Annotated in this window: 53 protein-coding genes (1 of these 53 running past the window's edge); 34 read left to right on the top strand and 19 right to left on the bottom strand. The window is 68.8% G+C overall.

Features of this window, described 5'->3' with window-relative positions:
• The first annotated feature begins 141 nt into the window (after positions 1–141).
• Positions 142–2,682 carry an ATP-dependent Clp protease ATP-binding subunit gene (locus tag ABD089_RS04095; protein ID WP_343884939.1) on the top strand — a complete coding sequence of 847 codons (2,541 nt, stop codon included), beginning with the start codon at positions 142–144 and terminating at the stop codon, positions 2,680–2,682.
• Between the two features lie 74 nt (positions 2,683–2,756).
• On the opposite strand, the gene ABD089_RS04100 is transcribed toward ABD089_RS04095, so the two are convergent.
• The 5 genes from ABD089_RS04100 to ABD089_RS04120 form a co-directional block, all read right to left on the bottom strand.
• On the bottom strand, positions 2,757–3,758 hold the full coding sequence (locus ABD089_RS04100) for a rhomboid family intramembrane serine protease (RefSeq protein WP_343884940.1): 1,002 nt from the start codon (positions 3,756–3,758) through the stop codon (positions 2,757–2,759).
• 123 nt (positions 3,759–3,881) lie between these two features.
• Entirely contained in the window at positions 3,882–4,430 is a 549-nt protein-coding gene (locus ABD089_RS04105; RefSeq protein WP_343884941.1) for a nucleoside/nucleotide kinase family protein, read from the bottom strand.
• Complete coding sequence (locus ABD089_RS04110; protein WP_343884942.1) at positions 4,427–5,194, bottom strand: energy-coupling factor transporter transmembrane component T family protein; 768 nt, start codon at positions 5,192–5,194, stop codon at positions 4,427–4,429. The genes ABD089_RS04105 and ABD089_RS04110 overlap by 4 nt, the downstream gene beginning before the upstream one ends.
• A complete protein-coding gene (locus tag ABD089_RS04115; protein WP_343884944.1) occupies positions 5,191–6,729 on the bottom strand; it encodes an ABC transporter ATP-binding protein in 1,539 nt (512 codons plus the stop codon). The genes ABD089_RS04110 and ABD089_RS04115 overlap by 4 nt, the downstream gene beginning before the upstream one ends.
• Positions 6,730–6,733: 4 nt before the next feature.
• Complete coding sequence (locus ABD089_RS04120; protein WP_343884945.1) at positions 6,734–7,357, bottom strand: ECF transporter S component; 624 nt, start codon at positions 7,355–7,357, stop codon at positions 6,734–6,736.
• 307 nt (positions 7,358–7,664) lie between these two features.
• On the opposite strand from ABD089_RS04120, the gene ABD089_RS04125 reads away from it, so the two are divergent.
• On the top strand, positions 7,665–8,276 hold the full coding sequence (locus ABD089_RS04125; RefSeq protein ID WP_343884946.1) for a serine O-acetyltransferase: 612 nt from the start codon (positions 7,665–7,667) through the stop codon (positions 8,274–8,276).
• Positions 8,277–8,280: 4 nt separating this feature from the next.
• On the opposite strand, the gene ABD089_RS04130 is transcribed toward ABD089_RS04125, so the two are convergent.
• A complete protein-coding gene (locus ABD089_RS04130; protein ID WP_343884948.1) occupies positions 8,281–9,174 on the bottom strand; it encodes an HhH-GPD family protein in 894 nt (297 codons plus the stop codon).
• 67 nt (positions 9,175–9,241) lie between these two features.
• Here ABD089_RS04130 and ABD089_RS04135 point away from each other — a divergent pair, with 67 nt between their 5' ends.
• Positions 9,242–10,033 carry a hypothetical protein gene (locus ABD089_RS04135; RefSeq protein WP_343884949.1) on the top strand — a complete coding sequence of 264 codons (792 nt, stop codon included), beginning with the start codon at positions 9,242–9,244 and terminating at the stop codon, positions 10,031–10,033.
• 63 nt (positions 10,034–10,096) lie between these two features.
• Here ABD089_RS04135 and disA read toward each other — a convergent pair whose 3' ends face one another.
• The 4 genes from disA to ABD089_RS04155 form a co-directional block, all read right to left on the bottom strand.
• A complete protein-coding gene (disA, locus tag ABD089_RS04140; protein ID WP_343884950.1) occupies positions 10,097–11,167 on the bottom strand; it encodes a DNA integrity scanning diadenylate cyclase DisA in 1,071 nt (356 codons plus the stop codon).
• 27 nt (positions 11,168–11,194) lie between these two features.
• A complete protein-coding gene (gene radA / locus ABD089_RS04145) occupies positions 11,195–12,598 on the bottom strand; it encodes a DNA repair protein RadA (RefSeq protein WP_343884951.1) in 1,404 nt (467 codons plus the stop codon).
• Between the two features lie 117 nt (positions 12,599–12,715).
• Positions 12,716–13,354 (bottom strand): VOC family protein, encoded by a 639-nt coding sequence (locus ABD089_RS04150; protein WP_343884952.1) that lies wholly within the window; start codon positions 13,352–13,354, stop codon positions 12,716–12,718.
• Between the two features lie 131 nt (positions 13,355–13,485).
• Positions 13,486–14,268: a DUF3109 family protein gene (locus tag ABD089_RS04155; RefSeq protein WP_343884953.1), complete on the bottom strand. Its 783-nt coding sequence runs from the start codon at positions 14,266–14,268 to the stop codon at positions 13,486–13,488.
• Positions 14,269–14,299: 31 nt separating this feature from the next.
• On the opposite strand from ABD089_RS04155, the gene ABD089_RS04160 reads away from it, so the two are divergent.
• The 31 genes from ABD089_RS04160 (at position 14,300) to ABD089_RS04310 (ending at position 47,981) form a co-directional block, all read left to right on the top strand.
• Positions 14,300–15,127 (top strand): sugar phosphate isomerase/epimerase family protein, encoded by an 828-nt coding sequence (locus ABD089_RS04160; protein ID WP_343884954.1) that lies wholly within the window; start codon positions 14,300–14,302, stop codon positions 15,125–15,127.
• A complete protein-coding gene (locus tag ABD089_RS04165) occupies positions 15,124–15,882 on the top strand; it encodes a CPBP family intramembrane glutamic endopeptidase (protein WP_343884955.1) in 759 nt (252 codons plus the stop codon). Before ABD089_RS04160 ends, ABD089_RS04165 begins: the two co-directional genes overlap by 4 nt.
• 72 nt (positions 15,883–15,954) lie before the next feature.
• Entirely contained in the window at positions 15,955–16,986 is a 1,032-nt protein-coding gene (locus ABD089_RS04170) for an aspartate-semialdehyde dehydrogenase (protein ID WP_343884956.1), read from the top strand.
• Positions 16,983–17,780, top strand: coding sequence for a pyrroline-5-carboxylate reductase (proC, locus tag ABD089_RS04175; protein ID WP_343884957.1), 798 nt, complete (start codon positions 16,983–16,985; stop codon positions 17,778–17,780). The genes ABD089_RS04170 and proC overlap by 4 nt, the downstream gene beginning before the upstream one ends.
• A gap of 124 nt (positions 17,781–17,904) precedes the next feature.
• A complete protein-coding gene (locus ABD089_RS04180) occupies positions 17,905–18,006 on the top strand; it encodes a 30S ribosomal protein bS22 (protein WP_002550589.1) in 102 nt (33 codons plus the stop codon).
• 202 nt (positions 18,007–18,208) lie between these two features.
• Positions 18,209–18,451: a glutaredoxin family protein gene (locus ABD089_RS04185; RefSeq protein WP_343884958.1), complete on the top strand. Its 243-nt coding sequence runs from the start codon at positions 18,209–18,211 to the stop codon at positions 18,449–18,451.
• Between the two features lie 64 nt (positions 18,452–18,515).
• Positions 18,516–19,166 (top strand): redox-sensing transcriptional repressor Rex, encoded by a 651-nt coding sequence (locus ABD089_RS04190; protein ID WP_343884959.1) that lies wholly within the window; start codon positions 18,516–18,518, stop codon positions 19,164–19,166.
• Positions 19,163–20,494: a glutamyl-tRNA reductase gene (gene hemA / locus ABD089_RS04195; RefSeq protein ID WP_343884960.1), complete on the top strand. Its 1,332-nt coding sequence runs from the start codon at positions 19,163–19,165 to the stop codon at positions 20,492–20,494. The genes ABD089_RS04190 and hemA overlap by 4 nt, the downstream gene beginning before the upstream one ends.
• Positions 20,491–21,444, top strand: a complete 954-nt coding sequence (gene hemC, locus ABD089_RS04200; RefSeq protein ID WP_343884962.1) for a hydroxymethylbilane synthase — start codon at positions 20,491–20,493, stop codon at positions 21,442–21,444. Before hemA ends, hemC begins: the two co-directional genes overlap by 4 nt.
• Positions 21,437–23,062 (top strand): bifunctional uroporphyrinogen-III C-methyltransferase/uroporphyrinogen-III synthase, encoded by a 1,626-nt coding sequence (locus tag ABD089_RS04205; protein WP_343884963.1) that lies wholly within the window; start codon positions 21,437–21,439, stop codon positions 23,060–23,062. Before hemC ends, ABD089_RS04205 begins: the two co-directional genes overlap by 8 nt.
• Before the next feature lie 81 nt (positions 23,063–23,143).
• On the top strand, positions 23,144–24,127 hold the full coding sequence (gene hemB / locus ABD089_RS04210; protein ID WP_343884964.1) for a porphobilinogen synthase: 984 nt from the start codon (positions 23,144–23,146) through the stop codon (positions 24,125–24,127).
• A gap of 84 nt (positions 24,128–24,211) precedes the next feature.
• Entirely contained in the window at positions 24,212–25,543 is a 1,332-nt protein-coding gene (hemL, locus tag ABD089_RS04215) for a glutamate-1-semialdehyde 2,1-aminomutase (protein WP_343884965.1), read from the top strand.
• Positions 25,540–26,109: a TlpA family protein disulfide reductase gene (locus tag ABD089_RS04220; protein ID WP_343884966.1), complete on the top strand. Its 570-nt coding sequence runs from the start codon at positions 25,540–25,542 to the stop codon at positions 26,107–26,109. The genes hemL and ABD089_RS04220 overlap by 4 nt, the downstream gene beginning before the upstream one ends.
• A 1-nt stretch (position 26,110) precedes the next feature.
• Positions 26,111–26,860, top strand: coding sequence for a cytochrome c biogenesis CcdA family protein (locus ABD089_RS04225; RefSeq protein WP_386769117.1), 750 nt, complete (start codon positions 26,111–26,113; stop codon positions 26,858–26,860).
• Entirely contained in the window at positions 26,842–28,491 is a 1,650-nt protein-coding gene (gene resB / locus ABD089_RS04230; protein WP_386769141.1) for a cytochrome c biogenesis protein ResB, read from the top strand. Before ABD089_RS04225 ends, resB begins: the two co-directional genes overlap by 19 nt.
• A complete protein-coding gene (gene ccsB, locus ABD089_RS04235) occupies positions 28,488–29,381 on the top strand; it encodes a c-type cytochrome biogenesis protein CcsB (RefSeq protein ID WP_343884968.1) in 894 nt (297 codons plus the stop codon). The genes resB and ccsB overlap by 4 nt, the downstream gene beginning before the upstream one ends.
• A gap of 60 nt (positions 29,382–29,441) precedes the next feature.
• Positions 29,442–30,212 carry an SDR family NAD(P)-dependent oxidoreductase gene (locus ABD089_RS04240; RefSeq protein WP_343884969.1) on the top strand — a complete coding sequence of 257 codons (771 nt, stop codon included), beginning with the start codon at positions 29,442–29,444 and terminating at the stop codon, positions 30,210–30,212.
• Position 30,213: 1 nt separating this feature from the next.
• Positions 30,214–31,620, top strand: a complete 1,407-nt coding sequence (locus ABD089_RS04245; RefSeq protein WP_343884970.1) for a mycothione reductase — start codon at positions 30,214–30,216, stop codon at positions 31,618–31,620.
• Complete coding sequence (locus ABD089_RS04250; protein WP_343884971.1) at positions 31,617–32,846, top strand: glycoside hydrolase family 3 N-terminal domain-containing protein; 1,230 nt, start codon at positions 31,617–31,619, stop codon at positions 32,844–32,846. Before ABD089_RS04245 ends, ABD089_RS04250 begins: the two co-directional genes overlap by 4 nt.
• Before the next feature lie 91 nt (positions 32,847–32,937).
• A complete protein-coding gene (locus ABD089_RS04255) occupies positions 32,938–33,168 on the top strand; it encodes a hypothetical protein (protein ID WP_343884972.1) in 231 nt (76 codons plus the stop codon).
• Between the two features lie 84 nt (positions 33,169–33,252).
• Positions 33,253–36,195, top strand: a complete 2,943-nt coding sequence (leuS, locus tag ABD089_RS04260) for a leucine--tRNA ligase (protein ID WP_343884973.1) — start codon at positions 33,253–33,255, stop codon at positions 36,193–36,195.
• 153 nt (positions 36,196–36,348) lie between these two features.
• The gene (locus ABD089_RS04265) at positions 36,349–36,822 is read left to right on the top strand and encodes a hypothetical protein (RefSeq protein ID WP_343884974.1); all 474 of its coding nucleotides are present in this window, start codon (positions 36,349–36,351) and stop codon (positions 36,820–36,822) included.
• A 21-nt stretch (positions 36,823–36,843) separates the two neighbouring features.
• Positions 36,844–37,350 (top strand): S-ribosylhomocysteine lyase, encoded by a 507-nt coding sequence (locus ABD089_RS04270; RefSeq protein WP_343884975.1) that lies wholly within the window; start codon positions 36,844–36,846, stop codon positions 37,348–37,350.
• The gene (locus tag ABD089_RS04275; protein WP_343884976.1) at positions 37,347–38,027 is read left to right on the top strand and encodes a 5'-methylthioadenosine/adenosylhomocysteine nucleosidase; all 681 of its coding nucleotides are present in this window, start codon (positions 37,347–37,349) and stop codon (positions 38,025–38,027) included. Before ABD089_RS04270 ends, ABD089_RS04275 begins: the two co-directional genes overlap by 4 nt.
• An 80-nt stretch (positions 38,028–38,107) precedes the next feature.
• Complete coding sequence (locus ABD089_RS04280) at positions 38,108–40,792, top strand: glutamate--cysteine ligase (protein ID WP_343884977.1); 2,685 nt, start codon at positions 38,108–38,110, stop codon at positions 40,790–40,792.
• Positions 40,792–42,567, top strand: a complete 1,776-nt coding sequence (locus tag ABD089_RS04285; protein WP_343884978.1) for an N-acetylglutaminylglutamine amidotransferase — start codon at positions 40,792–40,794, stop codon at positions 42,565–42,567. The genes ABD089_RS04280 and ABD089_RS04285 overlap by 1 nt, the downstream gene beginning before the upstream one ends.
• A complete protein-coding gene (locus tag ABD089_RS04290) occupies positions 42,549–44,486 on the top strand; it encodes a S9 family peptidase (RefSeq protein ID WP_343884979.1) in 1,938 nt (645 codons plus the stop codon). The genes ABD089_RS04285 and ABD089_RS04290 overlap by 19 nt, the downstream gene beginning before the upstream one ends.
• Before the next feature lie 78 nt (positions 44,487–44,564).
• The gene (locus ABD089_RS04295) at positions 44,565–45,323 is read left to right on the top strand and encodes an amino acid ABC transporter ATP-binding protein (RefSeq protein ID WP_343884980.1); all 759 of its coding nucleotides are present in this window, start codon (positions 44,565–44,567) and stop codon (positions 45,321–45,323) included.
• A gap of 40 nt (positions 45,324–45,363) precedes the next feature.
• Complete coding sequence (locus tag ABD089_RS04300) at positions 45,364–46,341, top strand: glutamate ABC transporter substrate-binding protein (protein WP_343884981.1); 978 nt, start codon at positions 45,364–45,366, stop codon at positions 46,339–46,341.
• A gap of 81 nt (positions 46,342–46,422) precedes the next feature.
• The gene (locus tag ABD089_RS04305) at positions 46,423–47,109 is read left to right on the top strand and encodes an amino acid ABC transporter permease (RefSeq protein WP_343884982.1); all 687 of its coding nucleotides are present in this window, start codon (positions 46,423–46,425) and stop codon (positions 47,107–47,109) included.
• Positions 47,109–47,981 (top strand): amino acid ABC transporter permease, encoded by an 873-nt coding sequence (locus tag ABD089_RS04310; protein ID WP_343884983.1) that lies wholly within the window; start codon positions 47,109–47,111, stop codon positions 47,979–47,981. Before ABD089_RS04305 ends, ABD089_RS04310 begins: the two co-directional genes overlap by 1 nt.
• Before the next feature lie 49 nt (positions 47,982–48,030).
• Here the strand turns inward: ABD089_RS04310 and ABD089_RS04315 are convergent, their stop codons facing one another.
• The 9 genes from ABD089_RS04315 to mshD all read right to left on the bottom strand — a co-directional run.
• Complete coding sequence (locus tag ABD089_RS04315; RefSeq protein ID WP_343884985.1) at positions 48,031–48,642, bottom strand: helix-turn-helix domain-containing protein; 612 nt, start codon at positions 48,640–48,642, stop codon at positions 48,031–48,033.
• A gap of 138 nt (positions 48,643–48,780) precedes the next feature.
• Positions 48,781–49,647 carry a ferredoxin family protein gene (locus tag ABD089_RS04320; RefSeq protein ID WP_343884986.1) on the bottom strand — a complete coding sequence of 289 codons (867 nt, stop codon included), beginning with the start codon at positions 49,645–49,647 and terminating at the stop codon, positions 48,781–48,783.
• Positions 49,648–49,711: 64 nt separating this feature from the next.
• Positions 49,712–50,488, bottom strand: a complete 777-nt coding sequence (pstB, locus tag ABD089_RS04325; protein ID WP_343884987.1) for a phosphate ABC transporter ATP-binding protein PstB — start codon at positions 50,486–50,488, stop codon at positions 49,712–49,714.
• Between the two features lie 25 nt (positions 50,489–50,513).
• Positions 50,514–51,701, bottom strand: coding sequence for a phosphate ABC transporter permease PstA (pstA, locus tag ABD089_RS04330; protein WP_343884988.1), 1,188 nt, complete (start codon positions 51,699–51,701; stop codon positions 50,514–50,516).
• Positions 51,701–52,846 (bottom strand): phosphate ABC transporter permease subunit PstC, encoded by a 1,146-nt coding sequence (gene pstC, locus ABD089_RS04335; RefSeq protein WP_343884989.1) that lies wholly within the window; start codon positions 52,844–52,846, stop codon positions 51,701–51,703. The genes pstA and pstC overlap by 1 nt, the downstream gene beginning before the upstream one ends.
• A gap of 82 nt (positions 52,847–52,928) precedes the next feature.
• Positions 52,929–54,068, bottom strand: a complete 1,140-nt coding sequence (gene pstS, locus ABD089_RS04340; protein ID WP_343885382.1) for a phosphate ABC transporter substrate-binding protein PstS — start codon at positions 54,066–54,068, stop codon at positions 52,929–52,931.
• A 164-nt stretch (positions 54,069–54,232) separates the two neighbouring features.
• Positions 54,233–55,114, bottom strand: coding sequence for an NUDIX hydrolase (locus ABD089_RS04345; protein ID WP_343884990.1), 882 nt, complete (start codon positions 55,112–55,114; stop codon positions 54,233–54,235).
• A 3-nt stretch (positions 55,115–55,117) separates the two neighbouring features.
• Positions 55,118–57,211, bottom strand: coding sequence for an RNA degradosome polyphosphate kinase (locus ABD089_RS04350; protein ID WP_343884991.1), 2,094 nt, complete (start codon positions 57,209–57,211; stop codon positions 55,118–55,120).
• Positions 57,212–57,221: 10 nt separating this feature from the next.
• Positions 57,222–57,671, bottom strand: the 3' portion of a protein-coding gene (gene mshD, locus ABD089_RS04355; RefSeq protein WP_343884992.1) for a mycothiol synthase. Its footprint extends 441 nt past the window's final position; the window shows 450 of its 891 coding nt (coding positions 442–891); the start codon falls outside the window, past its right edge; its stop codon occupies positions 57,222–57,224.

Below are 57,671 nucleotides of genomic sequence, written 5' to 3' on the forward strand. Positions count from 1 at the left end.
CGGCGGCGAACGGACCGCCTCGGGCGGGAACAGCCCGACCCTCGCCCGCGTTATTAGACTTGACGCATTCGCACCGCACCGCCCCCCGGGTGGCTGCGAGGCGCAGACCAGGCCGCAAGGCCTGCAACCGAGGAGTATCCATTGTTTGAGCGGTTCACCGACCGGGCCCGGCGCGTTGTCGTGCTGGCCCAGGACGAAGCCAAGATGCTTAACCACAACTACATCGGCACGGAGCACATCCTGCTCGGCCTGATCCACGAGGGTGAGGGCGTCGCCGCCAAGGCCCTGGAGCAGATGGGCATCTCGCTGGAGGCCGTGCGGTCCGAGGTCGAGGAGATCATCGGGCATGGCCAGACGGTGCCGACCGGCCACATCCCCTTCACGCCGCGCGCCAAGAAGGTGCTGGAGCTCAGCCTGCGTGAGGCCCTCCAGATGAACCACAGCTACATCGGCACCGAGCACATCCTGCTCGGGCTGGTGCGCGAGGGTGAGGGCGTGGCCGCCCAGGTGCTGATCAAGCTGGGCGCCGACCTCAACCGGGTCCGCAACACCGTCCTGCAGCTGCTCAGCGGCTACCAGGGCAAGGAGGCCGCGACCTCGGGTGCGCCCGACGTCGGCCCTGCCCCCAGCTCCGCCACCGTGCTCGATCAGTTCGGCCGCAACCTGACCCAGGCGGCGCGCGAGAACAAGCTCGACCCGGTGATCGGGCGCGAGAAGGAGATCGAGCGCGTGATGGTAGTGCTCAGCCGTCGCACCAAGAACAACCCGGTGCTGATCGGTGAGCCCGGCGTCGGCAAGTCGGCGTGCGTCGAGGGCCTGGCCCAGGCGATCGTCCGCGGCGACGTGCCCGAGACCCTGCGCGACAAGCAGATCTACACCCTCGACCTCGGCGCGCTGGTGGCCGGCAGCCGCTACCGCGGCGACTTCGAGGAGCGCCTGAAGAAGGTGCTGAAGGAGATCAAGACCCGCGGCGACATCATGCTGTTCATCGACGAGATCCACACCCTCGTCGGTGCCGGCGCCGCCGAGGGCGCGATCGACGCCGCCAGCATCCTGAAGCCGATGCTGGCCCGCGGCGAGCTCCAGACCATCGGCGCGACCACGCTGGACGAGTACCGCAAGCACATCGAGAAGGATGCTGCCCTCGAGCGCCGCTTCCAGCCGATCCAGGTGGCCGAGCCCAGCATCGCGATGACCGTTGACATCCTCAAGGGGCTACGCGATCGCTACGAGGCGCATCACCGCATCACGATCACGGACGAGGCACTGGCCGCGGCCGCCAACCTGGCCTCCCGTTACATCCAGGACAGGTTCCTGCCCGACAAGGCGATCGACCTGATCGACGAGGCTGGCGCCCGGATGCGGATCGAGCGGATGACCGCCCCGCCGGACCTGCGTGAGTTCGACGAGAAGATCGCCCAGGTGCGCATCGAGAAGGAGGCCGCCATCGACGGCCAGGACTTCGAGCGTGCCGCCTCCCTGCGTGACGACGAGAAGAAGCTGATGGCTGCTCGTGCGGAGAAGGAGGAGGCCTGGAAGCTGGGCGAGAACGACTCCCCGGCGCAGGTCGGCGAGGAGGAGATCGCCACGGTGCTCTCCAGCGCCACGGGCATCCCGGTCTTCAAGCTGACCGAGGAGGAGTCGGCCCGACTGCTCCACATGGAGGACGAGATCGGCAAGCGCTACATCGGCCAGGCCGACGCAGTGAAGGCCCTCTCGCGCTCCATCCGTCGCACCCGCGCCGGCCTGAAGGACCCGAAGCGTCCGTCCGGTTCGTTCATCTTCGCCGGCCCCTCGGGCGTCGGCAAGACCGAGCTGACCAAGGCGCTGACCGAGTTCCTCTTCGGTGACGAGGACGCGCTGATCACCCTGGACATGTCCGAGTACTCCGAGAAGCACACGGCGAGCCGCATGTTCGGTTCCCCGCCCGGCTACGTCGGTTACGAGGAGGGTGGCCAGCTCACCGAGAAGGTGCGCCGCAAGCCCTTCAGCGTGATCCTGTTCGACGAGATCGAGAAGGCCCACCCGGACATCTTCAACTCGCTGCTGCAGATCCTGGACGAGGGTCGCCTGACTGACGCCCAGGGCCGCGTGGTCGACTTCAAGAACACCGTGATCGTGATGACGACGAACCTCGGTTCGCGCGACATCTCGCGCTCGGTCTCGCTCGGTTTCAGCCGCGGCGGGGACGAGGAGTCGAGCTACGAGAAGATGAAGGCGAAGGTCTCCGAGGAGCTCAAGCAGCACTTCCGCCCCGAATTCCTGAACCGCGTGGACGAGGTCGTGGTCTTCCACCAGCTCACCCAGGCGGACATCGAGAACATCGTCGACCTGATGGTGGCCCAGATCGAGGGCCGTCTGAAGGACAAGGACATGGGTATCGAGCTCACGCCCGCCGCGAAGGCTCTGATCGCCAAGCGTGGTTACGATCCCGTGCTGGGTGCCCGTCCGCTGCGTCGCGCGCTCCAGCGCGACATCGAGGACGTGTTGGCCGAGAAGATCCTGTTCGGGGAGCTGAAGCCTGGCGAGATCGTGGTGGTCGACGTCGCCCCGGAGGGCTCGGAGGATCCCTTCACCTTCACCGGTGCGGCGAAGGCCGAGGCTCCGGATCTTCTCCCCGCCGAGTTCACGGCACCGTCCAGTGACGGACCCGCGAACGATGCTCCGGGCGAGACGGCCTGATCCAGACGCACGAAGAGGGCGCCCCCACTGGGGGCGCCCTCTTTTCGTCGTCCGGGTCCCGGTGACCGGGCGGCTCAGCCGGCGAGAGCGTACTTGCCGATCAGCAGCACGACCATCGCGAGCAGCACCAGCCCATTCCACAGCCAGGTGCGGTCGGGGCCACCGGCATTGGCCTGGCGTACCGCCCGCGCGTCCAACCAGGCGACCAGGATGCCGACGACGAAGCCACCGGCGTGGGCCTGCCATGCGATGCCAGGGATCAGCAGCGGAATGGCCGCGTTGATGGCGAGGATGAACCACAGCTGTTGGGTGGACTGGCCGACCAGCCGCTGCAGCACGAGCAGGGCGCCGAACAGTCCGAAGACCGCACCGGAGGCGCCGACGACCCGGGTGAACCACAGGTCGCCGCCCGCCGGCGCGAGCAGGATGAAGGCGGTGCCGCCGCCGATGGCGGCCAGCAGGTACAGCGCGGCGAAGCGAGCCCGGCCGAGCGCGCCCTCGATCGCCTGGCCGACGGCCCACAACGCCCACATGTTGAACAGGATGTGGGTGATGGCGGTCGGGGAGTGGGCGAACGCGGACGTGATGATGCGCCAGGGCTGCGTGCTGGCCTGGACGGGTGTCATCGCCACGGCTTCGTATACGCCCGCCACCAACATCTCACCCAGCCACACCAGGACGCAGATGGCGGCGATCGACATCGTCACCACCGGCTGCTCGCGTCGGCGGACGACCTGCGCGCGGGGCTGGGGGACGGGTGCCTGCTGGCTCGCCGCCGACCCGGCGACAGGCGGACCCCAGTTCGTCCAGCCGGATGGCAGCTGTTCGCCCTGGGAGGGGTGGGGCTGGCCGTACGTGGGTTGTCCGTACGTGGGTTGTCCGTACGTGGGCTGGCCGTGCGTGGGTTGGCCGTAGGTGGGCTGGCCGTACGTGGGCTGGCCGTACGGGTGCGCCTCGTGGCTGGGCGAGCCGGTGGCTGGCTGCTGGCTGTAGGTGGGCTGGGTGGGCGCTTCCCAGGAGTCGGGGCGCGACCAAGGGTTGCGCTCGTCGCCGGAGGGCTGCTGCTCGTTCGTCACCCCACCAGACTACGGGTGGGGTCCAGAACCCAGACCAGGCCAGCGTGGTGCGCCATGATCGCGAGCTGCACCTGGTCTGACTGGTCCAGCTTGGTCACGATGTGGCATGACGTGCGCCGCGCGTCATGCCCGCACGGCCGCGGCCTGCGGGACGGACGTTGACCTCCGGCGGAAGACCACGTCTGCCAGCTCCTGGGGGCGATCGCGGCGCCAGTGCGCCTGTTCCTGTGCGGCCCAGACATCCCACCAGGCGTCGAAGCCGCCCTGGTCGCGGGCCAGCGCGACGCGCTTGCGGGTGGTGGCGTCCAGATCCAGCCAGATGGACCAGTCCGCCAGCCGGTGGGAGGCGGGGGTGATCGCACCGCAGCCCTCGATGACCATCGGCCGGGAGGGGTCGAGTTCCACCCATTCCCGGACCCTCGAGGTGGTCCAGTCCCAGCGCGGGAAACCCGGACGCACGTCGCGCAGCACTTGGTCGCAGACGATTCGCGAGGCTTCGGCCAGCCCATGCCAGCCGGGGTAGAAGTCTTCCAGGTGCACCACCTGCACCGGGCCGACTGGCCCCCGGCCCAGCCGCTCGGCCAGCTGCGCGGCGAAGGTCGTCTTGCCCGCGCCCGAACCACCATCGACCAAGATCCGCAGCGGGGGATGGGTCAGACGCCGATGGCTCATGAGAAGACCGTCCACAAGGTCCCGGCCCGCACCGCGGCCCCGACCGCCAGCACCCCGATCGCGATCGAGATCCCCGTCGCCACGGCGTCCGCCATCCCGACCCGGGACGGACGGGCCCACGACCGCACAACCCCCGGGGCCCCGAAGCCCCGGGCCTCCATCGCGGTCGCCAACCGGGTGCCGCGCCGGATCGCGACCACCAGCAGCGCGAAGCTCATCGTGGCCCAGCGGCGCAGCCGTCCGGCGTCCCCCAGACCGCGGGCGCGGCGGGCCTGCTCGATGGCACGCCAGTCGGCCTGGAGGAGCCCGAGCATCCGGAAGGCGGCCAGGGTGCCGAGGACGAACCGAGCCGGCAGCCGCAGCACCTGCGCCAGGCCGTCGGCCAGCCGGGTCGCGTCCATGCCGCCCAGCAGAGCCACGGCCGGGGTCGCCAGTGCGAAGACGCGGACGAACATGGCCAGGGCCAGCCAGCAGGAGTGCTCGGAGATCGTGGCCGGGCCCCAGTGCCACAAGACGCGACCGCCCACCTCGCCGTAGAGCAGCATGCTGACCGCGCCCAGGGGCGCCAGCAGGAACAGTGGTGCCAGTCTGCGGGCCAGCCAGCCGGGACGGACGCCCGCTGCCAGCAGGACGACCAACTCCAGCACCAGGCCGACGGTTGCGCTGACCCAGTCGACCGAGACCACCAGGCCAAGACCCACCAGCACGGCGCACACCAGCCGGACCGCGGGGTTCACGCGCTCGATCGGTCGCAGCCCGTTCATGCGGCGCCCATCTCGATCCGGTGCTGGCCCAGGGTGGCGATGAAGTCGGCATCGTGGGTCACCGAGACGACGGCGCTGCCACCTTCCACCAGCGCGCGAACCAGGTCGGTCATCGCCAGCCAGGTGTTGCGGTCCTGGCCGAAGGTGGGTTCGTCCAGGAAGACCACGCGTGGCGCGGTGACCAGCACGGTGGCGACGCTGAGGCGGCGCTTCTCACCGCCCGAGAGCGTGAAGGGGTTCACGCCACGCAACTCGTCCAACCGCAGCAGGGCCAGCACCTCGTCCACGCGTTCGGTGATGCGGCCCTCGTCCCAGGGGCCCGGACCAGCGGCGGCCAGCGCGCGGAGGCCGACGGCCACCTCGTCGTCCACCCTGGCTGCGACGAACTGGTGCTCCGGGTTCTGGAACACGGTCCCCATCCGGGTCAGCAGGTCGGTGGAGGCCCAGCTGGCCGGGTCGTCCATGCGCGGACGAACACCGCGGCGCAAGAGACGGCGCGGTGGCTGGTCGGGGCACAGCCCGGGCGCCGCCACCACCCTCCCCCCGAGGGCGGGCAGGAGCCCGGCGAGGGTGAGGGCGAGCGTGGACTTGCCGATTCCATTGGGTCCGGTGACCATCGTCGAGGTCGCATCCGGAATGACCACCTGCAGCCCGCTGCGGGCCGGGGCGCCGGCCAGGTGTCCGATGGTCAGGTCGCGCCCTTCCAGCAAGGCGGTGTTGGAGGGCGACACGATGTTGGAGGGCGGCGCGGTGGTGGAGGGGGCAGCCGTGATCGGCCCTGGCTGGAGCGGTTGGGGCAGCGGTGCTCCCGGCACCCACACCCCGGCGTCCAGCAGGTCCTCACGGTGCCTGTCAAAGACCTGGGTCGGAGATCCGTCGGCCAGCACCCCTCCGCCGGCGGCGAGCACGACGACCCGGTCGACGAGATGCGCCCACACCTCGACGCGGTGCTCCACCACGACGAGCGTGGTCCCGCGGTTGGCGACCAGGCGTCCCACGGCCTCGGTCACCTCACCGACGCCGGTGGGGTCGAGGTTGGCCGTCGGCTCGTCCAGCAGCAGCACGCCGGGGAGCATTGCCAGGGCGCCGGCCAGGGCCAGGCGCTGCTTCTGGCCACCAGACAGGTGGGAGGTGCTGCGATCGAGCGGGACCTCCAATCCCACGGCCGCCAGCGACTCGTCGACCCGGCGCCAGGTCTCTTCCGCGCCGACGCCCAGGTTCTCGCAACCGAAGGCCACGTCGTCCCCGACTCGTTCCAGGACGACCTGGGAATCAGGGTCCTGCATCAGCAGACCAACGCGACCCCGCTGACGGGTCGGGTGGCGTCCCTCGACCAGCAACTGGCCCTGCTCGGTGCCCTCGTCCGGGCCGCCGAGCACCCCGCCGAGGGCGTGCAACAGCGTCGACTTGCCGGCGCCGGACGCGCCCAGCAGCAGCACCCGCTCGCCGGACTCGATGTCCAGGTCAAGCCCGCGGACTGCCCAGTCGTCCCGGCCGGCATGGCGCCAACCCCAGTCGCGCGCCGTCAGACGCACCGGTTCATGCCTCGCGGCCGGACGGGAAGCGCGAGAGCACGCCGGTGCGGGCGAGGGCGCGGGTGAGCACCCACGACAGGGCGCCCGCCAGCAGGGCTCCGGAGATGATGAGGCAGACCAGGTAGGTGATGTTGAAGCCGAGGCTCATCGCGTGGTTGCCCAGCCCGAACTCGAGAATCCAGGCACCGACGCCGGCGCCGGCGCCGGCCAGCATCGCAACCGGCAGCCGCCAGGCGCGGTACAGGAAGAGCGCGAAGACCAGCTCGGCGCCGAAGCCTTGCGCCAGACCCGACCACAACGTGGAGATGCCCCACTTGTTGCCCGGCAGCACCGAGACGGTCGCGGCCAGCACCTCAACGAGCATCGCGGCGCCCGGCTTGCGGATGATCAGCCCGCCGAGCGGGCCGCCGATCAGCCACACGCCGACGATCAGTCCGCCCAGGCCGGGGAGAACGGCCGACAGGGGGTCGAACAGGTTGGCGCCGGTGTAGTTGAAGGCGATGAAGATGAGTCCAACGGCGATGCCGAGGACGGCCGCGACGACGATGTCGACGACCCGCCAGCCGGAGCTGGAGTGCAGCGCCGTGGTCTCGTCCGCTGCTGCGGTGGTGCGGGTGGTGGTGCTCATGTCAGTGCCCTTTCCGTGGGTGGGGGGCACGGGTGGTGGACCGACTTGGTCCACGTGAGATTGCCTCCCTGCGCTGGCATGACCCAGATCAGGTTCGACGGTCGAAGGCGCTGGCCTTCCTCTCAGCCCGGTGCTCCGGACTCCCGTGTTCGTCGTCCAGCATAGGACGCAGAGCAGCTCGCTCGCATCCGTGACCGCTCTCGCGCGGCGGTGGTCGCTCCCCGTGATGCAGCTGATGCCCTTGGGTTATCCTGCTGACCCGGAGGGATTGGCTTGGTCCCGTCGCTCAGTGCTGAGGGGAACCGCAATGGAACAGCTGACTGCCTTCAAGGCTGACGTCATGCGCACGGGCACCACGCCCAGTGCCGCTGGGGTGGTCAAGGCGTTGGCCAGGAACCGGAGCCTTCGGGCCATCGCCGGTGTGCGGGCCTGCCAGGCGCTCTCCCAGATGGGGGGCGCGGGTCGTCTCGGGCTGCCCATGGCGAAGGTGCTGATGCGCACCACCACCCACGCGGCAGGCGTCGACATGTCCTGGCGCACCCAGGTGGGCGCCGGACTGGCCCTCACCCATGGCTACGGGACCGTGATCAACCCGTCCGCGACGATCGGCAACAACGTCACCATCTTCCACGGGGTGACCCTCGGCCAGAGCGACCGGATCGCCGCGGACGGCACCCGGGAGAAGACCGGTGCCCCCGTGATCGAGGACGAGGTCTGGATCGGCCCCAATGCCGTCGTGGTGGGTCCGGTGCGCATCGGCCGCGGGTCCCGGATCGCGGCGGGCGCCTTCGTGACGCGCGATGTCCCGCCCTACAGCCTCGTGGTGGGCAACCCCGCAGAGGTCGTGAAGTCGGGTATCGCTCCCGACGTGGAGAACCCGGCACCGATTGCCGGCTCCTCGGCGCCGACCGTCCGCTGAGCGGTCACAGGGTGACCATCGGCCCTGCCTGGTGGGCCAGCCCGTCGGCCAGCAATCCGGCCAGCGACCGCTCGGCCTGTCCGCGGTCGTGCCAGACCTCCAGCAGCGCCTCCACCGCCACCCCGTCCGGGTGCTGGCGGACGAGGTCCAGCAGCACCCCACGGCATTGACGATCCGTGCCCTGCCAGGCCTGTCCCTTGCGCGGGGGCCCGTCGTGGGCGGGGTGGCCGAGCGTCCGCCAGCGGCACAGTTCGGCCACCGGGCACTGCTCGCACCGCGGGGATCGTGCCGTGCAGACGACCGCGCCCAGTTCCATCGCGGAGGCGGCCCAGCGGGCCGCGGTCGCGTCGTCGTCCGGCAGCCACTGCTCACCGCGGCGCCACTCGGCGGCGGTGGCCGACGCGGACGGGAACTGCTGCCCGTCCTCGATCCGTGCCAGCACCCGACGGACGTTCGTGTCCAGCACCACCGCCCGTCCCCCGAAGGCGAAGGAGGCGATCGCAGCGGCCGTGTAGCGGCCCACCCCGGGCAGGGCCAACAGCGCGTCCAGGTCGTCGGGCACCTGCCCGCCGTGCTCGGTCGCGATGGCGGTGGCGGCCTGGTGGAGTCGCAGCGCGCGTCGGGGGTAGCCAAGCCGTCCCCAGGCTGCGACGGCGGCACCCGGTGGTTCGGTGGCCAGGTCGTCCGGGGTGGGCCAGCGTTCCATCCAGGCCGCCCACGGCACCAGCACCCGGGCCACGGGGGTCTGCTGCAGCATGAACTCGCTCACGAGCACTCCCCACGGGGTGCTGCGGCGCCACGGAAGGTCGCGAGCGTTGAGGGCGAACCAGTCGTTCACCCGCCCCACCACCTGCGGACGATCGAGCCCTCCTCGGTCGGGATCCGTGGCAGCGCTCATGAGCGCACACAGTAGTGCCCGGCGTGCCGTCGCCGGCCAAAGGGCGTCACCCACCTAGCATCTCGGCATGAGCTCGATTGTGAACCCGCAGGGTCCCGAGACGCCCGACACCTATTGGAAGCGCCGCGCGGCCGTCATCGCGCTGGCCGTGGCGGCACTGGCGCTGCTGTGGTGGCTGCTGTCGGCCCTGTTCGGTGGGTCCGGCAACGACGACCAGACGACCTCCGCGGTGCCGGTGAACACGCCCGCGCCCTCGTCGACCATGCCCTCGTCGACCATGCCCTCGGCAAGCACCTCGGCAACCCCGAGCGCATCCGGCGCCGGCGCCGCGTCGGCCACCGCCACCACCTCGGCGAGCGCGACGACAGCTGGCAGCGCCACTACCAGCCCGGCCTCAAGTGCATCGGCCACGAAGAGCGCCACCGAGTCGGCGCCGGCGACGCCCGAACCAAGCCGCGCCGAAGACGGCGCCTACCTGTGTGACCCGGCCGACATCGGGCTGCAGGTCACTGGCGAGCGCAACCCGACCGCAGGCAAGGCCACCCAGTTCAACCTGGCGTTCACCAACTCGGGTCCGCGCACCTGCCGCCTCGACTTCAGCCAGAACCGCCTCTCGGTGGTCGTCACCTCCGGCGTTGACACCATCTGGCGCTCCTCGCACTGCTCCAGCTGGGTATCGCAGGCGCCGATCACCGCCAAGGTGGGCTCCACCACGAACACCAAGGTGACCTGGCCGGTGAAGCGGTCCGCGCAGAACTGCACGCTGAGCACCACTCCGCTGAAGGCCGGCACCTACCGGCTCACGGCGAGCGTTGACGGCGGGCCCAGCGACACCTTCGTGATGACCGTGCGGGCATGATGCCTGTCCGGGCGTGATGCCTGTGCGGGACCGGGCGGGCGTGATGACTGTGCGCGGCTGAGCTCAGCCCAGCTGTTCGGAGTAGACCTGCTCGGCGAGCCGGGCCAGGCCTTCCCGCACCATCCGGGCCCGGGTCTCGCCCACTCCCTCGACCTCCTGCAGGTCGGCGGTGCGGGCCCCGAACAAGGTTTGCAATGAGCCGAAATGTTCCACGATCCGGCGGCCCACGCCCGGAGGAACGCGCGTCAGCTGAGCCATTTGCCGATAGCCGCGTGGGCTCAGCCGGGTTTCGAGGTGGGTGCTCCCGTCAAAGCCCATGGTGCGCGCGACGCTGGTCAGGTCCAGCAGGTCGGAGTTGCCGAGGGACGACAGCGCCGCCACCCGGAACTCCAGCTGGTCGGTCTCGTCGGGGCGGTAGTCCAGCTCCAGTGCGGTGGTCAGATTGTCGGTGCCGAGGGTGAGCTCGTGCAGCTGGAGTTCCAGCAGCCGGCCGTCGACGCCGAGTGCGGCCACGTAGGCGCGCATCTCGATATCGAGGCGGCGCATCATCTCCAGACGCTGTGCGACCAGGGCCACGTCACGGACGGTCACCTGATCGTGGACCTCGAGCATGGACAGGTTGCGAGAGGTCTCGACCAGCCGCTCACGGTAGCGCTGCAGCGTGGCCAGTGCCTGGTTGGCCCTCGAAAGGATCTGCTCGGACCATTCGATGGTGTGGCGTTGCCCGTCCAGGAAGAGCGAGATCACCGACATGGACGCGCTGACGGTGACCACGGCCAGACCCGTCTGTTGTGCGACCCGGTCGGCGGTGCGGTGCCTGGTGCCCGTCTCAACGGTGCCGATGTCGCCGTCGGGCACGAAGTGGACGCCCGCCGCGATGATCCGCTCGAAGTCGGAGGAGAGCACGATGCCGCCGTCCATCTTGGACAGTTCCCGTAGGGCCGTGGGGGTGAACTGGACGTCGAGTGCGAAACCACCGGTGGACAGCTTCTCGACCTTCTTCGTCGAGCCGAGCACGACCAGCGCGCCGGTGCGCCCGTGGACGATGCGTTCCAGCCCCTCGCGGATGGGGGTGCCCGGCGCCAGCAGCGCCTGGTAGCGACGCAGTGTGGCGTTGTGGTCGGCGGTGGGCATGGTCTTGATCCTAGGCGCTCGTCGGGGCTACTCGGTGCCCTGGCTGGACGAGCGGCTGGTGCGCCGCAGCCCCAATGCACCAAGGGCTTCCACGACATTCGCGGCCTCGACCACCCGGAGCCCGCCCAGGTTGGGGACTCGTTGGGTGGTGTCACGTGATCGGGCCGGGACGATGGCGAGCTCGAAGCCCAACCGCGCGGCTTCGGCCAGCCGCCGTTCCAGCCCGGGGACGCGGCGCAGGTCACCGGCCAGGCCGACCTCCCCCACCGCCAACAGACGCTTGGGGAAATTGCTGCCCAGATGGGCCGATGCGACCGCGACCGCGATCGCGAGGTCGGCCGAGGGGTCGCCCACCCGCGCGCCGCCGACCGTCGAGACATAGACGTCCCGGTTCGCGAACCGCATCCGGGCCTGGGTCTCGAGCACGGCCAGGATCATCGCGACGCGCGCCGACTCGACGCCGGTGGTGGTGCGTCGCGGATTCTTCTCCGAGGCAGACGGGGCGGACAGGGCCTGCACCTCGGCGAGCAGCGGTCGTCGTCCCTCCATCGTCACGGTCACACAGGTGCCGGGCACCGGTTCGTCATGGTGGGTGGTGAACAGCCCCGAGGGGTCGGGCACCTCGACGATGCCGCGCTCGCCCATCTCGAAGCAGCCCACCTCGTCGGCTGGCCCGAAGCGGTTCTTGGCCGCGCGCACCATCCGGAAGCCCGAGTGCCGGTCACCCTCGAAGTTCAGCACCACGTCCACCAAGTGCTCCATGGTGCGTGGGCCGGCGATCGCACCGTCCTTGGTGACGTGCCCGACGATGACCACGGCCATCCCGCGGCGCTTCGCGGTGCGCACCAGCGCTCCCGTGACCTCGCGCACCTGGGTGACGCCTCCGGGGGAGCCGTCCGCCTCGGCCGTGCCGATGGTCTGCACCGAGTCAACCACCACGAGGCTGGGCTCGACCTCCTCGATGTGTCCCAGAACGGTGCCGAGATCGGTCTCGGCGGCCAGGAAGAGCTCGTCGGTCAGCGCACCGGTGCGGTCGGCGCGCAGCCGCACCTGCGCTGCGGACTCCTCGCCGCTGACGTACAGCGTCCGCCGACCCGCCTCGGCCCATTGGTGAGCCACCTCCAGCAACAGCGTCGACTTGCCGACGCCCGGTTCGCCGGCCAGCAGGACGACCGCGCCAGGCACCAGACCGCCGCCGAGCACCCGGTCGAGTTCACCGATGCCGGTGAGGTGACGCGTGGTGGCGTTGGTCGCGACCTGTGAGATGGGGATCGCCTTGGCCGAGGGCACACTGGCCGCCACCTGGGCGATCTTCGGGGCGCCCTTGGCGGCGACGCTGCCCCAAGCCTGGCACTCACCGCAGCGCCCGACCCATCGCACGGTCGTCCACCCGCACTCGCTGCACACGTACTGCTCGGTCTGTTTCGCCACGTCGTGCACCCTATGCGAGGGCTCTGACAGTTCTTGCCGGTGGCCTTCTCCAGCCCTCCGAGGGACGCCAATGCGGGCCGCCCCTGAGGGGCGACCCGCACAGCCAATTGGTGATGCTCAGATCGTGACGATCCCCTTGCCGGGAACCTCGAACTGCACCTTGTCGATGCCGGGCATGCCGTTCGGGGCGCTGAACTCGATGCGCACTCCGTCGACCTCGTCGCCGATCTCGACGCCGAGCCAGTCGGCCACGCGGCTGGTGGAACCGGCGATGTCCATCTCCACGAGCTTGATGTCACCCTCGAGGGCGCTGGGGAGAACGTCCTCGTCCGACAGCCATTTCACGAAGTAGGGCAGCTGCGGGTCTGCCATCAGGCCCTTGATGCCGATCTGCTGCCACTCGAGCAGGCGACCGTCGGGGAAGTGGCGCGATCCCATCACGGCCTGGCGCTCGAGGCGCTCCTCGACCGGCGCGAGGTCGTCGACGGTGACGGCCCAACCCATCCAGCCGCCTCCCATCTCGGAGCGAGCGCGGACGGCCTGGCCGTAGACGGCCTTCTCGGCGGCCGGGTGGTCGAGCACCTCGACGACCTCCAGATAGCGCCCTGCCGCCAGCGGCAGCAGGTGCATGCGAGTGCCGAATCGGGGGTGGAAGCCACCGTCCTTGAACTGGGCGCCCAAGAGTTCCCCGAGACGATCGGACGTGGCCTGCAGGCCCTCAGGGCCGGCGGCGAAGACGAGATGGTCTACGTGCATGCGCTCATTCTTTCCATACGGCGGGCCAAGGATGAAATCGGGGCCCCTGCTTGGGGCGTTGCGCACACCCAACTCGCGATGTGACCCAGATCACACTTCGTAGCCGGTTGTCGTGGCCGGGATGACAGGCGTCAGGCCGAGGCCTTTGGGTTCAGGGCGAGCATCGTCGCCGGGTGCAGGCCAAGTTGGGCGTCGCGGAAGTCGGCCGCAAGGCGTGCCAGTTCGGCATAGGCGGCTGGGCCCATCAGCTCGGTCAGCTCGTCCGCGCACGCGAGGTAGAGCGGACGAAAACCCACGTGCGCCATCGAGTTCGAGGTGCAGTACCAGTCCAGGTCGGCACCGCCTGCCCCCCAGCCCTCGCGGGTGTACTCACCGATGGTGATCTCCAGCCAAGGGGTCCCGTCGGCACGCTCGGCGTGGCGATAGGTGCGCCGAACCGGGAGCTGCCAGCACACGTCCGGCTTGGTCTCGATGGGGGACATGCCCTCGCGCAGTGCCAGCCCGTGCAACGCGCAGCCGGCACCACCCGGGAAGCCGGGACGGTTGGCGAAGATGCAGGCTCCGTCCACGACGCGGGTCTTGCGCGCCGGGTCATCACCGGGCGCGACGTCCTCATCGGGCTCGTCGACCGCCCAGCCCTCCGCCCCGTCCGCGTGGTGTTGCCATGTCCGCGGTGTCAGCCGCTCGACGGCCAGTGCCACCCGCTGCTCGTCCGCAGGTTCGCTGAAGTGGGCACCGAGCACGCAGCAGCCGACGTCGGGCTGCGATGCCTCGATCCCCGGGCATCCGGAACCGAAGATGCAGGTCCAGTTGGAGGTGAGCCAGGTCAGGTCACAGCGGTAGGTCTGGTCGGGGTCGGCAGGGTCGTCGAACTCCGCCCAGAAGCGCGGGAAGGAAGTCATCACCTCGGTCATCCCCGCCAGAGTATCCGGCTATTTTGGAGCCGTGAGCCAGACGTCAGCGCACGACACAGGCGCCCAGTCGCCCAGCCCGGCGAAGGTGGGACTGTCGACCACGTCGGTCTTCCCCGAGCGCACCGCAGCCGGTTTCGAGGTGGCCGCGCAGCTCGGCTTCGACGGGGTCGAGGTGATGGTCGGCATCGATCCGGTGGCCGCCGACATCGACGCGGTCGAGCGGATGCGCGACACCCACCAGATCGGGGTGATGGCGATCCACGCGCCCTGCCTGTTGGTGACCCAGGGCACCTGGGGCACCGATCCGTGGAGCAAGCTGGAACGTTCCGCCGAGGCTGCCCAGCGGCTTGGGGCGGGCGTCGTGGTCGTCCACCCGCCCTTTCGCTGGCAGACCTCCTATTCCCGCACCTTCATCGACGGGATCCGCAGGCTGAACCACGAGACCGGCGTCATCTTCGCCGTCGAGAACATGTACCCCTGGCGCACCCCCACCGGCGTCTTCCAGGCCTACACGCCCGGCTGGGACCCCACCGAACTCAGCTACGAGCACCTCACCCTCGACCTCTCGCACGCGTCCACGGCGAGGATGCAGTCGCTCGACTATGTCGAGGCGTGGGGCCCGCGGCTGCGTCACGTCCACCTCACCGATGGGCAGGGATCACTCAAGGACGAGCACCTGCTGCCCGGCGAGGGTGACCAGCGTGCCCACGAACTGTTGGACGCGCTGCGCACCAGGAACTTCGACGGACATGTGGTGCTGGAGGTCAACACGCGTCGGCATGGTTCGCGCCCGGCCCGGGTCGAGGCACTGGCGCGGACGCTGGCCGACATCCGCACCCATCTCGGGCAGGCCAGGTGAGCCCGCGCACCCGGCTGCTGGTCGAGGTCGCGATCGTCGGTTCGGTGTCTTTGGGGGCCTCGGCGATGTACTCCGTGCTGCGGATCATCGAACGGCTGACCCGTCACGTGGCGCTGAACCAGCAGACCTCCTCGATCAACACGGCCGCCACCCCCGATCGTCCGTGGCTCTCCCTGCTCTACCAGGTGGCCGACCTGCTCACGCTCGTCGCGCCGGTTGCGCTGGCGCTGTACCTGCTGGCATCGGTACGAGTGCCCGCAGAGGGTTGGCGCGGCTGCATGGGCCTGACGAGATGGCCGCAACGACGCGACTGGCTGATCGGTGCGGTGCTGTTTGCGGGCATCGGCATCCCCGGGCTGGGGCTCTACCTGCTGGCGCGTCAGCTCGGCCTCAACACCACGGTGCAGGCCGCCAACCTCGGGGAGCACTGGTGGACGGTGCCGGTGCTGGTGCTCGCTGCCGCCGGCAACGGCCTGCTGGAGGAGGTCTTGATGGTGGGCTACCTGTTCACCCGCTTTCGCCAGGCCGGGTTGGCACCTTGGGTGGGTTGGCTCGTCTCGGCGCTCGTGCGTGGCAGCTATCACCTCTACCAGGGCTTCGGTGGCTTCGTCGGCAACCTGGTGATGGGCCTGGTCCTCGGCTCGATCTTCCTGCGGACGAAGAGGGTCTGGCCGCTGGTGCTGGCCCACTTCCTGCTCGACGTGGCCAGCTTTGTCGGCTACTCCTTGCTGGCCGGAAGGCTCAGCTGGCTCTGAGCTTCGGTCGGCGTGCGAACAGGCCGATGGACCGACAGGATTCCTGTCAGTCGTCCCCCGTAGAGTTGGCCCATGCGCGTAGGAGTCTTTGGAGCAACAGGTCAGGTCGGCAGCGTCATGCGGACGCTTCTCGACGAACGCAAGTTCCCGCTCGACGAGATCAGGTTCTTCGCCTCGTCCCGTTCGGCCGGCACGAAGCTACCGTGGAAGGGAACCGAGGTCGTCGTCGAGGACACCGAGGGTGCCGACTTCAGCGGTCTCGACATCGCCCTGTTCAGCAATGGCGGCTCCAACTCCAAGAAGTACGCGCCGCTGGTCGCCGCCGCGGGTGCGATCGTGGTCGACAACTCCTCCGCCTGGCGGATGGACCCCGAGGTTCCCCTCGTGGTCGCCGAGGTCAATCCCGAAGACGCGCAGAACGCGCCCAAGGGCATCATCGCCAACCCGAACTGCACCACGATGGCCGCCATGCCGGTGCTCAAGCCGCTGCACGAGGCGGCCGGGCTCACCCGTCTCAAGGTCGCCACCTACCAGGCCATTTCGGGAACTGGTGGCACGGCGGTCCAGGTGGCGGCCCGCCAGTTCGCCGCCGGTGTCGAGTCGGGGCGACTGACCGACCTGCACCTGGACGGCAGCGTGATCGACTTCGGCGACCCGGCCCCCTACATCAAGCCGATCGCCTACAACGTCCTTCCGCTGGCCGGCTCGATCGTGGACGACGGCTCCCTGGAGACCGACGAGGAGCAGAAGCTGCGCAATGAGTCGCGCAAGATCCTGCACGCCCCCGAGCTGCTGGTCGCCGGCACCTGCGTGCGCGTTCCCGTCTTCACCGGCCACTCGCTCAGCGTCCACGCCGAGTTCGAGCGCAACATCACCCCCGAGCAGGCCACCGAACTGCTGTCGACGGCGCAGGGGGTGCAGCTGATGGACGTCCCCACGCCGCTGGACGCTGCCGGTGCCGACCCCTCCTTCGTCGGTCGCATCCGCGTCGATCAGTCCGCCCCCCAGGGCAAGGGCCTGGTCCTCTTCGTGTCGAACGACAACCTTCGCAAGGGCGCGGCGCTCAACGCGGTGCAGGTGGCCGAGCTGTTGGTCCGGCGATGACCCACGCGATCGTCGGAGTCGGCCAGATGGGGGAGGCCATCCTCTCCGGTCTGGTGAGTGCGGGCTGGAACCCGGCCGACATCACGGTCACCGTCCGTCGCGACGAACGCGCCCAGGAACTCGCCCAGCGCTACGGCGTCCGGCGGGTGCAGCTGGCGCAGGCCGCACGCCACAGCGAGGTGCTCGTCGTCGGGGTGAAGCCGCACGACGTCGCCCGGTTGCTGGACGAGGTCACCAACGACCTGCGCAAGGGAACGGTCGTGGTGAGCCTGGCGGCTGGCCTGACCACGGAAACGCTGGAGGAGCACCTGCCCGGCGGCACCCCCGTCGTCCGCGTGATGCCAAACACCCCGGCCCTGGTCGGGAAGGGTATGAGCGGCATCTCGGGCGGGCGCCATGCCAGGCCCGAGCACGTCGAGCAGGTGCGCCAGATGATGGCGGCCGTCGGTCGCGCGGTCGTGGTCCCCGAGCACCAACTGGACGCCCTGACGGCGGTGTCCGGCTCCGGGCCGGCCTATGTCTTCTACGTCGCCGAAGCGATGGTGGAAGCCGGGGTCCAGCTCGGGCTTGCCCGTCCGCTGGCCACTGAATTGGCCACCCAGACCCTGCTCGGCGCCGCGGAGATGCTGGCGCGCCCCGGCGTCCACCCCTCAATCCTGCGCGAGAATGTCACCTCTCCCGGGGGCACCACCGCGCAGGCACTGAAGACCCTTGACGACTACCGCGTCCGCGCTGCCTTTGCTGCTGCGATGGAGGCTTGCCGCGACCGCTCCGTCGAGCTCGGCGAGCATTGAGCGAGGCGTCCGATTTCCGCGGCACGCGCCACACGGGTAGAGTCGGAGGGTCGCCCTCTCGCAAGTACGGGGCAGCCACAAGTTTCGGCCATCCCGGCCAGTCACGACGAAGAAAGGTCCCACAGTGGGTTCTGTCATCAAGAAGCGCCGCAAGCGGATGGCCAAGAAGAAGCACCGCAAGCTGCTGAAGAAGACGCGCATCCAGCGTCGCCGCGCCGGCAAGTAAGGTCGCGCGAAGTCTCCATGGCAGTGGACATCTAGTCATGTCTGCCCGCGAGACCCTCGGCAGGTGGCGCTCCCGGCTGGGCACGAGGCAGGCTGGGGCCGACCAGCCCTCACCCGCAGTCTTCCCTGAGGCTGCGGGTTCTGCCATGCCCTTTGGCGATCCGCTCGCGCCGCAGGGTTTTGCTTCGCACGAGGAGCGACGCGTGGTGGTCATCACCCGTCAGGGCTGTCACCTGTGCGAACAGGCGATCGCCACCATCGAGCAGGTGGCGCCCGGGCAGTGGTCCGCGGTGGACGTCGACCTCGACGAGCAGCTGCGCAACCGTTACACCGATCACGTGCCGGTCACCTTCGTCGACGGCCACTTGGTGGCCTACTGGACCCTTGACGAGGGCCTGCTCCGGCGAGCACTCGCGGGCGACCGACCCGCCCCGCCCGCGCTGTAGGCTCGACGCTGGCCCACCAGACCCGGCTACCCGAACCAGCCACGACCAGGAGTTCCGACCACCGATGAGCACCCCCGGAAACGGGCAGATCCCGCAGGCGACGATCGAGCGCCTCCCGGGCTATCTGCGCGTGCTCACCGACCTCGCGGACGAAGGGGTGGCCCGGGTGAGCTCCAATGCGCTGGCCGAGGCCGTCCACGTGCAGCCAGCCCTGCTGCGCCGCGACCTGTCCTACTTCGGCTCCTACGGCACCCGGGGTGTCGGCTACGAGGTCGACACCCTGATGTCCGAGATCGGCGAACTCGTCGGCACCCGCACCACCTGGCCGGTGGTCATCGTCGGCGCCGGCAATCTTGGCCGAGCGCTGGCCCGCCACGGCGGGCTGCTGCACCGCGGCTTCCAGGTGGTCTCGATGGTTGACACGGACGAGACCCGGATCGGCGCCGAGGTCGGCGGCATCGCCGTGTTGCCCGACGCCGAGCTCGAGGAGATCGTCCGGCGCACGGGCGCGCGCATCGCCGTCCTGACGACGCCCGCCGCTGCTGCCCAACAGGCTGCCGATCGACTGATCGCGCAGGGCGTCACCAGCATCCTGAACTTCGCACCGATCACCCTTGAGGTGCCCGAGGGCGTCACCGTCCGAGCCGTCGACCTCGCCCAGGAGCTGCAGATCCTCGCCTTCCACGAAGCCCACCGCACGGAGCCCGTCCAGTGACACTGTTGGCCGTCAGCATCAACCACCGCACCGCTGGGATCGACGTCCTCGCGCGCGCCTCGATGGACCGTGAGGGCAGCACCCTGCTGGCCCGCCAGTTGGTCGACCAGCCCCACGTCGGGGAGGCGCTGGTGCTGTCCACCTGCAACCGCACCGAGGTCTACGTGGAGACCACGCGCTTCCACGCCGGCCTCGAGTCGCTGGTCGAACCGTTGGCCACCCGGGTGGGTGTCGCTCGATCCGAACTGCCCGACCTGTGCAGCGTCTTCTTCGATGAGGCGGCGATCGCCCACTGCTTCTCCCTGGTGGCCGGGCTGGACTCGCTGGTGGTGGGGGAGAACCAGATCCTCGGCCAGGTGCGCGAGGCCCTCAGCCAGGCCCAGGCCCAGCAAACCTCCGGACCGGCCATCAACCACCTCTTCCAAAACGCCCTGCGCGTCGGCAAGAGGGTGCAGTCCGAGACCTCGATCGGTTCGGCCGGGCGTTCGGTGCTGAGCGCGGCCGTCGAACAAATGGCCAAGCGGGGCATCAGCGTCGAGGGCTCGCACTGCCTGGTGGTCGGTGCCGGCCAGATGGCCGGCCTCGCCGCCCGCAGCCTGGCCCAGCGGGCCGCGCGCGTCGACTGCGCCAACCGCACCTTTGCCAAGGCCGAGCGACTGGCCGCCGAGGTCGGCGGCAGTGCCGTCTCCCTGGACCAGCTGCCTGTCGTCGCCGGCCAGTACGACATCGTCGTGACCTGCACTGGTGCCGCCGGCGGCCTGCTGAGCGCGGAACGGCTCGGTGACCGTCCCGCCCCCCGCGCGATCCTCGACCTCGCGCTGCCACCGGACGTCAACCCCGACGTCGTCACCCGCGACGTCGAACTCATCAACCTCGCCGCCCTCGCGGAGGCCGGGGACGACGACCTGGGCGACCAGGCCGTGGCCCGGTCGCTGGTCGACGGCGAGGTCTCGAACTTCCTGGCGAAGCAGCGCGCCGAGGCGGTCACCCCGACCGTGGTGGCGTTGCGCAAGATGGCCCAACAGGTGGTTGCCGACGAGTTGGCCCGCATCGATCGTCGCCTGCCCGGGGCCGACGACCAGACTCGCGCCGAGGTCGCCCACGCCCTGCACCGGGTGGCCGAGAAGCTGATCCACCAGCCCACCGTCCGCGTGCGCGAGTTCGCCGCCGAGGATTCCCCGGTGGACTACACCGCCGCGCTGCGCAGCCTGTTCTCACTCGACCCGATGCGGGTCGCGAGCGCCGACCCCGCGCAGTGTCCCGTGCTGGAGGCACCCTGCCCCCAGACCCCTGAGCAGGCGGCGGCCGACTACCAGGAGGCACGATGAGCACCATCAGGGTGGGGGCGCGCCGTTCGCCCCTGGCCGTGGCCCAGGCCACGTGGGTGGCATCCCGGCTCGAAGCGGCGGGGTACCCCTCCGAGCTCGTCGGCATCGACACCCTCGGGGATGTCGACCGGAGGCGGTTGACCGAGATCGGTGGGACCGGCGTGTTCGCCACTGCCGTGCGTGATGGCCTGCTCAGCGGCGGTGTCGATGTCGCCGTCCACTCCCTCAAGGACTTGCCAGTCGACCCAGCCCCTGGGCTGGTCGTGGCTGCCACCCCGACGCGTGAGGACGTGCGCGACGTGCTCGTCGGACTTGGCGTCGACGAGTGGCGCGATGGCACCCGGCTGGGCACCGGCTCGCCGCGGCGTGCGGTGCAGTTGGCCGAGCTCGCCCGCGCCCGTGGCGTCGAGGTCGAGATCGTCCCGATCCGCGGCAATGTCGACCACCGGATCGACCTGGTTCGTCAGGGCGAGGTGCACGCGACGCTGTTGGCCGCCGCGGGCCTGCGTCGTCTCGGACGGATCCCCGCCGACCTTGAGGGCATCGGTGAGGTCGGCGTGGCTTCCGGCAGCGTCCGGATAGAACTGCTGGAGCTGTCGATGATGCTTCCCGCCGCTGGTCAAGGCTGTCTGGGCGTCGAGTGCCGGGAGGACGCCGACCCCGCCCTTCTCACCGCGCTGGCTTCCATCGACGACGTCGACACGCACCGCGCCGTGTCCGCGGAGCGCACCTTCCTCAAGGTGCTGGAGGCTGGCTGCCTCGCGCCGGTGGGTGCCTTTGCGTACATCAGTGGGTCACACTTGACTCTTCGTGCAGTTGCTGGGAGAGAGTCCGGTGACGCCGGGCTGGTGCGTGACGAACTCAGCGGCGACGCGCAGGACGCTGTGGAGCTGGGCTCCGCGCTTGCACGCCGGGTGCTCGCACTGCTTGGAAAGGATCTGGATGAGTGAGGCGGCTGAGTCCGGACAGGCGCTGGTGAAGGGACACGTCACCTTCGTCGGAGGCGGTCCCGGCGACCCCAACCTGCTGACCCTGGCGGCGGTCCAGGCCCTGTCGGAGGCATCCGTCGTGCTGTTGGACGACGAATCGCTGCTCCCGCTGCTCGACCACCCGATGGTCAACCTTCCGCGGGACTGCACCGTCAGCTCCTTCGCAGGGCCGGAGCAGTCCCCGGCCCCGCTTGGCGCGCGGGTGCAGGTGATCCGCGAGGCGGTGGCCGAGGGCGACACGGTTGTCCGTCTGATCACCGGTGACCCCTTCCTCGACGGCGGAGTCGCTGCCGAGGCAGCCGAGTGTGCCAATGCGGGCGTCGGGCTGGAGATCATCCCGGGCATCTCGACGCTGACCGCGATCCCCGAGTACGCCGGCGTCCCCCTCGGCGACTCCGAGGTGCAGCTGATCAACGCGACCGACCCGCAGCTGGGCGACGGATCCACCTGGGCTGCCACAGGCACTCTGCTGATTTCCACGCTCGTTGAGCACCTGTCCACCGTCTACGCGCAGGCGCTCGGCTCCGCACGCCGCGACGATGAGCCGGTGTTGTTGGTCGTGCGTGGTGCCTCCACCTCCCAGGCCTCGCAGGTGACGACGCTGGGCAAGATGGTCCGCGCCGCCCGTGGCATGGACCCCTGGGCGCCCATCCACGTCGTCGTCGGCTCTGTCGTGGCTGACCAGTCCCGTGGCTCACTCGACTGGTTCGAGTCCAAACCCCTGTTCGGCTGGCGGGTGCTGGTGCCGCGCACCAAGGAGCAGGCGTCTCCGCTGGTCGACCGGCTACGCACCTGGGGTGCCAACGCCGACGAGGTGCCGACGATCTCCGTGGAGCCCCCGCGCACCCCGCAGCAGATGGACAAGGCCGTGCGCGGTCTGGTCGAGGGACGTTATGAGTGGGTCGCGTTCACCAGCGTGAACGCCGTGCGGGCCATCCGGGAGAAGTTCGACGAGTACGGCCTGGACGTGCGTGCCTTCTCCGGCCTGCGTGTCGCTGCGGTCGGCAGCACCACCGCCGCTGCCCTGCGCAGTTGGGGCATCCGTCCCGACCTGGTGCCCAAGCACGAGCAGTCGGCCGCCGGGCTGGCCGCCGAGTTCCCGGTTTTCGACGAACTGCTCGACCCGATCAACCGGGTCTTTTTGCCGCGTGCCGACATCGCCACCGACGTGCTGGTCTCCGGCCTGACCGATCTTGGCTGGGAGGTGGAGGACGTCACTGCCTATCGCACCGTTCGCGCCGCCCCGCCGCCAGCGCAGACGCGCGAGGCGATCAAGACTGGGCAGTTCGACGCGGTCGTGTTCACGTCCTCCTCGACGGTGCGCAACCTGGTCGGCATCGCTGGCAAGCCGCACAAATTGACCGTGATCGCGGCGATCGGCCCACAGACCGCGAAGACCTGTCAGGAGCATGGCCTACGGGTCGACGTGCTGGCCCCGGAGCCCTCCGCGTTGGAGCTGGTGGACGCGTTGGCCCAGTTCGCGCACCAGCGTCGCCTCGGCATGCAGGAGCGCGGCGAGGTCGTCGTCCGTCCCTCGGAGAAGCGGCGCCGGCGCCGCGCCCAGCCGACATCGGCCTGAGCCTCGACGGGCTCGCCGCACGGGGCCACAATCGTCGCCCAGAGGACGACGCACCGTCCCCGAGCCTTTCGAGGGGGCAGAATGGGGCCCATGGATCGCCCCCGTCGTCTTCGTACCCTGCCCGTCATGCGCGACCTGGTCCGTGAGACCAGCGTCGAGGCCCGCCAACTGGTGCTGCCCGCCTTCGTGGCGGATGGGATCACCGAGCCCCGCCCCATCGCGTCCATGCCGGGCGTGGAACAGCAGACGCTGGACACCATCCGTCGAGTCGCCACCGACTGCGCGCAGGCGGGCCTGGGCGGCATCATGCTCTTCGGCGTCCCGGAACCCCACCACAAGGACGCGAACGGCTCGCAGGCCATCGCCGACGACGGCATCCTGAACCGCGCCATCGCGGCCGTCCGTTCCGAGGTCGGCGACGACCTGCTGGTGATGAGCGACGTCTGTCTGGACGAGTTCACCGACCACGGCCACTGCGGCATCCTCGACGACAAGGGCCGCGTGCTGAACGACCTGACCGTGATGATCTACGCGCAGATGGCCCGCATCCACGCCGAGTGCGGCGCCCATGTCGTCGCACCCTCGGGGATGATGGACGGCCAGGTTGCCGCGATCCGCGAGGAACTGGACGACGACGACTTCACCGACGTCGCGATCCTGGCCTACGGAGCGAAGTACGCCAGCGCCTTCTACGGGCCCTTCCGCGAGGCAGTCGGCTCATCGCTGCAGGGCGACCGCAAGACCTACCAGCAGGACCCGGGCAATGCCCGTGAGTCGATCCGCGAGGTGCTCGCCGACATCGAGCAGGGCGCCGACATGGTGATGGTGAAGCCCGCTTTGCCCTACCTGGACATCATCGCGAAGGTGCGCGAGGTGGTCGACGTGCCGCTGGCCACCTACCAGGTCTCCGGCGAGTACGCGATGGTCGAGGCCGCCGCCGCCAATGGCTGGATCGACCGTGACCGCATCATCGACGAGTCGTTGACCTCGATCCGTCGCGCCGGTGCCGACATCGTCCTCACCTACTGGGCGCTGGAGTACGCCCAGCGGCACGCCCGGGGCTGAGCCCGACCGGATGTCGGGGCGGAGCGAGACCGGCCGTGGGCGCCGGTTCGGAATACCCAGCCAGCTGAACTAGACTCCGAGCCCATGAGCCCGCAGTCCGCCCCACAGTCGGAGGCCCTCTTCGCGAGGGCACAACGCGTCATTCCCGGCGGGGTGAACTCCCCGGTCCGCGCCTTCCGTGCCGTTGGCGGGACGCCGCGGTTCATCGCCTCGGCGAAGGGTGCCTTCGTCACCGACGAGGACGGCAACGAACTGGTCGATCTGGTGGGCTCCTGGGGTCCGATGATCCTGGGCCACGCGCACCCGCAGGTGCTGGCCGCGGTGACTGAGAAGACTGCCCTGGGTACTTCCTTCGGCGCCCCGACCCAGGCCGAGGTCGAACTGGCCGAACTGGTCGTCGAGCGCACCCCCGTCGACGAGGTGCGTCTGGTCAGCTCTGGCACCGAGGCGACGATGAGCGTGCTGCGGCTGGCTCGCGGGGCCACCGGACGTACCAAGATGCTCAAGTTCGCCGGCTGCTACCACGGCCACGTCGACTCGCTGTTGGTCGCGGCAGGGTCCGGTGTCGCGACGCTGGGCGACGCTGCCTCCCGCGCCGTTGCCGCGTCCCCCGGTGTCACCCCGGCGACCGCGGCTGACACCCTGGTTGCTCCCTACAACGACCGCGCCGCTGTCGAGGCCCTGTTCGCCGAGCACGGCGCCGACATCGCCTGCGTGATCACCGAAGCGGCCCCCGGCAACATGGGTGTCATCGAGCCCTCGATCGTGGACGGGGAACACTTCAACGCCTTCCTGCGCCGGGTCGCCCACGAGCACGGCGCGCTGTTCGTCTCGGACGAGGTGATGACCGGTTTCCGCGTCACCCGTCAGGGCCAGTTCGGCGCCGACGGCGTCGCCGCTGACCTGATGACCTTCGGCAAGGTGATGGGCGGCGGCTTCCCGACGGCAGCCTTCGGCGGTCGGGCCGACCTGATGCAGCAACTGTCGCCCGTCGGCGGCGTCTACCAGGCCGGGACCCTGTCAGGGAACCCGATCGCCTCGGTCGCGGGCGCCACCACGCTGCGGCTGTGCACGGACGATGTGTACGCCCATCTCGAGCGCCAGTCGAGCCGGTTGCGCACCGAGGTCGCGAAGGCACTGCAGACCTTCGGCGTGCCCTTCGCCATCAACACCGCGGGCTCGATGTTCTCGGTCTTCCTCGGCACCACCGGCCCGGTGACCAACTACGAGCAGGCGCAGACCCAATCGGCCCCGGCCTTCGCCGCCTTCTTCCACGCCATGCTCGAGCAGGGCATCTACCTGCCGCCGTCGGGCTATGAGTGCTGGTTCCTGTCCGCCGCGCACGACGACGCCGCCCTTGACCGCGTCATTGCCGCGCTGCCGAAGGCCGCGGCGGCGGCCAGGGCGGCTCTGTGACGCGCCGCCCGGCGCCAGCGCGGGTTGCTGGCCTGGGGCTCGTGCTCGCGCTGGCCGCCTGCTCTTCCCCGACCGGGACTGACGCCGAGACCGGTTTTGCGCAGGGGGACGGCAGCTACACCCGGATCGCTCCCGAGCAGCGCACCGCGGCACCGGTTCTGACGGGCGAGGACCTGGCGGGCAGGAAGCTCACCACGGCTGACGCCGCCGGCAAGGTGATCGTCGTCAATGTCTGGGGCTCGTGGTGCGCTCCGTGCCGGCACGAGGCGCCGCAGATCGTCGAGGCCGCAACGAAGACCAAGGGCAAGGCCGTCTTCTACGGCGTCAACACCCGCGACCTGGATACAAAGCGCGCCGAGGCATTCGTCCGCACTTTCAAGATCAGCTACGCCAACTTCTACGACCCCGACGGCGCGATGCTGCTCGATTGGGGCCAGGTGCCGGCCAAGGCGATCCCGACCACGCTGGTGATCGACGCCCAGGGGCGGGTCGCCGCGCGCATCATGGGCGAGACCACCGCCTCCACCCTCGTCGGCACCATCGACGACATCGCGGCAGGCAAGTGACATGGGTGACTTCGCGCGCGATGCGCTGGGCGGTTCGATGTTGCTGGCCGTCCCGGTGGCGATGCTGGCGGGGCTGGCGTCCTTCTTCTCGCCCTGCGTCCTGCCCCTGCTGCCCGGCTACCTGAGCTTTGCCACCGGCCTGGGCGCCGCGGACGTGATCGAGGGCACCGGATCCAAGCGCCGCACTCTTTTGGGCACCAGCCTGTTCGTGCTCGGTTTTGCCTTCGTCTTCGTGCTCACCGGCGCCGCGATGGGCAGCGTCGGGGCGGCGTTGGTGACGCACCAGAAGACGATCTCGATGGTGATGGGCATCGTCACCATCTGCCTCGGCCTGATCTTCATGGGCGTGCTGCCGATCGGCCGACGTGAGGTTCGGCTGCATCGGATGCCGCGCGCAGGCATCGCTGCCGCACCCTTGCTGGGCATGTTCTTCGCGCTCGGCTGGACGCCCTGCATCGGGCCGGCGCTGTCGGTCGTGCTGTCCCTGTCCTTCAACGAGGGCTCTGCCACCCGCGGCGGGGTGCTGGCCTTCTTCTACGCCATCGGCCTGGGCCTGCCCTTCATCGTTGCCGGACTGGCCATGGTCAGGTTCAGCCGCGCGATCGCCTTCGTCCGTCGCAACCAGGTCTGGGTGATGCGGTTGGGTGGCGTGATGATGATCATGGTTGGGCTGCTGCTGGTCACGGGCCAGTGGGACGTCTTGATGCGACACATGCAGGTGCTGGCTGCGAACTGGGAGACACCGATCTGATGAGCAAGACCCCTCCCGCCAGCAGTAAGCCCGGCACCAGCACCCCTGCCATGGGGGTGCGCGAGTTTGGACGCTGGATCTGGACCCAGCTGACCAGCATGCGCACCGCCCTGGCCCTGCTCTTCCTGCTCGCGCTGGCCGCCATCCCCGGATCGCTGGTGCCGCAGACGTCCATCTCGGCCGCCCGCGTTCGCACCTTCCGCACCGACCACCCGGCCCTGGACAAGCTCTACACCCCGCTCGGGATGTACTCCGTCTACACCTCGCCGTGGTTCAGCGCGATCTACCTGCTGCTGTTCGTCTCGCTGATCGGCTGCATCATCCCGCGCATCCGGGTCTATGCCCGGGCGTTGCGCCAGCCGCCGCCCCGGATTCCCTCCCGGCTGGACCGGCTGCCCGAGAACCGGGTCACGGCACTCGTCGGCGACCGGCAGGACGCTGTGGCCAACGCCGAGAAGTGGCTGCGCAGCAAGCGTTTCCGGGTGCGCACCACCGCGGAGGGCATCAGCGCCGAGCGCGGCTACCTGCGCGAGTTCGGCAACCTGGTCTTCCATGTCTCAATGGTCTTCATGCTGCTCGGCATCGCGTGGAACAACCTCTACGGGTTCAAGGGCACCGCGATCATCGTCGAGGGTCAGGGTTTCTCGAACAACATCACCCAGTACGACGAGTACAAGGCCGGAGCCCGCGTCGACACCGACGCCCTGGCACCTTTCACCGTGAAGCTCAAGAAGTTCTTCGTCCGGTTCGAGACCGGTGCCGTGCAGACCGGCGCCCCGCGCGACTTCACCGCCGAGGTGGACGTCACCGCGGACGGCACCACGACCGCCGAGACCGTCCGGGTGAACCACCCGCTGACCATCGACGGCAACCGTGTGCACCTGCTCAGCTTTGGCTACGCACCGCACATCACCGTCACGGACGGCAACGGTGACATCGCCTTCTCCGGCCCGGTGGTCTTCCTCCAGCAGGACGGCAACTTCACCTCCAAGGGCGTCATCAAGGTGCCCGACGCCCGCCCGGAGCGGTTGGCCTTCGACGCCATCTTCGTGCCGACCAGCGCGGGGGAGGGCATGCCCCGCTCGCTCTTCCCGGACGCGCTGAACCCCGTCCTGTACTCCAATGCCTGGGCCGGAGCGCCCAAGACCGAGACAGGCGAGCCGGAGAATGTCTTCGTCCTTGACACCACTGGCATGACGCAAATGACCAGCGGTGACGACCTGCTGCGCTTCCAGCTCAAGACGGGCCAGGAGTACCGGCTCCCCGATGGCAAGGGCACGATCGCGCTGGACGGCTGGTCGCACTGGTCACGCATCCAGGTCTCACGCTCCCCGGGGCTGCCGATGGCCTTCGGGTCTTTGGCGGTCGGCGTGCTGGGGCTGTGCCTGTCGCTGTTCATCCGCCCGCGGCGGTTGTGGTTGCGGGTGCGCGACGATGCAGACGACAACCCCCGGCTCGAGGTCGGTGGACTGGACCGGGCGGATGCCCGCACCGGTCTGTCCGACGACGTGGACGACCTGCTGGCCTCCACCCGCGCCACCAATCCCACCACCACCAACCCCACCGCCACCAACCCCACCGCCACCAACCCCACCAACCCCATCGCCCTCACCGAACAGGAGACCCCATGAGCACCTCGGAGATCTCGGCCCTGGCCATCGTCACGGCCGCCGTCGTCTACCTGCTGGCCTTCATGGCGCATGCCGCCGAGTGGGCCTCGGCGCGGGGGCTGTCGATCGAGGCCGATGAGGCCAACCGCGCGCAGCGGCTGCGGGTGGACATGTGGGGACGCATGGGGGTGGGCCTGACCCTGGTGGCCTTCGCCAGCCACCTGGTCGGCGTCGTGACCCGCGGCATCGCGGCCGGACGCGCGCCCTGGGGAAACATGTACGAGTTCACCGCCTCGGCGCTGCTGTTCGTCGCGATCGCCTACCTGCCGCTGGCCACCCGGTGGGGGATGCGCTGGCTCGGACTGCCGGTCACCCTGTTGTTGGCCGTCGGTCTCGGCCTGGCCGCGACGGTCTTCTACGTCGCCGTCGCCGACCTGGTTCCCGCTCTGCACTCGGTGTGGTTCGTGATCCACATCGTCGCCGCCTGCATTTCGGGGGCCGCCTTCAACGTGGGCGGCGCAGCATCGATCCTGTTCCTGCTGCGGGCCCGCGCCGAAGGCAAGGGCGCCGTGACCACCGGCTACCTCGCCAAGTTGCCCACCGCCAAGAAGTTGGACGTGTTGGCCTATCGCTCGCTGGCCTTCGCCTTCCCGGTCTGGACCTTCACCATCGCTGCCGGGTCAATCTGGGCCGAGTACGCCTGGGGCCGCTACTGGGGCTGGGACCCCAAGGAGACCTGGGCACTGGTGACCTGGGTGGTCTATGCGGCCTACCTTCACGCCCGAGCCACCGCCGGCTGGCGGGGACGCGCGGCCGCGATCATCGCGATCATCGGCGTCATCTCCTTCTGGTTCAACTTCATCGGCATCAACCTGCTGGTCAGCGGCCTGCACTCCTACGCCGGCGTCTGAGCCACCGCCGGCGGGAAGCTCGGCGCGGGGACCGCCAGGCCCGCCAGTAGGCTGGTGTCCATGTACGCACTGATCACCGGAGCATCGGGTGGCCTGGGTGAGGCCTATGCCCGCCACCTCGCCGCGCAGGGCCACGACCTCATCCTGGTCGCCCGCAGCCAGGACAAGTTGCAGGCCCTGGCCGGCGAGTTGTCTGCCGCCCACTCGGTTCAGGTGAGGGTGCACTCCGAAGACCTCGGCGTCGACGGCGCCGGACGGGCGCTGGCCGCGGCACTGACGACGCAGGGCGTCGAGGTGGACGTGCTGGTGAACAACGCCGGTTTCGGGACGATGGGCGAGTTCTCCCAGCTGGACCCCGATCGCGTCCACTCCGAGATCACCCTGAACTGCGTCACCCCCACCGACCTGTGCAGCGCCTTCGTCCCAGCGATGGTCCGTCGCGGCGAGGGGACGGTCATCAACGTCGCCTCCACGGCTGCCTTCCAGCCCATCCCCACCATGGCCGTCTACGCGGCGACCAAGTCCTATGTGCTCAGTTTCAGCCAGGCCTTGTGGGCGGAGGTCAAGGCGCAGGGCGTCAAGGTGGTCGCGATCTGCCCCGGCCCCACCGAGACCTCCTTCTTCGCCAATGCGGGGGATGACTCGGCGATGACACGCCGCCGTACCCCCGAGCAGGTGGTGGCCAGCACCTTCAGGGCACTGGAGCAGGGGCGCCCCAGCGTCGTCGACGGACGCTTCAACGCCGTCCAGGCGACGGTCGCGAAGTTGTCACCGGCGCGCATCTCGCTCCCGATCGCCAAGCTCGCCGTTCGTCCCACCAAGAAGGCCTGAGATGGAACACTTCGACGTCTGCATCATCGGGTCCGGTTCGGGCAACACAATCATCGACGAGCGCTTCGAGGGCAAGCGAGTAGCCCTCGTGGAGCGTGGCGTCTTCGGCGGCACCTGCCTGAATGTCGGCTGCATCCCCACGAAGATGTTCGTGCTGCCCGCCGATCTGGCCCGCTCCCCCGAGGAGGGGGGCCGGCTCGGGGTCGACCTCCGGTTCGAGGGGGTGCGTTTCGAGGAGGTCCGCGACCGCGTCTTCGGCCGGATCGACCCCATCTCGTCCGGTGGCAAGCAGTGGCGCGAGCAGCAGCCCCATGTGGAACTGTTCACCGGCACCGCCCGCTTCGTCGGCATTGACTCCCTCGAGATCGCCATCCAGGGCGAGGACGAGCCCTACCGGATCTCTGCCGACCAGTTCGTCATCGCGGCCGGCTCGCGGGCCCGCTTCCAGGACCTCCCCGGTCTCAACGACGCCCGGGTCGCCGGGGCCGTGCACACCTCCGACACGATCATGCGCCTGCCCTCGCTGCCGAAGAGCATGATCATCCACGGCGGTGGCTTCGTGGCGGCCGAGTTCGCGCACGTCTTCTCCTCCTACGGCACCCAGGTGACCATGATCAACCGGTCGCCCCGGCTGCTGCGCAAGGAGGATGAGGAGGTATCGGCGTTGTTCACCCGGCTGATGGGCGAGCGGGTCAGGCTGGTGCTGAACCAGGACATCAGCGCCTACGAGGCCAATGACGACGGCACCGTCGCGGTGATCGCCGCCGACGAGAACGGGGTCGAGTACTCCTACGAGGCCGAGGTGGTGCTGGAGGCCACCGGCCGCATCCCCAATGGGGACACGCTCAACCTGTCTGCCGCCGGGGTCGAGATGGATCAGGACGGCTATGTCGTCGTCGACGCGCACCAGCGCACCACCAATGACCGCATCTGGGCGTTGGGTGACGTCTGTTCCCACGCCCAGCTCAAGCACGTGGCCAACGCCGAGGCCCGCACCGTGCAGCACAACCTCCTGCACCCCGACGACCTCGCCAGCACCGACCACCGGTTCATCCCGCACGCGGTGTTCAGCGACCCGCAGGTGGCCGCCGTCGGCGCCACCGAGCAGTCACTGCGCGAGCAGGGCCGCCGCTACGTCACCAAGGTGCAACGCTTCGGGGACGTCGCCTATGGCTGGGCACTGGAAGACCAGGAACACTTCTGCAAGGTGATCGCCGACCCGGCGACCGGTCAGTTGCTCGGTGCGCACATCGTCGGCCCGCAGGCTTCCACCCTGCTGCAGCCACTGGTGCAGGCGATGAGCTTCGGGCTGGGCGTGCGGGAGATGGCGCGCGGACAGTACTGGATCCATCCCGCGCTGACCGAGGTCATCGAGAACGCACTACTGGGCCTGGAGCTGGACGCATGACGCGTCGCGTCCTTGCCGCGGTGCTGATGGTGCCTGCCCTGGCCTTGAGCGCCTGCGGCGGCACCGGCTCGTCCAGCACCAGTGCTGACGCAACGACGTCCGCGGCGAGCAGCGCTCTGGAATCGCCAGGCTCCGGCAACGCGGCCTCGGGCCCTACCTCGGCGGCTGGGTCCGCCTCGGTGACTGGCGCCAGCAGCCCGAGCTGCCGCAGCCTGGCCGAGGGCTTGGACATCACCCAGAAGGTCGGCCAGCTGTTCATGGTCGCCACCACCGGCGCCACCTTCGATCCGGACCTGCGCCAGGTGGTGGAGGAATTCGGCATCGGGTCCGTGCTCTACCTCGGGCAGCCACCCAGGGGCGTGGGACAGGTCGCCTCGATGAGCGCGCGCATCCAGACAGCTGCTGGCGCGGTGCCGATCATGGTGGCCGTCGATCAGGAGGGCGGTCAGGTGCAGCGCCTGACCGGAACCGGCTTCGACGACATCCCGAGCGCCGCCGCGCAGTCCGAGCTGTCACCATCCGACCTCACCGCGAAGTGGACGACCTGGGGCAAGCAGCTGCACACCGCGGGCGTCCGCTACGACCTGGCGCCCGTGGCCGACCTCGTCCCGGCTGACAAGACCAGTTCCAATGCCCCCATCGGCCAGCTGAGCCGTGGCTACGGCAGCGACGAGCAGACCGTGGCCACCAACCTCGGCGCCGTCATCGAGGGGCTTCACGAGGCGGGCATCGTCACGTCGGCAAAGCACTTCCCCGGCATCGGACGGGTGGAGCAGAACACCGATTTCGCCGCCGCGACCGACTCGGTCACCACGGGTGACGATGTGGCGACCTTCGCCGCCGCCATCGCCGCCGGCACCGACTCGATCATGGTCGGCTCGGTCAAGTACGACAAGATCGATCCCGGCGTCCATGCCGTGTTCAGCCGCAAGATCGTCACCGAACTGCTGCGCGACAAGCTGGGTTGGCAGGGCGTCGTGATCAGCGACGACATCGGCGCGGCCGAGGCGGTCTCCGACGTCCCCGCCGCCGAGCGTGGCTTGCGTTTCATCGAGGCTGGCGGGGACATCGTGATCAACGCGGACGCCGCCACGATGGACGACATGGTGGAGGCGATGCTGGCCAAGGCCCAGCGGGATCAAGCCTTCGCGGCGACCCTGGACGACCACGTCGAACGCGTGCTCGAGCTCAAGTCGAAGGCCGGCCTGTTGGAGTGCTCGCGCTGAGGCTGGTGGCGCTGGCCTCATACTGCGGGATGAGGCCCGGACCAACCCACGATCGATCCGCGGTGATGCCCTGCAGCACTGGAATGGGCGCATGACGAACAAGATCGCACCCGTGACCGAGTTCAGCTGGCTTCGCATGCTGGGCTACACCGCCCTCACCTGCCTGATCTGGCTGGCACTTGGCCTGCTCATCCCGGCGATCGCCCATGGCGCCGGGGCGTCGTGGATCGACGTCTCCTTCCCCGGCATGGGGCTGGCCCTGGCCTGCGGCATCGCCGGGGAGTACGCCCGCCGCGACCGGGCCCGCAAGCGGCGGCGCTGAGGTGGGCGTGGCCCGGCCCACCGCGCGGCTGGGATAACCTCGTCGGGTACGTCGCGAGACGATCCGATTGACCTGAAGGACGCCATGAACGAGCCGCAGCACCGCTACACCGCAGAACTGGCCGACCAGATCGAGCTGGCCTGGCAGGACCGTTGGGAGGCGGAGCACACCTTCTGGGCGCCCAACCCGGCCGGACCCTGGGCCGAGCCCGACAAGGTCGCCGAGCGCGAGAAGCTGCTCGTCATCGACATGTTCCCCTACCCATCGGGCTCGGGGCTGCACGTCGGGCACCCGCTGGGTTACATCGCCACCGACGTCTTCAGCCGCTTCAACCGGATGCTGGGCAAGAACGTGCTGCATGCGATGGGCTATGACGCCTTCGGCCTGCCCGCGGAGCAGTATGCCATCGAGACCGGCACCCATCCGCGCACCACCACCGAGAAGAACATCGAGACCTACACCCGTCAGCTGCGGCGCCTGGGTCTGGACCACGACGACCGTCGCAGCGTGCGGACGATCGACCCCGAGTACTACAAGTGGACGCAGTGGATCTTCACCCAGATCTTCAACGCCTGGTACGACCCCGAGGCTGAACGGGCCGACGGTGGTCTGGGCAAGGCCCGGCCGATCTCCGAGCTGGTGGAGGAGCTGGCAGCCGGCACCCGCGAGCTGACCGGTGACTTCGCCGGGCGTGGCTGGGCCGAGCTGTCGGCCAAGGAGCAGGCAGACTACCTGGACGGCTTCCGCCTGACGTACGCCGACGAGGCGCCGGTGAACTGGGCCCCGGGCCTGGGCACCGTGCTGGCCAACGAGGAGGTCACCAACGAGGGACGCTCCGAGCGCGGCAACTTCCCGGTGTTCAAGGCGCACCTGCGGCAGTGGAAGATGCGGATCACCGCCTACGCTGACCGGTTGGCCGAAGACCTGGACCGGGTCGAGTGGCCCGAGAACATCAAGGCCCTGCAGCGCAACTGGATCGGACGCTCGAACGGTGCCCGCGTGCACTTCGCCGGCCCCAATGGCGAGGACCTGGAGGTCTTCACCACCCGTCCGGACACCCTGTTCGGGGCCACCTTCATGGTGCTGGCGCCCGAGCACCCGGCGGTCGCTTCGCTGGTGGGCGAGGGCACGAGCTGGCCCGAGGGTACCCGCGACAAGTGGACCGGCGGCGCGGCCAGCCCCAAGCAGGCCGTCGAGGACTACCAGCGCGAGGCGGGACGAAAGTCCGACGTCGAGCGCCAGATGGACGACAAGACCAAGACCGGCGTCTTCACCGGCGCCTGGGCCACCAACCCGGTCAACGGTGCAAAGGTGCCTGTCTTCATCGCCGACTATGTGCTGATGGGCTACGGCACCGGCGCGATCATGGCCGTGCCCTCGGGCGACTCCCGTGACTTCGAGTTCGCGCAGGCCTTCGACATCGACATCGTCGACGTCATCGCGCCCGTCGGCGCCGACGGCACGGCCCAGGCCGACTGGCCGGGCACCGTCGCGCAGGGCGAGGCCTTCACCGGCGCGGGCGTCATGATCAACTCCGCGAACGACGATCTGGACCTCAATGGCATGTCCGTGGACGAGTCCAAGGCGGCCATGATCAACTTCTTGGAGGCCCAGGGCGTCGGCACCGGCACGATCAACTACCGGATGCGCGACTGGCTGTTCAGCCGCCAGCGCTACTGGGGTGAGCCCTTCCCGATCGTCTACGACGAAGACGGCGTCCCACACGCGCTGCCGGAGTCGATGCTGCCGCTGGAACTGCCCGAGGTGGACGACTACTCCCCGCGCACCTTCGACCCGGACGACCGCGACTCCCAGCCCGAGGCCCCGCTGGCCCGGGCCACCGAGTGGGTCAACGTCACCCTGGACCTGGGCGACGGACCGAAGCAGTACCGCCGCGAGACCAACACGATGCCCCAGTGGGCAGGGTCGTGCTGGTACTTCCTGCGCTACCTGGACCCGGCCAACCACGAAGTGCTCGTGGATCCCGCCGTCGAGCAGTACTGGATGGGCCCGCACGCCGAGCCCGTGCCCGGTGCACCCGCTGGAACGCGCGACCCGGGTGGCGTCGACCTCTACGTCGGCGGCGCCGAACATGCCGTCCTGCACCTGCTGTACGCGCGCTTCTGGCACAAGGTGCTGTTCGACCTGGGCCACATCAGCTCCGAGGAGCCCTTCCGCAAGTACTTCGCGCAGGGAATGATCCAGGCCTACGCGTTCACCGACTCCCGCGAGATCTACGTCCCGGCCGCCGAGATCGAGGAGCGCGGCGAGGGCAAGGACACCACCTACTGGTACGACCCGAAGGGTGACGGGGGCGAGCAGGTCACCCGTCGCGCCGGCAAGATGGGCAAGAGCCTGAAGAATGCCGTCAGCCCCGACGAGATGTACGAGCTCTACGGCGCCGACACGATGCGCGTCTACGAGATGAGCATGGGCCCGCTGGACCTGTCCCGTCCGTGGGAGACCCGCGCCGTTGTCGGCTCGCAACGCTTCCTGCAGCGGCTGTGGCGCAACGTCGTGGACGAGGAGACGGGCGAACTGCGCGTGACCGACGCGCCACTGGATGCCACGACCGAGCGGACGCTGCACAAGACCATCGCCGCCGTGCGCACCGACTATGCGTCCCTGGGCTTCAACACCGCCATCGCGCGCCTGATCGAGCTGAACAACACCTTGACCAAGCTCGACGCGGTGCCGCGCGAAGCGGCTGAGGCCATCGTCCAGATGGTTGCACCGGTCGCCCCGCACATCGCGGAGGAGTTGTGGTCGCGCCTGGGCCACGAGCACACGATCACCTACGTCCCCTTCCCGACTGCGGACGAGGCCAAGCTGGCCGACGAGGCGGTCACCTGTGTCGTCCAGATCAAGGGCAAGGTGCGCGCCACCATCGAGGTCGACCCGAGCATCGGCGAGGACGAGCTGCGCGAGCTGGTGCTGGCGCATCCAAAGGTGGTCGCAGCCACCGAGAACGGCATCCGGACGGTCATCGTCCGGGCGCCGCGCCTGGTCAACGTCGTCCCCGCCTGAGCTGGTCAGGGGACGTCGCGAGCTCCGGACATCGGGCCAACCGAGGCCGCGACGCGCGCTGGTGGGGCCCGCCTGATCGGGTGGTGTGTTCTCCCCGGTGTCGAACCTAGGTTGGTGGGATCAACCACCCATTGCACGACTGAGGAGACGACCATGACCGAGCTGATCGCGACCTACCTACAGGACCACCACGCCGGTTCCAGCACCGGAGTCGACGCCTTCGGGCGGGTTGCCGAGTACCACTCCGACGAGCGCGTGCGCTCCGCCGTCGGGCGGATCGCGGACGAGGTCGAGGCCGACCAGCAGTCGCTTGAGCAGATCATGGCCCTGGTCGGGGCAAAGACGTCGACCATCAAGGACGTCGCCGGGAAGGTGGGGGAGAAGGTCACGCGGTTGAAGTTGAATGACCGCCTCACCGATCGGTCCCCGCTGTCGGATGTGGTCGAGTTGGAGGCGCTGGTGATGGCCGTCCACGGCAAGGGCCTGTTGTGGGAGGCCCTGCTGGAGCTGGATGACCCGCGTCTGGACCGCGCCCAGCTGCAGCGGCTGTCGGACCGTGCCGGGTCCCAGCGCCAGGAACTGGACCATTTGCGGCTCACGCAGGTGCACAAGCTCCGCCAGGAGTGAGCGCGCGGGTAGGTTGGGCTCATGCCGAAGATGAATGTCGAGAGCTTCAACCTTGACCACACGCTGGTCGAGGCGCCCTACATCCGTGTTGCCGACCGCAAGGTCTTGCCCGCCGGGGACGTGCTGGTCAAGTACGACGTCCGTTTCTGCCAGCCGAACAGTGACCACCTCGAGATGCCAGTGGTGCACTCGTTGGAGCACACGATGGCCGAGAACTTCCGCAACCATGCGGACTACATCGTCGACTTCTCGCCGATGGGATGCCAGACCGGCTTCTACCTGATCGTCACCGGTGATCACGAGGATGCGGAGATCCGCGACCTGGTCGCCGCGACGCTGGAGGACGTGACCAGGGCGACGGCCGTGCCCGCCGCGAACGAGGTGCAGTGCGGCTGGGGCGCCAACCACACGCTCGAGGGCGCGCAGCAGGCGGCGGCCACGATGCTGGCCCAGAAGGGCTCCTGGGCACAGGTCTACCGTGCGGGATCCGAGCCTGGGGGTGCCCAGCCGACGGGTGCCGGCGCATGACGGACGTCTTGTTGCTGGCGGCGATGGCGGAGGAGACAGCGCCGCTGCTGGCCGCGCACGACTTCCGCGAGGTCGAGGTCCGGCACGGGCGAGCCTGGCGCTGTGAGGAGGGCGGTCGCGCGATCGGCCTGGTCACCTGCGGGATCGGTCTGGTGAACTCCGCGGCCTCGGCGGCTCTGGCGATCCGTGACCACGACCCCAAGGCCGTGATCTCCATCGGGTCGGCCGGGGGGCTGGGTGCCGACGTGCGGGTGGGGGACATCATCGTCGGAGGTTCCTACCGCTACGCGGACGCGGACGCGACGGCCTTCGGGTACGAGTACGGGCAGATCCCCTCCATGCCGGTGAGCTTCGCCGGGGACGAGCACCTGCTGTCGCTGGTCGAGGCCGACGACACGGACGACACCGTGCATGTCGGTGAGATCGTCTCGGGCAACTCCTTCGTCGCCGGGGAGCTGGCCACGTCGCTCCGGACGCGATTCCCCCAGGCCCTGGCCGCCGACATGGAATCCACCGCCATCGCGCAGGTGGCGTGGGGGATGGGGATCCCCTTCGTTTGCGTCCGCTCGATCAGCGACCTGTGCACCCCGAGCGCCAATGACGATTTCAAGGGCAACATCGACACGGTCGCCCAGCGCTCCGCGGACGCCGTCTGGCGCCTGCTCGAACAACTCTGAGCAGACCCGGCTGGGACGATGTTTCATCCTTGCAACATGGTCGAAACATGAGCGCGAGGTCGCCTTCCTACCGTTGATGCATGCAGATCGACCTGAATCCGACAGGCGGCGGCGCCGGGAACTCCCACCTCGTCAACCACGACGGGCGCGACTCCGTTGGAAAACCCCGCCATCTTGGCGTCGAGGAGGAGTTCCACCTCGTCGACCAGACCACTCGCCGGCTCGCACCCCGTGCGCCCGAGCTGCTGGAGTGGTTGGGGGCGCAGGGACATTACGTGGCCGAGATGCAGCAGTGCGTGATCGAGGTGAACTCCGCGGTGGTCTCGAACCTGAGCGACCTGGGCAAGGAATTGCGCCACCACCGGAAGGTGTTGAGCAGAGCTGCTCGGGAGGTCGGGGCCGACATCGTCGCGGCTGGCACCGTGCCCTTGGCGCTTCCCTCCGAGCTGCCGATCACCTCCACCGCCCGGTATCGCCGGATGCTGGCGGACTACCAGTTGCTGGCCCGTGAACAGCTGATCTGTGGAACACAGATCCATGTGGAGATACCCGACCGGGATGAGGCTGCGGCCGTCGCACAGCGCATCGGCCCCGAGCTGCCCACCCTGCTGGCCCTTTCCACGAGCTCACCCTTCTGGGCCGATGGAGTGGACACCGGGTATTCCAGCGTCCGCACCCTGGTGTGGTCGCGGTGGCCAACCACCGGCCTCACCAGTGGGACGTCTTCGGCGGCCGACCTCGACCGACTGACCGACCAGCTCCTCGCCACCGGGGTGATCAGCGACCCGGGGATGATGTATTTCGACGTCCGCGTCTCGCGTCACGTGCCCACCCTCGAGCTGCGAATCTGTGATTCGTGCCCCGATGTGGACACGATCCTGCTGGTCGCCGGGCTCTACCGCGCCCTGGTGGAACGGGAGCTGGCCGCGCATCGAGCGGGTGAACCTGCACTGGAGCTGCCGGCGGTACTCGGCCGCGCCGCGGTCTGGCGGGCCGCTCGCTCTGGGCTGGAGGACGACCTGGTTGATGTCCGAGCTGATGGTCAGGCCCGACCGGCCTCCGAGGTGGTGCGTCGGCTGGTGGACTCCCTCAAACCCTGGTTGGAGGCCAACGGCGACTGGGAGGTGATCGACCACTTGGCCACCTCCGCACTGCTGGTGGGAAGCTCGGCCGCCAGACAGCGACGGGCCCTGCGGCGGCGGGGGCGTCTGACCGACGTCGTCGACCTTCTCGCCGCCGAGACCGCGCACGGTGTCGCCGAGCCTGCCCCAGCCAGCGGAGACGAACTCCTGACCGAGTACCCCTGGGCCGGCTACGACGAAGCCCTCAGCCAGGGGAAGCCGCGCCCGCCCTACCGCGACCCCATCGCTGCTCTGGTCGCGCTTGGCGCGAAGGGTTTGCGCTCTCGGGACCAGGCAGTGGTGCAGCTCGAGCGCGCCGATGGGGTGACCTTCAAGGTCACCGGCCGCGACGAGCCGCAGATCTTCCCGCTCGATCTGGCGCCGCGCATCGTCACTGCGAAGGACTGGGCCCACATCACGGCCGGGTGTGAGCAGCGAGCGAAGGCACTGGACCTCTTCCTGCGCGACGTCTACGGCCCGCGGTCGATCGTCCACGACGGAATCATCCCCGACGAGGTGCTCGATCGCGCGCCCGGCTACCGGTCGACCGGACGGGTGGCGCCCAACACCGTCCGAGCCCATGTCAGCGGTCTTGACCTCGTGAGCTCGGGGCCGGGCCACTGGCAGGTTCTGGAGGACAACCTGCGCGTTCCCTCCGGAGTTGGCTATGCGATGAGCAACCGCTACCTGATGCGAAAACTGATGCCCGAGCTGGCACCTCCGGCGCTGCTGGACTCCCGCGAGGTGCCCGGCCTGCTGCTGGAGACCCTGGCGGCCGCGGCGCCCGGCGGGGTAGCTGACCTGGAGGAGATCGTGCTGCTCTCTTCCGGCCCCTCCGACTCGGCGTGGCCTGAGCACGCCGGACTGGCCCGGGGGATGGGCGTGCAGGTCGTCACCCCGGAACAGGTGTGGTTGGAGGGCGGCCACCTGGTGCGCGGCGTGGGCGAGCGGACCGTGCCCATCCGGGTGGCCTATGTCCGGATGGACGAGGACATGCTGCTCTCCTCGACCGGGCGGGACGGCACGGTGCTGCGGGCCGGGCTCACCGACGCCATCCTGCGCAACCGGTTGCGGCTGGCCAACGCCTTGGGCAATGGCGTCGCCGATGACAAGGCAATCTACTGCTTCGTGCCCCAGATGGTGCGCTACTACTTGGGCGAAGAGCCCATCATGGAACAAGTCCCCACCTGGCTGTGCGCAGAACGCGACCAGTGCGAGGAGGTGCTTTCCCGGCTGGGCGATCTGGTCACGAAGCCCATCGACGGCTTCGGCGGCATGGGCGTGCTGATCGGCCCGGATGCCAGCGACGAGCAGGTGCAGCAGCGTCGTCACGAGATCATGGCCAACCCGGAGCGCTACATTGCCCAAGAGGTGGTGAACCTTTCCACCCACCCCACCTTTGACGGAGCCTACCTGCGTCCCAGACACGTCGACCTGCGCGTCTTCGTGCACCTGCGCGAGCGTGGCGCCACGACCGAGGCCATCACCATGCCGGCGGCACTCACCCGCGTCGGTCCCCCCGGGAACAAGATCGTCAACTCCTCCGCGGGTGGGGGCAGCAAGGACACCTGGATCCTGGCCGATGATGTGCAGTACCCGCCTCCGGCCTCCGGCGGCAGCACCCGCGAGCAAGGAGCGAACTGATGTGCGGAATCTGTGGCGAGGTCCGGTTCGACGGACGGACGGCTGATGTCGCGGCGATCGCGGCCATGAACGCGCAGATGATCCGGCGTGGCCCGGATGCTGGCGGCATCTGGTCGCATGACGCGGTGGCCCTGGGGCACCGGCGTCTGTCGATCATCGACCTATCGGTGCGCGGATCACAGCCGATGACCGACACCGAGCTGGCCCGCGCGGTGGTGTTCAACGGGTGTATCTACAACTATCGGGAACTGCGCGCCGAGCTGGAGGGCCAGGGCTACCGCTTCTTCTCCGGCTCCGACACCGAGGTTGTCCTCAAGGCGCACCACTGTTGGGGGGCCGATTGTGTGGAGCATTTCGTCGGCATGTTCGCCTTCGCCGTCGTGGACCTGGACACGGGCGTGGTCACCCTGGGGCGCGACCGGCTGGGCATCAAGCCGCTCTACTACTCCCAGACCGCCAGCCGCCTGCGGTTCGCCTCCTCACTACGGGCCCTCGTGGCCGCCGGTGACGTGGATCGTTCCATTGACCTGGTGGCGCTGCACCACTACCTGAGCTTCCACTCGGTGGTGCCCGCTCCGCGAACCATGCTGCAGGGCATCCGCAAGCTGCCGCCCGCCACGGTGCGCGTCGTCCAGCCCGACGGCCGCAGCACCGATCAGCTCTACTGGGAGCCCTGCCTCACCCGACAGGAGCAGTACGCGGGGTGGGACGCGCGCGACTGGGGTGAGGCGTTGATGACCTCACTGTCCACCGCGGTGCAGCGACGAATGGTGGCAGACGTCCCGGTCGGCGTCCTGCTGTCCGGCGGGTTCGACTCCAGCCTCGTGGTCGCCCTGTTGGCTGAACTGGGTCAGCATGAGCTCGCCACATTCTCCATCGGCTTCGACTCGGCCGGTGGTGAGTCGGGAGACGAGTACGAGTACTCCGACATCGTGGCCAAGCGCTTCGACACCAACCACCACAAGATCCACATCGGCACCGAGAAGCTGCTGCCGGCGGTCTTGCCCACCGTCGAGGCAATGGCCGAGCCAATGGTCTCCCACGACTGCGTCGCCTTCTACCTGCTCTCCCAGGAGGTCGCCCAACACGTCAAGGTGGTGCAGTCGGGCCAGGGTGCCGACGAGATCCTTGCCGGTTACGACTGGTACCCACCGCTCTCGGCGGTTCCGCGCGACCAGGTCTCGCCGGCCTACCGGGACGTCTTCGTTGATCGCCCACACGAGGCGGTGAACCGCTTGCTCCAGCCCCACCGTCGTCTCGACCACGACCCCACCTTCGCGTTCCTCAGCGAGCACCAGGGCCGCCGGGGTGCCGAGACCGCGCTGGACGCGGCCCTGCGCCTGGACACCCAGGTGATGTTGGTCGACGACCCGGTCAAACGCGTCGACAACATGACGATGGCCTGGGGGCTTGAGGCGCGCGTGCCTTTCCTCGACCATGAGTTCGTCGAGCTGGCCGCGGCTTGTCCGCCGGAGCTGAAGCTGGCCGGGGGCGGCAAGGGCGTGCTGAAGGAGGCGGGACGCCGGATTGTGCCGCACGAGGTCATCGACCGCACGAAGGGCTACTTCCCGGTGCCCGGCATCCGCCACCTTGAGGGCGAGGTGCTCGACCTGGTCCACGACGCCCTGGGCTCCCAGACGGCGCGCGACAGGGGCCTGTTCGAGCCGGGTCCCATTGAGTCATTGCTGGCCGACCCGAACACCACCCGGACGACACTGGGCTCGAACGAGCTGTGGCAGGTGGCACTCTTGGAGATGTGGCTCCAGACCTTGTGAGCGTCTCCACCAGGCAGGAGGCGGGCATCGGCGGCGCGACGCCGGAGGCGAACCCGACCCGCGAGGTCCTGACCGAGCCCTTCCACCTGGCCGGTCGGCCCACCCATGGGGCGTCGGTGGCACCCGATGGTCATGCCGTCGCGCACATCGTCGACGACGGGGGCTATCCGCGCGCCGTGCAGCGCTTTCTCGAGGGGCTGCGGGTGAGCGCCTGGCGCTATGTCAGGCTTCCGGTCGAGGGACCGATCACCCGGGTGGAGCACTCGCCCGACGGACGCTGGCTGGCATGCCAGGTGCTTCCGCACGGCGAGGATCGTCCGCAGGTCTGGGTGGTCACCACCGATCCTCGCGACCCGGACGCGTGGCGCGTCGACGATCCCCGCGACGAGGCCGCGGAGCTGGTGGGGTGGACCGGTATCCAGACGATGCTGGCGGCTGAGCGCGCCGACGGGTTGGGGGAGTCACGGCTGGTGGACCCCTACTCCTTGCAGGTGAGCGTGGCCGACGTGCGCTGGGGTGGCCGGATGCTGGATTCCTGGCAGGGCGCCAGCCTCGTGCGCACCGGAGGTCGCGGTGACCGTTCGCTGCGGCTGGTCTGGGGGCCGATGGACGAGCCCCTGCTGGAGCCCGACCCCGGGTCGGTCACGGATATCGCCACCATCGTGGCAGACCGACGCCCACACTTCGTCGGCGGCCGGGTGCCGCTGGTGAGCCCGAACGGCAAGTCCCCCGAACTCACCGCGCTGCTCCGAAGCGACGTGGGCGCGGACCGCCAGCGACTGCTGTTGTGCACCGTGGACGGGGCGGGCACGCGAGTTCGGGTGGTCGCCGAACGCCCGAATGCCGACCTGGACACCTTCCGGACCAGCGCGGACGCGCGACGCGCCGTGTTGCTGTGGAATGTGCGCGGCGGCTGCAGCGAGGTGCAGGTGCTCGACCTGGACGAGCTGTGCCTCCACCCGCCGATCGACTTGTGGGACGGTCAGGGCGGGGAGCGTCCCACCGTGGCGGGCGAACCGAGCCTGTCGGGTGACGGTCGTCTGCTCGCGCTCACCATCCAAAGACCCGATCAGGACCGCACCGTTGAGCTGTTCGACCTGGCCACGGGTGAGCGGCGGGCGGTGGACGAGCCGGTGGCGGACCCGCGGGCGGTGATGCCGAGCCTGGAGACCTGGCAGGCCGGTGACGGTCTGGAGCTCAGTGGCTGGCTGTACCGGGCGCCAGGAGCGGCGCCGGACGCCCCCGTGCTGGTCCACCTGCACGGGGGCCCCGAAGGGCAGGAAAGGCCCGGGTACTCCCACCTGTACCCCGAGTTGCTGGAGGCGGGCATCACCGTCTTCGCACCCAATGTCCGAGGCTCCGGCGGGTTCGGACGCCGGTTCTCCCACGCCGACGACGTCGGCCTGCGCGGGGCCAGCATCAGTGACGTGGTCGACACCATCGACCACCTTCTTGCCCGGGGCATCGCCTCCCCCGGTCGGGTGGCCGTGGCCGGCTGGTCGTACGGGGGCTATCTGACCATGGCGACGATGGCCTTCAACCCGGGCATTGCGGCCTGTGGCATCGCCGTGTCCGGGATGAGCAGCCTGCACACCTTCTTCCGCACCACCGAGCCATGGATCGCGCGCGCCGCCGTGCCAAAGTACGGTGACCCGCACGACGAGGCGGAGCTGCTGGAGCGCTTCTCCCCGTTGGGTCGGGCGGAGCGGGTGGAGGGGTCGCTGCTGCTGGTGCACGGAGCCAACGACACCAACGTCCCGCCGACCGAATCGACGCAGATGGCTGAGGCGGTTCTCGCGGCCGGGGGCCGGGCGCGATGCGTGCTGCTGGACGGGGAGGGCCACGAGATCGTGACCCCGGCCAACCGGTTCCGGCTCGCTCGGATGGTGCGTGACGAGGTGCTGGCCAGTCTGCACTGAGCTGTGGGGCGTGTAACAAGCACGTTACTGCCGTGGACGTCGCCTGCTGAGCCGGCATCGCGGGAGATACTGAGGGTCATGTCCCAGGAGTCAACCGCAGCCGAGCCGCTGGTGGTCGTCGACCACGTCGACAAGTACTACGGCACGTTCAAGGCGCTGGACGACGTCAGCCTGACCATTGGCCGGGGTGAGGTCGTCACCCTCCTCGGCGCCTCCGGTTCAGGCAAGTCCACCCTGTGTCGCTGCATCAACCGGCTGGAGACCATCCAGTCCGGGACGATCTCCATCGACGGCCAGCCGCTGCCGGAGGAGGGAAACGAGCTCGCCCGTGCTCGTTCCGACATCGGGATGGTTTTCCAGCAGTTCAACCTGTTCCCGCATCTGGACGTGCTGGGCAACATCACCATTGCCCCGGTGCGGGTGAAGCGAGGCGACAAAGGGGCCGCCGAGCAGGAGGCGCAGGCCCTGCTGCGCCGAGTCGGCCTGGCCGGCCGGGAGCACAGCTTCCCGTCCCAGTTGTCCGGTGGCCAGCAACAGCGCGTCGCGATAGCCCGAGCCCTGGCGATGCACCCCAAGATCATGCTGTTCGACGAACCGACCAGCGCCCTCGACCCGGAGATGGTGAACGAGGTCCTGGACGTGATGAAGGAACTCGCCGACGGCGGCATGACGATGCTCGTCGTCACCCACGAGATGGGCTTTGCCAAGGCGGCCGCCGACCGCGTCTGCTTCATGGACGAGGGGCGCATCGTCGAGCAGGCTGCTCCCGAACAGTTCTTCAGCGCCCCTGCCACCGAGCGCGCTCGCGACTTCCTGTCCAAGATCCTCACCCACTGACCCGCCCTGGCGCGGTCACCCCACCAGAAAGGAACCGGTCATGACCGAATCACTCAGCCGGAGGAACCTGCTCACCCTGTCCGCCTCGCTCGGCGCCGCCGCGCTCGTCGCGGGCTGCTCGAAGAAGGCGACCACGAGCACCTCTCCGGGCGCAAGCGCCTCCACGGCATCCGGATCCGCCATCAGTGCCGCGGACTATGACGCGATCATCACCTCCGGGCCGGTGGCCTCGGACGACGTGGTCGCTGCCTGCCCATGGGCGGCGAAGATCAAGCAAGCCGGGCAGATCGTGCGCGGCGGCACCAACACCGGGCAGCTGTTCAGTCTGCTCAACCCCGCCACCGGTCGGATTCTCGGTTTCGACGCCGGCATCGGCGACCTGCTGGCGCACTACATCACCGGGGGCAGCGATGTCTCCAAGCTCTCGACGCTCAAGCAGACCACCGTCGACACCCGCGAGACCATGATCCAGAACGGCACGGTTGACGTCGTCGTTGCCACCTACTCGATCACCCCAGCCCGGGCACAGAAGGTTGCCTTCGCCGGCCCCTACTTCACCTCGGGTGTCGCGGTGCAGGTGCAGTCGTCCAATGACTCCATCACGTCCGTGGAGGATCTGGCCGGCAAGAAGGTCTGCACCGAGACCAACTCCACCGCCATCACCGCCATCAAGGAGAAGATCCCGACGGCGCAGGTGCAGCTGTTCACCGACAACGATTCCTGCGTCTCCGCGCTCACCCAGGGCCGGGTGGAGGCGTACATCCTCGACCAGTCCATCCTGTTGTCGAATGCGGTGGCGAACCCAGGGGTGAAGGTCGTCGGTGAGCCGTTCACGACCGACGCCTACGGAATCGGTCTGACGAAGTCCGATCCGACCGCGAAGGCCTTCGTGAACTCCTTCTTGGAGCAGATCGAGGCCCAGGGGCAGTGGAAGGCGTTGTGGGATCTCTGCCTGAGCGCCTACGTCCAGGGCGACGCCCCTACACCGCCGAAGATCGGTTCGGTCGAGGGCAGCTGAGCCCAGTCGGCGGCGGCAGCACTGCTGCCGCCGCAGTTCGGTTCGCGCGCGCACGCGCGCCGATGAGAGGGGAACAGTCCAGTGGGGACGATCATCCATGACCAGTACCCGTTGTTGCTGCGCGGTTTGTTGACCACGCTGCTGTTGACCGTGATCGGGTTCGTCGGAGCCCTCGTGCTGGGCACCCTGCTGGCCATCTGCCGCGTCAGCCCGGTGCGACCGTTGCAGGTGGTGGCAGGCATCTACGTCGAGTTCTTCCGCAACATCCCGCTGCTCAGCCTGGTCATCCTGATCACCTTCGGTCTGCCCGAGGTGGGCGCGGTGATGCCGCTGTTCTGGTGCGGTGCACTGTCGCTGGTGCTCTCGGGCGCCGCCTTCGTGTGCGAGACGGTGCGCTCGGGCATCAACACAGTCTCGATCGGGCAGTCGGAGGCGGCACGTGCCCTGGGGATGGGCTTCGCCACCCAGCTGCGTTACATCGTGCTTCCCCAGGCCCTGCGCACGATGGTGCAGCCGATGGTGAACGTCTTCATCGGCACCCTGCTGGGCAGTTCCCTGTGCGCGGTGGCTGGCGTCGCCGACCTCACCAACGTCACCCAGCAGCTCAACATCCAGTACGCCGCGGCGGTGGGATTGTTCCTCCTGTCGGGCGTTGCGTATCTGGTGTTGTCGCTGGGTGCCGGCGCCGTGGGTGGCCGTCTGGAGCAGCGCTTCCGCTCCACGGCACCCGTCAGGGAGATCCCGCTCGCGGGGACGGAGATGGCCTGATGTCCGCCACCCATGCCACCCGAGTCCTGTTCGACGAGCCGGGCCCCCGGGGACGGCGCCGCATCCGGATCTGGACCGTGCTGGTCAGCGTCGCGTCCATGGCGGTGGTGTGGCTCGGGCTGTGGCAGTTCTGGTACAACCACCAACTGGACGCGGAGAAGTGGACGCCCTTCCTCGATCCGGCAAACCTGCGTTTCCTGGCGGTGGGTCTGCAGGGTACCTTCCTGGCCCTCGTCACCGCCGCCGTCGTGGCCTTCCCGATGGCCCTGCTCCTGGCCCTGGCCCGGCACTCGGGCGGACGGGTGCTCAGCCGGCTGGCCACGGCCTGGATCGAGTTCTTCCGCTCCGTTCCGATGTTGTTGGTGGTCTACTTCTTCCTGCTGGTCATGCCCCGGATGAAGATCAGCGGTCAGAACGTCGACCTCCCGATCTTCTGGATGCTGGTCATCCCGATGATCCTGGTCAGCTCCGCCTCGACCGCGGAGGTCTTCCGAGCCGGCATCCTGGCCGTCGACAAGGGCCAGAGCGAGGCCGCCCTATCCCTCGGCATGACCGAACGGCAGACCATGCGGCTGGTCGTGCTGCCGCAAGCCTTCCGGCTCGTCCTGCCAAACCTGCTCACCGCACTGGTCTCGCTGCTCAAGGACTCCACCTTGGGCTATGTCGTGAGCTATCCAGAGCTGATGCAGCAGGGCCGGGTGCTGACCGCCTTCACCCACAGCATGATCCAGACCTATCTGGTGGTGGCGCTGGTCTTCGTGCTGGTCAACTACCTCCTGACACAGGCCGCCGACCGCCTGCAGGAGCGCATGGCGCGCCGCGCCTCGCCCTCCCGGGGCGCCCTCGGACTCGGCGCCCAGGCGGTCTCCTGACCCAGGTTCTCTTCGGGCTGGGTTTGGGCGCCGGCCCCCGGGTGAGTGGTCAACGCACCTTCGCGCCCCGGCGGAAGGCGTCCTGGCCCAGGGTGAAGGTCTTGCCGGACACCTTCTCGCCCAGCTCGCGGCTCTCGATCTCGTGCGCCCCCACCCGCACCAGCAGCTGGCGGTTCGCGGCGTCGACCAGGTAGTGGGCATCGTGGTTCGCGACGGCGTCGGCGGTGCCGAAGATGCCGAAGGGAGCGTCGGTGACGAAGGCCAGCACCCATTCGATCGCCGATTGCGGCTTCGTGTTCCGCTTCATCCGGCCCAGCTCCCAGATCGCCTCGGCCTGCGGGTAGGCGGCCACCACCGCTGCGTGGTGACGCGAACCGAGCGGCTTTCCCGCGATCTTGTACGGCTCGATGGACGCGAGGTCGATCGGCTGGCGCATCGCCACACCGGTGGGCACCGCGGACGAGTCGTCCGCGAGCAGGTAGTCGACGCTGACGTCGAAGAGCTGGGCCATGGACTTGAGGTTGGCGACGTCCGGAAGCCCTGCCCCGGACTCCCATTTGCTGACGGCCTGGCGGGAGACCATCAGGCGGCTGGAGAGCTCTGACTGGGAGATCCCGGCCTGCTGGCGGCACTGCTTGATGCGATCTGCGGTGGTGGTCATTGCCGTGCTCCTTCGTGTGGATCGGGTGGTGCCAATGACGCTAGGGCTGGCGCAGGCGGCCAGCACCACCTCGGCCTGCCACTCTCGGCTGCACCAGTGCCACGCTTCGTTGCTCCCTCACTGACAAGGCCTGATGCCCTAGCCCAGGGTCACGGTCCAGCTGGTCACCGGCACGGGGGACTTGCCGCAACTGTCCGGGAGCAGGTTGTGCTCGTCGGAGCTCTGGCGCACCAGCAGCCGCTGTTCGCCGTCGTTCCCGTGGGCCACCACCACGTCGCCGTCCAGGCTGAACCTCCACGCGTCCGGGGTGGTCCGTCCGGTCGTCGAACGCAGCCACGCGTCCGCGGCCCGGAAGGCGTCCGGCAGGTCGCTTCGTCCGCGGTCGTGCTGCTCGTCCAGGGCCAGCAGCCCCGGCTGCAGCGCCGCTCGCCCCAGGTCGACGTCCATTCGCGCCACCACCTGCCGGGAGGGTAGGCGCAGCGCGGTCACCGCGAAGCGGTGCCCACCCAGATGCGTCGACTCCCACACCCGTCCGGGGAAGTCGGCGGCCAGTTCGCGCGCCAGCCGACCACCGAATTGCGCGCAGCATTGGTCTCTCTTGCCATTGGTGCACACCAGCAACACCGGCTCACACGCCGTCAGCCAGGCCGGGGGAGCGGGCCGCACGTCGAGGTCGGGCGTCTGTTCGAGCCACCGCAGCAGGTCATCGGCGGACTGGACGACAGCTGTCGCCACCCACGGCGCAGACCCCGGACCGCCCCCGACGAAGACCCGCCGCTCACCCTCGACCTCGGCATGGTCGGCCGGGTCACGCACCAGCAGGCAGCGTCCGCCGGCATCCGCGCAGTGCTTCTCCAGCGCGGCACCCACACCGGGATCCAGCCGAGACTGGATGAAGGCCTTCGCACCCCATGAGCCGGGCTGCTCCAGCGCCACCCAGAAGCGCGCGGACGGGGCCGTCCCGATCGCCGGGACGGTCAGGTTCTCCACCGAGCACTTAGTCATGACGGCAGCCTACGGAAAAGGGCGCCCCGCCAAGACTCAGCGGGGCGCCCTTCGGGATCGTCGATCAGCCGAAACGACCAGTGATGTAGTCCTCGGTGGCCTTCTGGTCCGGGTTGGAGAAGATCTTGTCCGTCGCGCCGATCTCCACCAGCTGGCCCGGCTTGCCCTGGGCCTCCAGGTTGAAGAAGGCGGTCTGGTCGGACACACGCGCAGCCTGCTGCATGTTGTGCGTCACGATGACGACCGTGTAGTGCTCCTTGAGCTCCTGGATCAGGTCCTCGACCGCGAGGGTCGAGATCGGGTCGAGGGCCGAGCAGGGCTCGTCCATCAGCAGCACCTCGGGCGCCACCGCGATGGCGCGGGCGATGCACAGGCGCTGCTGCTGGCCGCCGGAGAGGCCGACTCCGGCGCGGTCGAGGCGATCCTTGACCTCGTTCCAGAGGTTGGCGCCCTGCAGCGAGCGCTCCACCGTCTCGTCCAGCACCTTCTTGTCACGGATGCCGTTCAGGCGCAGGCCCGAGGCGACATTGTCGTAGATGCTCATGGACGGGAAGGGGTTCGGCCGCTGGAACACCATGCCGACGAGGCGGCGGACCGCCACCGGGTCGACACCCTCGCCGTAGAGGTCGGTGCCGTCAACCTTGACCGAGCCCTGGCAGTGGGCGCCGGGGATGACTTCGTGCATGCGGTTCAGCGTCCGCAGCACGGTGGACTTTCCGCAACCGGACGGCCCGATGAAGGCAGTCACGGTGCGCGGCTCCACGGTGAGGTTGACGTCCTTCACCGCGTGGAAGTTGCCGTAGTAGATGTTGAGGTTGTCAACGTCGATGCGCTTGGCCATTGTTTTCCTGGTCTCCCGTGACTTCTTACTTTTCCTTGAGCTTGCCGCGGTTGCCGATCCAGCGGGCAAGCAGGTTCAGCCCCATCACCAGCAGGATCAGGGTTGCGGCAGCGCCCCAGCCACGGTCGGTGCCCGGGTAGTTCTCGGGCAGTGCGGCGGCATTGGCGATCATGGTGGGCAGGGTCCCCATCGTGTTCCCGAAGGGGTTCCAGTTGGTGTTGCGTGCGTAGTTGAGCAAGATCAGCAGCGGTGCGGTCTCGCCCATGACGCGGGCGATGCCGAGCACGATGCCGGTCGCGATACCGCTGAAGGCGGTGGGCGTGACCACGCTGGTGATCGTCTTCCACTTCGGCACACCGAGCGCGTACGAGGCCTCGCGCAGCGAGTCCGGCACGAGCTTGAGCATCTCCTCGGTCGAGCGCAGCACGGTGGGCAGCATCAGCAGCACCAGGGCCAGCGCCGAGGCGAAGGTTGAGCGCTCCAGGCCGAGCATGGTGATCAGCACGGCATAGACGAACAGTGCCGCGACGATCGAGGGCACACCGGTGAGGATGTCGACCATGAACGAGACGACCTTGGACATCTTCGTGCCCCGGGCGTACTCCACCAGGTAGTAGGCGCCGAGCACACCGAGCGGCACGGCGATGATGGAGGCGATGAAACCCACCCACAAGGTGCCGACCAGGGCGTGGACCACGCCGCCGCCGGGCTTGTTGTCAGGAGTGGCGCCAGCGTCATGCGTCCACCACTGGAGCGAGGGCTGCAGGATCTTGCCAGCCTTGTCGCTGCCGGGGATGCCGACGACGGTCTCGGCATTGCGCGCCTTGGGGTCCCGGCTGACGGTGTCGACCGTGGAGGCGATGAACTCACCGACGGCGGGGTAGGCCCCGCCGACGACCCAGCGGTTGGACGCACCATTGGTGCCGGCCTCGCAGTCGGCGGCGGCGACGCGCTGGTAGGAGGAGTAGGTGCGGTCGGGAGCCTTGCCCTCGACGACGCACACCTTGGTGTAGTCGGGCTGCGCGGTGAACATCACCGGCAGGCCCTTGCTGAGGACGGTGAACAGGATCCACAGCAGCGGGATGATCGCGATCACGGCGGCGGCCCAGACCATGCCCCGGAAGGTCTGGTCCACCACCCCGCGGCGCCCCTTGGGGCGGCTCAGGTCGAGACCGCTGGTCTCTGCCCTCTCCGGGCTGACGACGGACGACATCACTTGGCCTTTCCACGGTCGGCGATCATGCGGGCCAGGGCGTTGACCACGAAGGTCAGGACGAACAGCACCAGGCCAGCAGCGATGTAGGCGCCGGTCTTGGTCGCCGAGTCGAACTCGGCGGCGTTGTTGGCGATCTTGGCGGCGAAGGTCTGGCCGCCGGCGAAGAGCGAGAAGTCGATCTTGGTGTCATTGGTGGTCGACAGGATCAACATGACGGCGATCGTCTCGCCGAGTGCGCGGCCCAGGCCCAACATGGAGGCGGCGATCACGCCGGAGCGGCCGTAGGGCAGCACCGCGGTCTTGATCATCTCCCACTTGGTCGAGCCGAGCGCGTAGGCGGCCTCGATGTGGTCACGCGGGGTCTGGCGGAAGACGTCGCGTGAGATCGAGGTGACGATCGGCAGGATCATGATCGCCAGCACGAGGGAGGCGATGAAGACCGTGCCCGTGGACGAGAGCCCGCGCGAGAACAGGGGGAACCAGCCCAGGTTGTCCTGGATCCAACCCGTGAAGGGGGCCAGGGCCGGGCCGAGCACGCGAGCGCCCCACAGACCGTAGACGACCGAGGGGACCGCAGCCAGCAGGTCGACGAGGAAGCCAACCGTGTTGCCCACTCGCTTGGACGAGTAGTGGGTGATCAGCAGTGCGACACCCACGGCGATCGGCACGGCGAGCAGCATCGCGATGATCGAGGAGATCGCCGTGGTCCAGAGCATGCCGGCGATGCCGAACGCGAGGCGGTTGTCAGCGACCGTCCACTCGTTCGAGGTGAGGAAGTTGACCTCGTTCTTGGCCAGGCTGGGGATCGCCTGCATCAGCAGGAAGATCGCGATGGCAGCGATCATCGCCACGATCAGGAAGCCAGCGCCGGACGCCAGGCCGCGGAAGACGCGGTCGGGGCCCTTCTTCGGGGCTGGAAGCTGGATGTGACGGGGAGCAGGGGCGGTGGTGGCGGTGTCTTCTGCGGGGTGCCGTTGGCCGACGGGCGACTCGGTCGCGTCGTGGGTCAGGGTGGCACCCTCGTTCGCAATCGGTGCGCGCAGCGGGTCAGCGCCGTCCAGTTCGGCCTTGAGGCTGATCCGTGGGTCGGCCGCCACCGGCGAGCTGTCGAGTGGGCGGGTGTCGCCGTCTGAGGTGGGCATCAATTCTCCCTGAGGTGGGCTTGGCCCCCTCGCGTTTTGGCGAGAGGGCCAAGCCCGATCTGGATGACTCGTACTGCAGGGGTCAGCTGATCGCCTGGACGGCGGTCTCGACCTTGGTGCGCAGCGACTCGGGCAGCGGGGCGTAACCCAGGTCGGGCAGGGACTCCTGGGTGTCGGTGCTGACCATGTAGGACAGGTAGTCCTTGAGCAGGGCCGTCTTGTCGGCGTCCAGGCCCTTCGAGCACGCGATCTCGTAGGTGACCAGGATGACCGGGTAGGCGCCAGCGCCGTTGTCGGTGTACTTCAGCTTCAGGCCGAGGTCGTTGCCGGTGCCGGTGACGGTGGCGCTCTCGACGGCCTTGCCGGCGCTCTCGGCGCTCAGCTCGACCGCACCGTCGCCGTTGTCGATCTGCGAGACGCCCAGCTGGGAGTCCTTGGCGTACTTCCACTCGACGTAGCCGAAGCCACCCTTGGTGCTGGCGATGCCGTCGGCCACGCCCTGGGAGCCCTTCTTGCCCTCACCGGCGGTGCCGGCCCACTTCTTCGCCGCCTCCGTCTTCCAGTTGGTGGTGGCAGCGGCGGCCAGGTACTTCTGGATGTTCTCGGAGGTGCCCGAGTCGTCCGAACGGAAGAAGACCGAGATCTTGTCCGACGGGAGGGTCACACCGGAGTTCAGGTCGGCGATCGCCTTGTCGTTCCAGGTGGTGATCTTGCCGTTGAAGATCTGGGCGACGACCTCGGGAGTCAGCACGAGGCTGTCGACACCGTCCAGGTTGTAGGCGAAGGCGATCGGGCCGACGACCATCGGCAGGTTCCAGGCGGCATTGTTCGAGCAGCGGGCCTTGGCCTTGTCGACCTCGATCACACCGTCGCTGTTCGCCTCGCTCTTCAGCGCCGAGTCCGAACCGGCGAAGTCGATCTGCTTGTTGTAGAAGTCCTTGATGCCCTGGCCCGATCCGGTGCCTGAGTACTCGATGGTGCCCTTGTTGCCGCACTCGGCGGCGTAGTCGGAGGTGAGGGTCTCCATGGCGAGCTTCTGGGCGGTGGAACCGCCGCCGACCAGCTTGCCGGTGGGGCAGGCCAGCGCGGCCGCCGCGGCGGTGGCAGTGGTGCTACCAGCAGCGGAAGTGGTGGAGGTCGAGGACTCGGTGCTACCGCCACAGGCGGTGAAGGTCAGAGTTCCGACCGCAGCGAGGGCGGCGAGCTTGCCGAAGCGGATCATCGTCACGTGGGTTCCTTGTGAGGCTGGTCGCGGTTGGGTACCGCGCGGAGCGGTGTTGCCCCTCGGTGGCACACGGTAGGCAGCGGACGTGACCGGAATGGACTGCTTGCGTGAACGCACGGTGAACGTTCCGCCCGATTGGCTGTGGTACGGGAAAAACCTAGTCAGAAGGCAGATTTGTGTGTCTCGTGGGCGACCACGCGTCCGTCTGCGGTCACGTGTATGACGAGCGTCTCGGCCGTGAGCATCGCCTTGTCCTGTACGCCGGCCCCGGCGCGCATCGCAGGCAGCACCGGGCGGTGGCCGCAGACGGCGAGCGCGGTGGCCTGCTCGCCCACCCGTTGGCGCCAGGCTGCGACCAGGGCGACGACCCGGTCCTCGTGGCCGTCCGCCTCCTCCTCGCTGAGCAGCGCGACCCCGCACAGCGGCAGGTCCAGCTTCTCGCTCGCCGGCTGCAGTGTCTGCAGGCACCGGGTGGAGGTGGACGAGAGGAGCTCCTCGACCCCGAAGGCGGCCAGCATCGGGACCAGCCTCTTGGACTGCCGCCGCCCCCGGGTGCTCAACGGGCGCTTCGCGTCCGAACCGCTCCAGTGGCGTCGCAACATCGCCTTTCCGTGGCGCACGATGAGCAGCGTCCCGGTCGGGGGTGCCGCGAGGGCAGCCGTGACGATTTCACGCTCGTCGCGGTAGGTCATCTTGCGCCGGGCCTCGTCGACGTCCATCCACCGCACCTTGGAGACCTCGGAGTCCTTGGCGTGCTTGTGGGCGATCACCTGCCGTCCGAGCCACCAGTGGACGACCTTCTTGTCGCCCTTGACGGAGTACTGGGTGGTGCCAAGCGGCAGCGCCAGCCGGACGACGACGCCGGTCTCCTCCCGGACCTCGCGCACCGCGGTCGCGGGAAGGTCCTCGTCCCACTCGGGTTTGCCCTTGGGCAGGCTCCAGTCCTTGTACTTGGGACGTCGTACCAGCAGCACCTGCTGTGTGCCGTTGTGGGTGCGCAGCACCACCGCACCGGCCGCAACCAGTCGGGTCTTGCGTGACATGGCTCAACGACGCCTGGGGCGGGTTCGGGTCTCGATGATCTGCTGCTCCTGCAGGTCGACCAGGGGCTGGCCGGACTCATCGGTGGTGTGGGGTGTCCACTCGTCGCCCACCAGCTGCCAGGAGACGGTGGACTCGTCGAAGGCCACCTCGAACATGCGCTGGACCTCGCTGATGTGGCGCTGGTTGGTGAGGCTGACCAGCACCTCCACGCGGCGGTCGAGGTTGCGGTGCATCAGGTCGGCCGACCCGATGCCGACGCTGGGGTGGCCGGCGTTGGCGAACCAGAAGATGCGCGAGTGCTCCAGGAAGCGGCCCAGGATCGACCGCACCCGGATGTTCTCGCTCAGCCCCGGCACTCCCGGGCGCAGGGCGCAAATGCCACGCACCCACACGTCCACCGGGACCCCGGCCTGGCTGGCACGGTACAGCGCGTCGCTGACCCGCTCGTCCACCAGCGAGTTGACCTTGATCTTGACCCCGGCCGGCAACCCGGCCTGCTTGTTCTTGATCTCATTCTCGATCTGGGAGAGCAGGCCCGAGCGGATCGAGTGCGGGGCAACCAGCAGGCGGCGGTAGTGAGTCTCCTGCGTCATGCCCGAGAGGTGGTTGAACAGTCGCGCCACGTCGTCGGTGATGATCGGGTTGGACGTGAGCAGGCCCATGTCCTCGTACATCCGGGCGGTCTTGGGGTTGTAGTTGCCGGTGCCGATGTGGGCATAGCGACGCAGCCCATCACCGTCGTCGCGTACCACCAGGCAGAGCTTGCAGTGGGTCTTCAACCCGAGCATGCCGTAGACGACGTGGACGCCGTACTTCTCCAACTTGCGGGCCCAGGCGATGTTGTTCTGCTCGTCGAAACGGGCCTTGATCTCGACCACGGCAAGCACCTGCTTGCCGGCCAGGGCCGCCTCGATCAGGGCGTCCACGATGGGGGAGTCACCGCTGGTGCGGTACAGCGTCTGCTTGATCGCCAGCACCTTCGGGTCGGCTGCGGCCTGCTCGACGAAGCGCTGCACCGAAGTGGCGAACGAGTCATAGGGGTGGTGCAGCAGCACGTCGCGCTGCTTGAGCGCCGCGAACAGGTCGGCGGGCTGGGCGGTCTCGACCTCGGCCAGGTCGGGGTGGGTCACCGGCAGGAAGTTCGGGTACTTCAGGTCGTCCCGGTCGACGTCGGCCAGCGAGAACAGGCCGCGCAGGTCCAGCGGGGCGGGGAGGCGGAAGACCTCCTTCGCGCTGACGTCCAGCTCGGTCTTCAGCAGCTCGAGCATCTTGTCGTCGATGTCGTCCTGCACCTCGAGGCGCACCGGGGGGCGGCCGACCTTGCGGCGCAACAGCTCCTTCTCCAGCGCGAACAGCAGGTTCTCGGCGTCATCCTCCTCGACCTCGACGTCCTCGTTGCGAGTCACGCGGAAGGTGGTGTGCTCGATCACCTGCATGCCGCTGAAGAGCTGGTCCAGATGACGGGCAATGACCTCCTCCAGGGGCAGGAATCGGCCCTCGCCCAACTGGATGAAGCGGTTGAGAAGGGTGGGCACCTTGACGCGCGCGAACTGCCGGGCGCCGGTGATCGGGTTCTTGAGCAGCACCGCCAGGTTGATCGAGAGCCCGGAGATGTAGGGGAAGGGGTGCGAGGGGTCCACCGCCAGGGGGGTGAGGACGGGGAAGATGCGCTCGCTGAACAGCGTGCGCATCTTGTCCTTCTCGGCCGCGGTCAGCTCGTCCCAGCGCAGGATCTCGATGCCCTCTTCGGCCAGGGCGGGGCGGATCTCGCCCTGGAAGACATTGGACTGCTCCTCGACCAGCTCGTGGGTGCGGGCCAGGATCGAATCCAGCAGGTCACGCGGCATCTGTCCGGTGACCGAGGGAACCGCGACACCGGCGTCGATGCGGCGCTTGAGGCCGGCCACGCGCACCATGAAGAACTCGTCCAGGTTGGACGAGAAGATCGCGAGGAACTTTGCTCGTTCCAGAAGTGGGATGCGCAGGCTGTCCTTGGCCAGGTCGAGCACCCTGTTGTTGAAGGCGAGCCACGACAGCTCTCGATCGGAGAACCGGTTCGAGGGCAGTTCTGCGACTGAACCAGGGCGGGTGTCCACGGGTGCTCTCCTAGGAGGTATAACTGGCGTCCTTGGTGACGAGCACAAAACTAGCGGATTCATACATCCGAACGACCCGGGTGCTGGAAGCCTCGACGTACAGGCGCACCCGCCGAACGCCATGCGCCGCCAGATGTGCGAGACCAGCGTTCAACAGCGCACGTCCGATCCCCCGCCCGGACGCCTCGGGAGCCACCCCGATCACGTATACCTCGCCGATCGGCTCACCGGGGAAGGCCGGGTCGGAGGTCTCGATCTTTGTCCAGTGGAAACCAAGCATGGCCCCGGTGTCCTCGTCGCGGGCCACGATCAGCCCCTGCGGGTCGAACCACGGCTCCTGGGTGCGTACCTGGAAGTCGTCCAGGGTCATGTCGCCCTGCTCCGGGTGCTCGGCGAATGCATCCGCGTTGACGTCCACCACGGCCATCGCGTCGGTCGGGACGAAGGCACTGAGCTCGAC

Origin of the sequence: Luteococcus sanguinis, from assembly GCF_039527675.1 — a bacterium.
Lineage (GTDB): Bacteria > Actinomycetota > Actinomycetes > Propionibacteriales > Propionibacteriaceae > Luteococcus > Luteococcus sanguinis.

Bases quoted from the DNA above. Each gene is read 5' to 3' on its own strand.
- ABD089_RS04105 (WP_343884941.1), bottom strand. From the start codon at position 4,430: ATGAGCCATCGGCGTCTGACCCATCCCCCGCTGCGGATCTTGGTCGAT.
- ABD089_RS04110 (WP_343884942.1), bottom strand. From the start codon at position 5,194: ATGAACGGGCTGCGACCGATCGAGCGCGTGAACCCCGCGGTCCGGCTG.
- ABD089_RS04120 (WP_343884945.1), bottom strand. From the start codon at position 7,357: ATGAGCACCACCACCCGCACCACCGCAGCAGCGGACGAGACCACGGCG.
- ABD089_RS04125 (WP_343884946.1), top strand. From the start codon at position 7,665: ATGGAACAGCTGACTGCCTTCAAGGCTGACGTCATGCGCACGGGCACC.
- ABD089_RS04130 (WP_343884948.1), bottom strand. From the start codon at position 9,174: ATGAGCGCTGCCACGGATCCCGACCGAGGAGGGCTCGATCGTCCGCAG.
- ABD089_RS04135 (WP_343884949.1), top strand. From the start codon at position 9,242: ATGAGCTCGATTGTGAACCCGCAGGGTCCCGAGACGCCCGACACCTAT.
- disA (WP_343884950.1), bottom strand. From the start codon at position 11,167: ATGCCCACCGCCGACCACAACGCCACACTGCGTCGCTACCAGGCGCTG.
- ABD089_RS04150 (WP_343884952.1), bottom strand. From the start codon at position 13,354: ATGCACGTAGACCATCTCGTCTTCGCCGCCGGCCCTGAGGGCCTGCAG.
- ABD089_RS04155 (WP_343884953.1), bottom strand. From the start codon at position 14,268: ATGACCGAGGTGATGACTTCCTTCCCGCGCTTCTGGGCGGAGTTCGAC.
- ABD089_RS04170 (WP_343884956.1), top strand. From the start codon at position 15,955: ATGCGCGTAGGAGTCTTTGGAGCAACAGGTCAGGTCGGCAGCGTCATG.
- proC (WP_343884957.1), top strand. From the start codon at position 16,983: ATGACCCACGCGATCGTCGGAGTCGGCCAGATGGGGGAGGCCATCCTC.
- ABD089_RS04190 (WP_343884959.1), top strand. From the start codon at position 18,516: ATGAGCACCCCCGGAAACGGGCAGATCCCGCAGGCGACGATCGAGCGC.
- hemC (WP_343884962.1), top strand. From the start codon at position 20,491: ATGAGCACCATCAGGGTGGGGGCGCGCCGTTCGCCCCTGGCCGTGGCC.
- ABD089_RS04205 (WP_343884963.1), top strand. From the start codon at position 21,437: ATGAGTGAGGCGGCTGAGTCCGGACAGGCGCTGGTGAAGGGACACGTC.
- hemB (WP_343884964.1), top strand. From the start codon at position 23,144: ATGGGGCCCATGGATCGCCCCCGTCGTCTTCGTACCCTGCCCGTCATG.
- hemL (WP_343884965.1), top strand. From the start codon at position 24,212: ATGAGCCCGCAGTCCGCCCCACAGTCGGAGGCCCTCTTCGCGAGGGCA.
- ABD089_RS04225 (WP_386769117.1), top strand. From the start codon at position 26,111: ATGGGTGACTTCGCGCGCGATGCGCTGGGCGGTTCGATGTTGCTGGCC.
- ccsB (WP_343884968.1), top strand. From the start codon at position 28,488: ATGAGCACCTCGGAGATCTCGGCCCTGGCCATCGTCACGGCCGCCGTC.
- ABD089_RS04240 (WP_343884969.1), top strand. From the start codon at position 29,442: ATGTACGCACTGATCACCGGAGCATCGGGTGGCCTGGGTGAGGCCTAT.
- ABD089_RS04245 (WP_343884970.1), top strand. From the start codon at position 30,214: ATGGAACACTTCGACGTCTGCATCATCGGGTCCGGTTCGGGCAACACA.
- ABD089_RS04250 (WP_343884971.1), top strand. From the start codon at position 31,617: ATGACGCGTCGCGTCCTTGCCGCGGTGCTGATGGTGCCTGCCCTGGCC.
- ABD089_RS04255 (WP_343884972.1), top strand. From the start codon at position 32,938: ATGACGAACAAGATCGCACCCGTGACCGAGTTCAGCTGGCTTCGCATG.
- leuS (WP_343884973.1), top strand. From the start codon at position 33,253: ATGAACGAGCCGCAGCACCGCTACACCGCAGAACTGGCCGACCAGATC.
- ABD089_RS04265 (WP_343884974.1), top strand. From the start codon at position 36,349: ATGACCGAGCTGATCGCGACCTACCTACAGGACCACCACGCCGGTTCC.
- ABD089_RS04270 (WP_343884975.1), top strand. From the start codon at position 36,844: ATGCCGAAGATGAATGTCGAGAGCTTCAACCTTGACCACACGCTGGTC.
- ABD089_RS04275 (WP_343884976.1), top strand. From the start codon at position 37,347: ATGACGGACGTCTTGTTGCTGGCGGCGATGGCGGAGGAGACAGCGCCG.
- ABD089_RS04280 (WP_343884977.1), top strand. From the start codon at position 38,108: ATGCAGATCGACCTGAATCCGACAGGCGGCGGCGCCGGGAACTCCCAC.
- ABD089_RS04285 (WP_343884978.1), top strand. From the start codon at position 40,792: ATGTGCGGAATCTGTGGCGAGGTCCGGTTCGACGGACGGACGGCTGAT.
- ABD089_RS04295 (WP_343884980.1), top strand. From the start codon at position 44,565: ATGTCCCAGGAGTCAACCGCAGCCGAGCCGCTGGTGGTCGTCGACCAC.
- ABD089_RS04300 (WP_343884981.1), top strand. From the start codon at position 45,364: ATGACCGAATCACTCAGCCGGAGGAACCTGCTCACCCTGTCCGCCTCG.
- ABD089_RS04310 (WP_343884983.1), top strand. From the start codon at position 47,109: ATGTCCGCCACCCATGCCACCCGAGTCCTGTTCGACGAGCCGGGCCCC.
- ABD089_RS04315 (WP_343884985.1), bottom strand. From the start codon at position 48,642: ATGACCACCACCGCAGATCGCATCAAGCAGTGCCGCCAGCAGGCCGGG.
- ABD089_RS04320 (WP_343884986.1), bottom strand. From the start codon at position 49,647: ATGACTAAGTGCTCGGTGGAGAACCTGACCGTCCCGGCGATCGGGACG.
- pstB (WP_343884987.1), bottom strand. From the start codon at position 50,488: ATGGCCAAGCGCATCGACGTTGACAACCTCAACATCTACTACGGCAAC.
- pstA (WP_343884988.1), bottom strand. From the start codon at position 51,701: ATGTCGTCCGTCGTCAGCCCGGAGAGGGCAGAGACCAGCGGTCTCGAC.
- pstC (WP_343884989.1), bottom strand. From the start codon at position 52,846: ATGCCCACCTCAGACGGCGACACCCGCCCACTCGACAGCTCGCCGGTG.
- pstS (WP_343885382.1), bottom strand. From the start codon at position 54,068: ATGATCCGCTTCGGCAAGCTCGCCGCCCTCGCTGCGGTCGGAACTCTG.
- ABD089_RS04345 (WP_343884990.1), bottom strand. From the start codon at position 55,114: ATGTCACGCAAGACCCGACTGGTTGCGGCCGGTGCGGTGGTGCTGCGC.